This window comes from Streptomyces sp. NPDC045956, assembly GCF_056430705.1.
This window is the reverse complement of record NZ_JBWKKZ010000001.1, coordinates 1-57671: the sequence shown is the minus strand read 5'-3', so window position 1 is coordinate 57671 and position 57671 is coordinate 1. Positions and strand designations below refer to the sequence as shown.

Here is a 57671-nt window from a genome sequence, read left to right as displayed (position 1 = left end):
GATGGCCCGTTGGGCGGACGCGGCCGACGACGCCCAGGCCCTCGGCGGCCGCGCGCACGCCGTGCTGGGCGCCGGACCGCGCGGCCCGGTCGCGGCGGACCTCGGCGCCGAGGGGCCGCACCTGCTGATCGAGGGCCCGCCGGGGAGCGGCCGCACCGAGCTGCTGCGGGCGCTCGTCGCCTCCCTCGCCTCCGCCGAACGCCCCGACCGCCTCGGCGTCGTCCTGGTCGACGGCCGGGACAGCGTGGGCGCGGGCGGCGGGCACGGCGAGGGACTGCGGGTCTGCACGGACGTACCGCACGTCACCACGCACCTCACCGCCAACGACCCGGTCCGCATGCGGGAGTTCGCGCAGTCCCTGAGCGCGGAGCTGAAGCGGCGCGCCGAGCTGCTCGGACGGTCGCACTTCGCCGAGTGGCACACCGGGCGGGAGGTGTCCGGCCGGCTGGTCGCCCAGCGCGCCCCCGCGGACGGGCCCGGGTCCGGTCCGGGGGCGGGCGCCGGGGACGTGGAGTCCCCGCCCAGTTCCACCCTGCGGCTGCGGCCGGGCGCGGCCCGGCGCCGGGCGGAGGCCGTACCGCCGCTCCCCCGCCTCGTCGTGGTCGTGGACGATCTCGACGCACTCGTCACTCCCCCGCTCGGCTCGCCCGGGCGGCCCGCGGCGGGGTCGGTGATGCGGGCGCTGGAGGCCGTCGCGCGGGAGGGCGAGCGGCTCGGCGTGCATCTGGTGGCCGCCACCACGCCCGGGGGCCGCACCTCCCAGACGGAGCCCTCGTCGCGCGCCACGCTGCGGGTCGCCCTCGACGCGCCGGTGCCGGGCCCGGACGAACCGGCGCCGGGGCGGGGGCGGTTGACCCGCCCGGACGGCCAGGTCGTGGTGTTCCAGGGGGGCCGGGTCACGGGGCGCATCCCGCGGACGGCGACCCTGCGGCCCACGGTGGTCCCGCTGGAGTGGCACCGCATGGGCGACCCGCCCGCCCGGCGCCCCGTCCGGGAGCTGGGCAACGGGCCCACGGACCTGGCCCTGCTGGCCAGCGCGCTGGAGCGGGCGGCACGGGAGGTGGCGGCGGCGGAGGTGCCGTCGCTGCTGTGACCCCGGCCGCCGACCGGCCCACCGAAGACGCCGCCCGAGGCGGGCTCCGCGGCCCGGGGGGCCGAGGGCCGGCCCGACGGTGCCCGTCCGCCTCACGGGGCCGCGCACCCTCTCGCCGCACGGCCGCCCTCCGGACGACGGCGCCGGTGCCGGTGCTCGGCGCCGGTGCCGGGGCTCGGTGCCGGCGCCCGTGCCGGTGCTCGGTGCCGGCGCCCGTGTCGGTGCTCGGTGCCTGGTGCCTGGTGCCGGTGCCGGTGCTCACTGCCTGGCGCCGGTGCCGGTGCTCACTGCCCGGCGCCCGGTGCCTGGTCACGACGCGGTCACGATCCCCCGCTCGACAGCGGAGGCGCTCTTGCCGCCCTCACCCCCCTGGCGTACACCAGAGCGCACGGGACGCGCCGGACGTTCGACGTGGACGAAGAACGGGGCAGTGATGCGCACGAACAGCACCATGGGGACACGCAGGACCGTCAAGGGCACGGGCAGAGCCGCGAAGGGGACCACCCGGGCCGCCGCCGCCCTCGCCGCGGGGGCCCTCGCGCTCTCGCTCACCGCGTGCGGCGGCGACGACGACAAGGGCGGCGACGAGAACGCCGGTGAGGGGGGCGGCAAGGAGACGGCCGCCACCGTCACCCTGCCGAAGCTGGACGGCGAGAGCCTGGAGGTCGCCGCCGTCTGGACGGGCGCCGAGCAGGAGAACTTCAAGAAGGTCCTCGCCGAGTTCGAGAAGCGCACCGGCGCCAAGGTGACCTTCGTGCCCGCCCAGGACCCGATCATCAACTTCCTCGGCTCGAAGATCGCGGGCGGTGCGCCGCCGGACGTGGCGATGCTGCCGCAGCCCGGGGCCATCAAGCAGGCCGTCGACAAGGGCTGGGCCAAGCCGCTGGGCGCGGAGGCCGCCAAGGAGCTGGCGGAGAACTACTCGCCGGGCTGGCAGGAGATAGGCAAGGTCGGCGGCAAGCAGTACGGCGTCTACTACAAGGCCGCCAACAAGTCGCTGATCTGGTACAACGCGCAGGTCTTCGAGAACGCGGGCGCCGCCGAACCCAAGACCTGGGACGAGCTGCTCACCGCCGCCCAGACGATCTACGACTCCGGCGTCACGCCGTTCTCGGTCGGCGGCGCGGACGGCTGGACCCTCACCGACTGGTTCGAGAACGTCTACCTCTCGCAGGCCGGCCCGGAGAAGTACGACCAGCTGGCCAAGCACGAGATCAAGTGGACGGACCCGTCGGTGAAGGAGGCGCTGACCACCCTCGCCGAGATCTGGGGCAAGAAGGACTACGTGGCGGGCGGCGCCTCCGGCGCGCTGCAGACCGAGTTCCCGGCCTCGGTGACGCAGACCTTCACCGGCGGCGACCAGCCCAAGGCGGGCATGGTCTACGAGGGCGACTTCGTCCAGGTCAACATCGGCGAGACGGACGCGGAGGTCGGCACGGACGCGAAGGTCTTCCCCTTCCCGTCGGTCGGCGGCACCGCGCCGGTGGTGTCCGGCGGCGACGCGGCCGTGGTCCTGGAGGACTCGAAGGCGGCGCAGGCCCTGGCCACCTGGTTGGCCTCGCCGGACGCGGCGACGATCCAGGCCAAGCTCGGCGGCTACCTCTCGCCGAACAAGAACGTGGCGGCGTCGGCGTACCCGAACGACGTGCAGAAGAAGATCGCCGAGGCGCTCGTCGCGGCCGGTGACGACTTCCGCTTCGACATGTCGGACCAGGCCCCGCAGGCCTTCGGCGGCACGCCCGGCAAGGGCGAGTGGAAGGCGTTGCAGGACTTCCTGAAGAACCCGAAGGACGTCGCGGGCACGCAGGAGCGGCTGGAGGCGGACGCGGCCGCCGCCTACGGGGACTGACGCGATGACGTCGGTCACGGCGGCGGGGACCGCACCGGGCCCCGCCGCCCCCAAGTCGCGCAAGAGCGTGACCGGCACCCGCAGGGCCGTGGCGGTGCTGTTCCTGCTGCCCGCCCTGGTGCTGCTCGGCGCGCTCGTGGTCTACCCGATCGGGTACTCGCTGATCCGCAGCTTCTACGACCAGTCCGGCGACTCCTTCGCCGGATTCGACAACTACCAGGCCCTGTTCACCGACGACGGCATCCGCACCGCCCTCAAGAACAACATCATCTGGGTGGTGTTCGCGCCGACGGTCGCCACCGCGCTCGGCCTGATCTTCGCGGTGCTGACCGAACGGGTGCGCTGGGGCACGGCGTTCAAGCTGGTCGTCTTCATGCCGATGGCGATCTCGATGCTCGCGGCGGGCATCATCTTCCGCCTGGTGTACGACCAGGACCCGGACAAGGGCGTCGCCAACGCGGTGTGGGTCGGGGTGCACGACACCTTCGCCGAGTCGTCCGCTTTCCCGAAGGCGCACCCGGGCCGCGACTCGCCGCTGGAGCCGGCCGGCGGGGGCGCCTTCGTCACCAAGGAGCCGGTGCGGGCCGGCGCGGCCGTCGTCCTGCCCCTGGTCGGCGTCGCCCCCGACATGATGCCGGACGGCGCGGAGAAGGCCGCGCCCGCCGAGCCGGAGGACGGGAGCATCACCGGCACCGCCTGGCAGGACTTCACCCGCGGCAAGGGCGTCGGGAAGCTCAACGGCGTCGACGCGGCCGAACTGGGCTACGCGGGCATGAAGATCGAGGCGGTGAAGGACGGCGAGGTCGTCGCCTCCACGACGGCGGCCGGCGACGGCACCTTCACGCTGCCCGCCGCCGCCGAAGGAGCACTGCTCAGGCTCCCCGCCGACAACTTCAAGGAGCCCTACAACGGCCTGGACTGGCTCGGCCCCTCGCTCGTCACCCCGGCCATCATCGGGTCGTACGTGTGGATGTGGGCGGGCTTCGCGATGGTGCTGATCGCGGCGGGGCTGGCCGGGGTCCCGCGGGAGCTGCTGGAGGCCGCCCGGGTCGACGGGGCCAACGAGTGGCAGGTCTTCAGACGGGTCACGGTGCCGCTCCTGGCGCCGGTGCTCGCGGTCGTGGCCGTCACCCTGATGATCAACGTGCTGAAGGTCTTCGACCTGGTCTTCATCATCGCCCCCGGTTCCTCCCAGGACGACGCGAACGTGCTCGCCCTGGAGCTGTACCGCAAGGGCTTCGCCTCCGACCAGCCGGGCATCGCCAGCGCCATCGCGGTGTTCCTGCTGCTCCTGGTGATCCCGGTGATGTGGTTCAACGTACGGCGGCTGAGGCGGGAGGTGCGGCGATGACCACGGACGCGGGCTCCCTCACGAAGACGGCACCGGCGTCGCCCGGGACCGCCCGGGAGGCGAAGCGGTCGCTCGGGTCGCGGCTCGCCGAGGGCGTCAGCGGCGGACTGGTCCGGGTCTTCCTGATCGTGGTCGGCCTGTTCTGGCTGGTCCCGACGATCGGTCTGCTGCTGTCCTCGCTGCGCACGCCCCGGGACATGGCGTCGAGCGGCTGGTGGGAGGTCTTCACCAAGCCCTCCCAGCTCACCTTCCAGAGCTACGAGGAGCTGCTGAAGAACGGCGACATCACCTCCTCCCTGTTCAACACCGTCCTGATCACGGTCCCGGCGACGGTCCTGGTCGTGGTCATCGGGTCGCTGGCGGGGTACGCCTTCGCGTGGATGGAGTTCCCGGGCCGCGACTGGTGGTTCCTCGCCGTGGTGGGGCTGTTGGTCGTGCCCGTGCAGGTCGCGCTGATCCCGATCGCCGAACTCTTCGGGAAGATCGGCCTGTTCGGGTCGATCGTCGGCGTGATCCTCTTCCATGTCGGCTTCGGTCTGCCCTTCGCGGTGTTCCTGCTGCGGAACTTCTTCGCGGAGATCCCCAGAGAGCTGCTGGAGGCCGCCCGGCTCGACGGCGCGGGTGAGCTGCGGCTGTTCGCCCGGGTCGTGATGCCGCTGGGCGGGCCCGCGATCGCGAGCCTCGGCATCTTCCAGTTCCTGTGGGTGTGGAACGACATGCTGGTCGCGCTGATCTTCTCGGACTCCGGGAGCCAGCCGATCACGGTCGCCCTGCAGACGCAGGTAAGGCAGTTCGGCAACAACATCGACGTCCTGGCGCCGGGCGCGTTCATCTCCATGGTGATCCCGCTGGCCGTGTTCTTCGCGTTCCAGCGGCAGTTCGTCTCCGGCGTGATGGCGGGCGCCGTCAAGTAGGCGCCGGGGCAGCACGCTTGAGGGGGCGGACCGGACACCGGTCCGCCCCCTCCTTCGTACGGGGCATGCGCCGGCGCGACGGTCCCCCGAATGCCGCAGGGACCGTAACCAAGTCACTCCATCGGCCGTTCCCGGGCAGAACGCCCGCGCCGACCCCGCCGACCCATGGATGTCCCGTGCCCCGGTTCAGTGTCATCGTCCCCGCGTACCAGGTGCAGGCGTATCTGCACGAGTGCCTGGAATCGGTGCTGTCGCAGTCGTACCCGGACCTCGAGGTGATCACGGTCGACGACTGCTCGCCGGACGCCTGCGGTGCGATCGCCGACGAGTTCGCGGCCCGCGACCCGCGCGTGCGCGTCGTGCACCTGCCCGAGAACCAGGGCCTCGGCCCCGCCCGCAACGCCGGGATGGAGCGGGCGACCGGCGACTACCTGGTCTTCCTCGACGGTGACGACACCCTGACCCCGGACGCGCTCAGGGCGATCGCGGACCGGATCAAGGAGACCGGCGAGCCGGACGTCCTGGTCTACGACTACGCGCGGACGCACTGGTCGGGCGAGGCGGTCCGCAACCAGGCCGCCGCGCACCTCACCGAGCGGGGCCCGGCACCGTTCCGGCTCACCGACCGGCCGGGGCTGCTGAAGCTGCTGATGGTGGCCTGGAACAAGGCGGTGCGGCGCGAGTTCGCCGAACGCGAGGGCTTCACCTTCCCGCCGGGCTACTACGAGGACACCCCGTGGACGTACCCGGTCCTGCTGACGGCGGAGTCCCTCGCCACCCTGGACCGGGTCTGCGTCCACTACCGGCAGCGCCGGCGCGGCAGCATCCTGGGCACCCCGAGCGAACGGCACCTGGACGTCTTCGCGCAGTACGACCGCGTCTTCGCGTTCCTGGAGTCGCACCCGGAGCGGACCCGCTGGCGGCCGGTGCTCTACCGCCGCATGGCCGACCACCTGACGACGGTGTTCACCCGCCCCGACCGCCTCCCGCGGTCCCTGCGCGCGGAGTTCCTGCGCCGGGCCCGCGTCCACTGCCGCCGCTACCGGGTCCCCGGCGCCCCCGCCCCGCTGCCCGTGCGGCTGCGCCACGCCCTGCTCCGGCTCGGCCTGCGCCGCACCTACGAGACCCTGCGGCTGGCGTCGGCCCTGCGCCGCCGGACGGTGAAGGTGACGACGAAGCTGCTGCGCACCGCACGGGCCGGCGCCCTGCGCCTGCACTACCGCGTCCAGCGCCGTCTCCCGCTGCGCGCCGACCGCGCCGTCTTCGCGGCCCACGGCGACCGCGGGCACGGCTGCAACCCGGGCGCGCTGGAGGAGGCGTTCCGCGACTTCGCGCCGCACGTGCGCACGGCGTGGGCCGCCGACCCCGCGCACCACCACACCGTCCCGCCCGGCCCGCGCCGCCTGACCCCCGGCACGGCCGCCTACTGGACGGCGCTGGCCCGCTCCCGGTACGTCGTGCACAACACGGGCTTCGACGCCGGCCTGGTCAAGCGCAAGGGGCAGGTGCTGATCCAGACGCAGGCCGGGACGCCCCTCAAGCACATGGGCCTGGACCTCCAGGAACGCCCGGCGGCGGCGCGGGGCACCGACTTCGCCCGGCTGCTGCGCGACGTCGACTCCTGGGACTACGTCGTCTCCGCCAACCGCCACTCCACGCTGACCTGGGAACGCGTCCACCCCGGCGACTACACCACGCTGGAGTACGGCCAGCCCCGCACCGACGCCCTCCAGCGGGCGACCGCCGCGGACGTGGCCCGGCTGCGGGAGAGCCTCGGCATCCCCGACGGCACGGTCGCGATCCTGTACGCGCCGACCCACCGCGACTACCGGCGCACCCAGCGCGCCGCCCTGGACCTGGAGCGCGTCCTGACCCGTCTCGGGCCGCGCTTCATGGTGCTGGCTCGCGCCCACCCCCGAAACGGCGGCCCGCTCGCCGAGTCCGCGGGCCGCGTCCTCGACGTCAGCGACCACCCGAGCGTGGAGTCGCTCTGCCTGGCCTCGGACGCGCTCGTCACCGACTACTCGGCACTGATGTTCGACTACGCCGGTCTGGACCGCCCGATCGTGATCCACGCCGACGAGCCGGAGGCGTACGAGGCGGCCCGCGGCACCTATTTCGACCTGCGGGAGCTGCCGCCGGGAGCGATCGCCCGGGACGAGGACGAGCTGATCGACATCTTCGCCGACGGCCACTGGTGCGGCTCGCGGTCCGCGCAGCTCAGGACGGCTTTCCGGGAGCGGTTCTGCCCCTGGGACGACGGGCGCGCCGCCGAGCGCGTCGTGCGCCGGGTGGTGCTCGGGGAGACGGACCTGCCGCCCGTGGTGCCGCCGGCCGCGCGCCGCCCCGTGCCCTCCGCCGCCGCGGCCCTCGCCCGGCCCCCGCTGGCCACCGTGCCGCAACCCGCCGGGCCGCGCACCGTCACCGACAGCCTCTGACCGCCGTTTGTCCACTGGGAGTCCGCATGCCCCGCAGCTCGAAGCGGCCCACGCCGCCCCGGCCGTCCACCGTGCGGCCGACGGGACGGCCGGGCCGCCGCACGGCGTGAGCGGCGGGGGCTCCCTTCGGACCAGGACAACGAGAGAAAGAGCAGTATGCCCCGCTTCAGCATCATCGTCCCGTCCCATGGGGTCGCGGGGCGGCTGTCCCAGGCGCTGGACTCCGTCCTCGCCCAGTCCTTCGGCGACTTCGAGCTGATCCCGGTCCACGACGCCCCGGACCGCGCCGCGGCGGACGTCGTGGAGGAGCGCGCCGAGCGGGACTCCCGGGTGGCGCCCGTGCACGCGCCGCCGGAGGCCGGGCTGGCCGGGGCGCGCAACACCGGGATGCGGGCGGCGACCGGCGCGTACCTGCTGTTCCTCGACGGCGACGACGTCCTCGTCCCGGGCGCGCTGGCGGCGCTGGACGCGCGGCTGGCGGACACCGGCGGCGTCGACGTCCTGTACTTCGAGCACGAGCGGGTGCCCTGGTGGGAGGGCGAGCCGGCCAACCCGGCGGCCCCGCTGCTGGCGAAGGCCCCGGACGGCGCCTTCACCCCCGACCGCGCCCCGCACCTCACCGGCGTGCGGCTGCCCGCCTGGAGCGCCGTCTACCGCCGCACCTTCCTCACCGAGCGGCGACTGGACTTCCCCGACGGGCACTTCACCGACGTCGGCTTCGGCGCGTTGGTCGCGGCGCGCGCCGAGCGCGTCACGGTGCTGCGGTCGGTGGTCGTGCGGCATCTGGTGCGCCGGCAGGGCAGCCGGCTGAGCCTGCCGGGCGAGCACCACGCGGACCTCCTCGACCAGGCCGAACGGGCCCTCGCGCACGCCGAGGAGCGTGGGCTGCCGGCCGAGCGGCTCGGGCCGCTGTTCGAGCAGCTCTTCGCGGCGGTCCTGAAGACGGCCACCCATCCGCGGCGCCTGACCCGACGGGGCCGCCGTGCCTTCTTCCGCCGCGCGAGCCGCCTCTACCGGCGCCACCGTCCCGCCGGTTTCCGGCCGCCGGGCGGCCGGCTCGGCGTCCAGCACCGGCTGCTGGCCTCCGGGTCCTACACCGGCTTCCGCGCGCTGCGCGCCGCCCACCGCGCCGCCTCCGGCGTCCTGCTGCGGCTGCCGCGCCCGCACGGGCTGCGCACCCGGCTGCGCTACCGCCGCGCGCTGCGCCGCCCGCTCGACCCGAACCTCGTCGTGTACTGCGCCTACTGGGGCCGCGGCTACGCCTGCAACCCGGCCGCGATCCACGCCAAGGCCCGCGAACTCGCCCCGCACCTGCGGTCGGTCTTCCTCGTCGAGGCGGACCAGGCGCACACCGTCCCGAAGGACGTCGACCACGCGGTCATCGGCAGCCGGCGCTACTGGGAGGTGCTGGCCCGCGCCACGTACCTGGTGAACAACGCCAACTTCGCCGAGGGCGTCGTCAAGCGCCCCGGCAGCGTGCACGTGCAGACCCAGCACGGCACGCCGCTGAAGACGATGGGCGTCGACCAGTCGACGTACCCCGTGGTTGCGGCGGCCAGCGGCAGCTTCACCAGGCTGCTCGGCCGGGTGGACCGCTGGGACTACAACCTCTGCGCCAACCGCCACTCCACCCAGATGTGGGAGCGCGCCTTCCCCGGCTCGTACGAGCAGCTGGAGTACGGCTATCCGCGCAACGACGTCTACTGCACGGCGACCGCCGACGACGTCGCCCGCGTCCGGCGCGAGCTGGGCGTCCCGGAGGGGAGGACGGCCGTCCTGTACGCGCCGACGCACCGCGACCACGAGGCGGGGTTCGGCGCCGGCGGCCTGGATCTGGAGGCGTTCTGCGAGGCGGCCGGCGAGGACGTCGTCGTGCTGCTGCGGGCCCACTACTTCTACGACCGGGGCGGCGCCGCGAGCAGCGGCCGGATCATCGACGTGACCGCGCACCGCTCCTCGGAGGACGTGTGCCTGGCCGCCGACGCGCTGATCACCGACTACTCGTCGATCATGTTCGACTACGCCAACCTGGACCGGCCGATCGTCGTGTACGCACACGACTGGGAGGTCTACCGGGAGACCCGCGGGGTCTACTTCGACCTGATGGCGGCGCCGCCCGGCCCGGTGGCGCGGACACCGCGGGAGCTGGCCCGCCTCTTCCGCGACGGCACCTTCGCCGGCCGGGAGTCGGCGGCGTTGCGGGCCGCCTTCCGCGAGCGGTTCTGCGACTTCGACGACGGCCGGGCCGCCGAGCGCGTGGTGCGCCGGGTGCTGCTCGGCGAGCCGCCCGAGGCGCTCCCGCCCGTGACCCCGCTCGCGGAGCGCGTCCCGGCCCCCGCCGCCGCCACCCTCGTAAGGAGCTGATCCCGCAGTGCCCCGCTTCAGCGTCATCCTCCCCTGTTTCAAGGTGCAGGGCTTCCTGCGCGAGTGCCTGGACTCGGTCCTGGACCAGTCCTACCGGGACATCGAGGTCGTCGCCGTCGACGACTGCTCGCCGGACGGCAGCGGCGCCGTCCTCGACGAGTACGCGGCCCGCGACGACCGGGTGCGGGTGCTGCACCTGACGGAGAACGTGGGCCTCGGCCGGGCCCGCAACGCCGGGCTGCCGCACGCCACCGGCGACTACCTCTTCTTCCTCGACAGCGACGACTCCCTGACCCCGGGCGCCCTGCGCGCGATGGCCGACCGGCTCGCGGAGACCGACGACCCCGACGTCCTCGTCTTCGACTACGCGCGCACCTACTGGTGGGGCGGCACCCGGCGCAACGCCCTGGCCCGGGTCCTGGCGGAGGCCGGCGAGGGCACCTTCACCGCCGCCGGGCACCCGGAGATCCTCGACCTGCTGATGGTGGTGTGGAACAAGGTCTACCGGCGCGACTTCGTGGAGCGGGAGGGCTTCACCTTCCCGCCGGGCTACTACGAGGACACGCCCTGGACGTTCCCGGTCATGTTCAGCGCCGGGCGGATCGCCGCGCTGGACCGGATCTGCCTGAACTACCGCCAGCGGCGCCAGGGCAACATCCTGTCCACCACCAGCCGCAAGCACTTCGACGTCCACGCGCAGTACGAGCGGGTGTTCGCGTTCCTCGACGCCCGTCCGGAGCTGGCCCGGTGGCGGCCGTTCCTGCACACCAAGATGGGCGAGCACTGCCTGGACATCCTGAGCAAGCCGGACCGGCTGCCGCCGTCCGACCGGGCCGAGTTCTTCGGCCGGACCGCCGAGATGTTCCGCGCCTACCGGCCGGAGGGCGCCGAGGTTCCGGCCGAGCTGCGCGTCCTGGAGGGCGGGTACACCGCGTACCGCCTGCGGCGACGGTCCGAGCGGGCGGGCCGGGAGCTTCAGCGGCGGGCGCGGCAGGTGCGCGGGGCGGTCGCCGGGCGTGCGGGGCGGGTCAGGACCGCGGTGCACACGCGCCGCCCGCCGGCCGAGGATCTCGTCGTGTACTCGGCGTTCTCCCACCGGGGTGTGCTGGGGGATCCGGCGGCGATCCACCGCAAGGCCCGCGAGATCGCCCCGCACCTGCGCGGGGTGTGGGTGGTGCGCGACGAGGAGGACGTGCCGCTGCTGCCGCCGGACACGGAGCACGTGGTCCTCGGCAGCGCGGCCTACCGCCGGGTGACCGAGCGGGCGGCGTTCTTCGTCAACAACGTCAACTGGCCCGGTGCGGTGGCCAAGCGCCCCGGCAGCGTCCACATCCACACCCACCAGGGCACGCCGCTGAAGTACATGGGCGTCGACCTGCTGGGCCGGCCCGGCGCCCGGCACGGCCTGGACGTGCCGCAGATGCTGCGCCGGGCCGACCGCTGGGACCACAGCCTGGTCGCGGGCCGGTACGCGGAGCGGGTGTGGGAACGGGCGTACCCGTGCCACTTCGCCTCCGCGCGCACCGGCAGCCCGCGCAACGACGTGCTGGTGAACGCGGGCCCGGAGGACGGCCGCCGGGTGCGTGAGCGGCTCGGCGTCCCCGAGGGGCACACCGTCGTGCTGTACGCGCCGACCCGCCGCGAGTACCGGCGGGGCGGGCACGTCGACCGGATCGACCTGGCCCGTCTCGCCGCCGACCTCGGGGAGGGGCACACCCTGGTGGTACGGCTGCACCCGTCGCTGGCCACCGGACCGGCGCGCGGTCTGGGCCTGTCGGAGCTGCACCGGCGGGGCGTCCTGGTCGACGCGACGGACGAGCCGCACGTGGAGGACCTGATGCTCGCCTCCGACCTGCTGATCACCGACTACTCCGCCCTGATGTTCGACTACGTCCTCCTGGACCGCCCGGTCGTCATCCACGCCGACGACTGGGCGGCCTACACCGCGAGCCGCGGCGCCTACTTCGACATCACCGCCGAGGCGCCGGGGCACGTCTCGCGTTCGTACCGGGAGCTGGCGTGGCTGCTGGACTCCGGGGCGTGGGGGGACGAGGAGGCGGCGCGGCTCAGGTCCGCCTTCCGGGCCCGGTACTGCGAGTACGAGGACGGCAGGGCCGCCGAGCGGGTCGTGCGGACGCTGCTGCTGGGCGAGCGGATGCCCGAGCCGCAGCCGCCGGCCGTCCCCGGGGCCCGGGCCGCCCAGGCCCGCCGCGACCTGCTGACCTCCTCGTGAGGCCGCGCGGCTGGGTGCTGGTGCTGGCGGCCCTGTTCGCCGTGCTCCAGCTCGCGAACACCACCGGCCGGGACACCCCCGACACGAAGAACTACCTGGCGTACGCCCTGAGTCTCACCGGGGAGAGCAAGCGCGGGGTGGCGGCCGCCACCATCGACTACGTGTGTGCGAGCCAGGCCTCGGCGGCCCGCCGCGACCAGAGCGTGCACGTGGTCCGGTTCCACCGCCCCGACCCCGCCGAGCGGGTCGCGGCCGAGTGCCGGCAGCGCCAGTGGCGGCAGGTGGAGCCGCGGCTGGCGGCCGGGCAGACCGGCGGGCACACCGTGCCGTACATGGAGGAACGCTTCATGCGGATCTTCGAGGCGCGGCCCGGCTACCCGGCGTTCCTGGTGCCGTTCGTCCTGGCCTTCGGGGCGGCCTGGGGGCTGTGGGCCGCGGGGGTCGTGCTCGCCTGCGCGGGCGGGGTGCTGGTCTTCCTGATCCTGCGCACCCTGTCGGTCCCGGTACCGCTCGCGCTGACCGGACAGGCGCTCTACTACGTGCTGCCGAGCGGCACGACGGCCATGCGGCCGATGGCCGAGGGGCTGCTGATGGCGCTGACCCTGGCGGCGGTGTGGGGCTGTGCGCTGGTGCTGCGGGCCGGGCGCGGACGGGCCGGGCTCCTGCTGGTCGCCGGGTCGCTGCTCGCGCTGTTCGCCGTCAAGCACTCCCAGGCGCTCTTCCTCGGGCTGTGCCTGGCGGCTGCGGGCGCACTGCTGGCCGTGCGGCGGTACCGGCGGGGCCGGCCGCCCGGCCGGGACGTGCTCGCGATCGCGGTGACCGGCCTGTGCGGCGCGGCCCTGACCATGGTCCTGGCGCGGCTGCTGCACTACCCGACCGTGTCCGACAGCCTCCAGGACCTGCTCACCGGGCACTTCGCCCGGCCCGACCGGGCGGACCCGTGGCCGGAGTTCTGGCAGTTGCAGGGCAACTTCTGGGTGGAGTGGCTGCGCCGCCAGGCGTGGGAGCCGCTGTTCGCGGCGGCCCTGGGGGCGGGGGCGTGGGGTGCGCTGCGGCGCGGGGGCGCGGTCGGCGTCTTCCTGGTCGCGGCCGCGTCCACCGGGATCCTCACCCAGGCCGCGCATCCGGACATCGACATCTGGGGCGGGCGGCTGATCGTGCTGGCGTGGCTGCTGCCGGTGGTGGGGGTGCCGATGCTGCTGGAGCCGGTGGTGCGGGGCCGGGTGGCGCTGCCGGCGCAGGGGCACACCGACCGGGCCCGTGCGATCAACTGAGGATCACTCGATGAGGTGACTTGGGTTCATGTCGTTGACCCCGACGGGAACATACGGCAAATGCCCCGAATGTCCCACCAGTCATCTCTTCCGTGAGCGCCGGCGTCCTCGTCCGGCGGCCCGTGCGCGGCGCGACGGCGCTGCGCGGCGGCCGCGCCTGGCGCCCCACCCCGTACCAGGTCGCCGGCTTCCTGTTCTTCCTGCTGATGTCGCTGGCGTACTGGGCGGTGCCGCTGTGCTGCGACGCCGGACAGCACGCGGCCGTCGTCGAGCGCCTGAAGGCCGATCTCCTCCACCCCCGCCATCCGATGGCCGACCTGCCCGGCGCGGGCAGCGCCTACTACTCGCCCTACGCGGTGGCGCAGGGCCTGTTCGCCCGGCTGACCGGCCTGGGCGGCTGGGAGGTGGTGCGGCTGGCCGGGCCGGTGAACCTGCTGGTCCTGCTGACCGGCCTGGGCCGCTTCGTCAGGGTGTTCTCCCCCCGGCCGTGGGCGCCGGTGCTGGCGCTGGGCGCGATGACGCTGCTGTGGGGGACCGAGCGGGCCTGGTGGAGCGGCTATCTCGGCCTGATGTCGATGACCGGCAACCTGGGCTACCCGTCGGCCTTCGCGATCGGGCTCACCTTCTGGGCCTGGGCGCTCACCGGCGCCCGGGCACGGGACGCGCGCCGGGTGCGCTACCTGGGACCGAGCGGGCTGCGCGGCCTGCCCGGGTACGCGGGCCTGGGCGTCCTCTACGGTCTGATCCTCCTCGTCCACCCGATCACCTCGGTGGCGGCGGCGCTGGGCGCGGTGGCCCTGGTGGGCGGTTGGCAGCGCGGGTGGCGCGCGGCGGTCGTCGGACGGTGGGCCCTGACGGGCGCCGCGGCGGCGGCCTCGGCGGCGGTGTGGCCGTACTTCGACGTGTTCGCGCTGGCCGGGGACGACAGCGTGGACGGCATGCACCGGGTGCTGTACCTGGATCTGCCCGGCGAGTTCTGGCTGGCCCTGCTCGGGCTGCCGGCGCTGTGGCTGCGCGGTCGGCGCTCGGCGCGGGACCCGCTGGTGCTGATGTTCGCGCTGGACTGCGCGGTGGTGGCGTACGGCTGGTTCAGCGGCCACTACACCTACGGCCGCATCCTCGGGCTGACGCTGGTGCCGTTGCAGTTCGCCCTCGCGGTGGAGCTGGCGGCGCCCCGGCCGTGGGGGCGGTGGCGGCGGGTCCTGGGCTGCGCCGCGACCGCGGGGGCCCTGGTGGGTTTCCTCGCGGTGCACGCCGGGGCGGTGGTGCCGCGCGGGCTGGACCCGGTCGGTTTCGAGCAGCCACCACGCTGGCCGGCGTACGCGTGGGCGGCGCGGCACATCGGTCCCGGCGAGGTCGTGATCACCGACGGCTACTACGCCGGGCACGCCATCGCCGGGTACGGGCCCAACCTCGCGGCGCCCGCCTGGCCGGACCCCTCGCTCGACGAACGGGACCGCCGACGGCGGGTGGCCGACGTCGAGGCGTACCTGGCGCCCGGCTCGACCCGCGCGGAGCGCGCCGCCGTGGTCCGCCGTCACCATGTCCGCTGGCTGCTGCTGACGCGCTGGCAGCCGGTGCCCGAGGAGGCGGTGGTGGTGGCGTGGAGCGAACGGACGGGCGAGGTGCTGGCGCGGGTCGGGTGAGCCCTGCCCGGAAGACGGGCCGGGGGGATCTACTCGATGACGAGCTCGACCGGGATGTTGCCGCGGGTGGCGTTCGAGTAGGGGCAGACCTGGTGGGCCTGCTCGACCAGCTTGCGGCCGGTCTCCTCGTCCACGCCCTCGGGCAGCTCGACCCGGAGGGTGACGGCGAGCGCGAAGCCCTCGCCCTGCTTGCCGATGCCGACCTCGGCGGTCACCGCCGCCTCGCTGACGTCGACCTTCGCCTGCCGGCCGACGACACCGAGGGCGCTGCCGAAACAGGCGGCGTACCCGGCGGCGAACAGCTGCTCGGGGTTGGTGCCCTTGCCGTCGCCGCCCAGCTCGGCGGGGGCGCTGAGCGCGAGGTCGAGCTTGCCGTCGGAGCTGACGGTGCGGCCCTCGCGGCCGTGGGTGGCGGTGGCGGCGGCGGTGTAGAGCGCGTCCATGGGGAACCTTCCCTCTGAAGAGATCTGGCGAGAAGCGTGCCGGGCGTCCGGCCTTCCGGCCCCCGACGACACCAACTGTGACACACAATTAAGTTGTGCACAACTGAATGACGCGCAATCCGTGCCCCGCTACCCTGGAGCCATGACCACGCCCGCAACGGACTGGCTCCGCCTCGACCAGCAGATCTGCTTCTCGCTCAACGCCGCCTCGCGCGCCTTCAACGGCGTCTACCGCGTCGTCCTCAAGGACCTCGGGCTCACCTACCCGCAGTACCTGGTGATGCTGGTGCTGTGGGAGGACGGGGAGCTGCCGGTGAAGAAGCTCGGCGAGCGGCTGCGGCTCGACTCCGGCACGCTCTCGCCCCTGCTCAAGCGGCTGGAGGCGGCGGGCCTGGTCCGGCGCGAGCGCAGCGCGCGCGACGAGCGGTCGGTGGAGGTCGGGCTGACCGCGGAGGGCGTGGCGCTGCGCGAGCGGGCCGGCGAGGTGCCGCGCCGGATCGCCGGGGCGACCGGCCTGGACCTCGCCGAGATCCAGGACCTGGGCGCCCGGCTGAACCGGCTCACGGCCGCCCTGGACGCGTACGGCGCCGGGTCGCCCCCGGCCTCGTCCTGACGGGTGCGGTGACCACCGGGTCCCGGGACGACGGGTGCGGTGACCACCGGGTCCCGGGACGACGGGTGCGGTGACCACCGGGTCCCGGGATGACGGATCATGGCTACCGAGGACCACTGACGAGGGGACGGCCGCAATGACCTGGCTGATCACCGGCGGCGCCGGCTACATCGGGGCGCACGTCGTACGGGCGATGACCGAGGCGGGCGAGCGGGCGGTCGTGTACGACGACTTGTCCACCGGCATCGCCGAGCGCGTGCCCGACGGCGTCCCCCTGGTGGTGGGCTCGGTCCTGGACGGCGAACGGGTCGCGCGCGCCCTCACCGACCACTCCGTCACCGGGGTCGTGCACCTCGCGGCGAAGAAGCAGGTCGGCGAGTCGGTGGACCTGCCGCTGCACTACTACCGGGAGAACGTGGAGGGTCTGCGCGTCCTGCTGGAGGCGGTCACGGCGGCCGGTGTCGCGTCCTTCGTCTTCTCCTCCTCCGCGGCCGTGTACGGCATGCCCGACGTCGACCTGGTGACTGAGGAGACGCCGTGCCTGCCCATGTCCCCGTACGGCGAGACCAAGCTGGCGGGTGAGTGGCTGGTCCGGGCGACCGGGCGGGCGGCGGGCCTGTCCACGGCCTCGCTGCGCTACTTCAACGTGGCGGGCGCGGCGAGCCCGGAACTCGCCGACACCGGCGTCTACAACCTCGTCCCGATGGTCTTCGAGAAGCTCACCGAGGGCGCCGCCCCGCGCGTCTTCGGCGACGACTACGCGACGCCGGACGGCACCTGCGTCCGCGACTACATCCACGTGGTCGACCTGGCCGAGGCCCACGTCGCCGCGGCCCGCGCCCTGGCCGCCTCGCCGGGCCGCTCCCTCACCCTCAACATCGGGCGGGGCGAGGGCGTCTCCGTCCGCGAGATAATCGACCGCATCAACGCCCTCACCGGCCACGACCAGCCCCCGACGGTCACCCCGCGCCGCCCCGGCGACCCGGCCCGGGTCGTCGCCTCGGCCGACCGCGCCGCCGTCGAGCTGGACTGGAAGGCCAAGCACGACGTCGAGGACATGATCTCGTCGGCGTGGGCGGGCTGGGTGCGGCTGCATCCGGGGGCCGCGCGGGACTGAACCGGGGTCGGACCACCCCGTCCACGCGGCACCCGGGCCCGCCCCGGGCGCCCCTCACGGCCCCGCCGGAGCTACCCCGGCCGGGGAAAGCCGGCAGCCGCACCGGCAGAGAAGCCACCCGGGGGGACGCCCGCCCGCCCCGCTCCCCGCACCCCGGACCGGAGCGGGGCCTCACCCGGAGGCGACCGCGCTCACAGCGCCTTGAGGCCCTCCGCCGTGGCCCGCGCCAGCGCGCCCAGGTAGCCCTTGGGCAGCTTCGGGCTGCGGATGACCACCGAGCGCCAGTACAGCGGGCCCGAGATCAGGTCGAGGGCCAGGTCGGTGTCGAGGCCGGGGCTCACCTCGCCGCGCTCCCCGGCAGCGGCGAGGATCCTGCTGGCTACGCCGTCCTGCCCCTCGCGCAGGGCCTTCTGCAGGGCCTCGGCGATGTCGGGATTGCGGGCCGCCTCCGCCTGGAGGTCGGGGATGATCTGCGAGGCCACCGGGTGGCGCAGCGCCCGCGAGGTCACCTCGTACAGCAGCCGCAGGTCGCCCTCCAGCGACCCGGTGTCGGGCGCGGGCAGGCCCTGGACGGCGAGCGCGGAGACGATGTCGAGCACCAGGTGCAGCTTGGAGCGCCAGCGCCGGTACACCGCCGTCTTGCCGACCCCCGCGCGGCGCGCGATCCCCTCGATGGACATCCGCGCGTAGCCGACCGCCGCCAGCTCCTCGAAGACCGCCGCCCGGATCGCCTCCGTCACGTCCTCGCGCAGCACCGCCGCCCCGGCGGGGGCCCGGCGGCGGCGCGGGCGCGACTGCGGCTGCGGCTCGTCGGCGTTGGTCGTCATGCGAGCCAAGCATAGGGGCGTCACGACGGAACGGTTGCGTTCCGACGCCGCCACGCCCTACGCTCACGTCACGACGATACGGTCCCGTCCCGACGTAAGTGAACGCACGAGGTCACTCGGGTGAACGCCGGGCGCCGCCCCCTCCCCCCCTCCGAGCGAAAGCAGCGGATGTGAGCCAGGCCCTCCACACACCGCCCCCGACACCGGCCCCCGCACCGGCCCCGGCCGCGCCCACCGGCGACCACGACCTCGCGGCCCTCGCCGCCCGCCACGGGCTGTCGGTCAGCGGCGCCCGCCCCTCACTGCCCGCGTACGTCCGCCAGTTGTGGGCGCGCCGGCACTTCATCGGCGCCTTCGCCACCGCCAAGCTCACCGCCCAGTACAGCCAGGCCAAGCTGGGCCAGCTCTGGCAGGTGATGACGCCCCTGCTCAACGCGGCGGTGTACTACTTCATCTTCGGCGTCCTGATGGACACCAGGCAGGGCGTGGAGGACTTCGTCCCGTTCCTGGTGACCGGCGTGTTCGTGTGGACGTTCACGCAGAGCTCGATCATGGCGGGCACCAAGGCCGTCTCCGGCAACCTCGGCCTGGTGCGCGCCCTGCACTTCCCGCGGGCGGCGCTCCCGGTCTCCTTCTGCCTCCAGCAGCTCCAGCAGCTGCTGTTCTCGATGGCGGCCCTGGTCGTGATCCTGCTCGCCTTCGGTGTGCCGCCCACCGCGTCCTGGGTGCTGGCGGTCCCCGCGCTGGTGCTGCAGTTCGTGTTCAACGCGGGCGTGGCACTGGTGATGGCCCGGGTCGGCTCCAAGATCCCGGACATGGCGCAGCTGATGCCGTTCCTGCTGCGGACCTGGATGTACGGCTCGGGCGTGATGTTCAGCATCCATCACATGACCGGCCCGGACAGCGGCCTGCCCTCGTGGGTCGGGCCGCTCCTCCAGGTCAACCCGGCCGTCGTCTACATCGACCTGATGCGCTTCGCGCTGATCGACAGCTTCGGCGGCGGCATGCTGCCGGACCACGTGTGGGCGCTGGCCCTGGGCTGGGCCCTGGTCGCCGGGATCGGCGGCTTCATCTACTTCTGGAAGGCCGAGGAGACGTACGGTCGTGGCTGACAACACCGGCATCACCGAACAGGCGGGCGAGCGCGTCCCCACCGTCATCGCCGACGGCGTCGACATCGTCTACCGGGTCAACGGCACCGGCGCGGGCCGCGGCTCCGCGACCGCCGCCCTCAACCGCATCCTGCGCCGCGGCAAGGCCGAGAAGGCCGCGGGCGTGCGCCGGGTGCACGCCGTGCGGAACGTGTCCTTCGTGGCGTACCGGGGCGAGGCCATCGGTCTGATCGGCACCAACGGCTCCGGCAAGTCGACGCTGCTCAAGGCGGTCGCCGGGCTGCTCCCGGTGGAGAACGGCCGTATCTACACCGACGGCCAGCCCTCGCTCCTCGGCGTCAACGCGGCCCTGATGAACGACCTCACCGGAGAGCGCAACGTCCACCTCGGCGGTCTGGCCATGGGCATGTCCCGGGCCCAGATCAGGGAGCGGTACCAGGAGATCGTCGACTTCTCCGGGATCAACGACAAGGGCGACTTCATCACCCTGCCGATGCGCACGTACTCCTCCGGCATGGCGGCCCGGCTGCGCTTCTCCATCGCCGCCGCCAAGGACCACGACGTCCTCCTCGTCGACGAGGCGCTGGCCACCGGCGACCGCGCCTTCCAGAAGCGGTCCGAGGAGCGCATCCGGGAGCTGCGCAAGCACGCCGGCACGGTGTTCCTGGTCAGCCACAGCAACAAGTCCATCCGCGACACCTGCGACCGGGTGCTGTGGCTGGAGCGCGGCGAGCTGCGGATGGACGGCCCGACGGACGAGGTGCTGAAGGAGTACGAGAAGTTCACCGGCGGCCCGGACAAGGCGGCGAAACCCAAGCCCGCGTCCAAGCCCGCCCCCGAGGCGGCACCGAAGCCGGCCCCCGGGGCGAAGACGGCCGCCTGAACGTCCCGGCGCCGGTCGCCCTTCGCCCGTCAGGCGCACTCCCGACTCACCCTGTCGCCCGTTTGGTGCCACTATGACCCAATAGGCCGAGCAGCCAGGAGCAGGCCGGGAGCGACGAAGGCGAAGGAGTCCCCGCGATGCCCGAGACCCCTGAACTCAGCGTCGTCGTGTACGGCCCCAACGTCCAGGACCACCTGCCCGCGCTCCTCGGACCCCTGGCCGCCCAGCCGCCCGACGGCGGCGTCGAGGTGATCGTCGCCGCCGTCGGGGACTGGGCCCGGGAGGCGGCCGAGGAGCACGCGCCCGCGTTCACCGTGCTCCCGCTGCCGGACGGGGCCGGTGACGCCGCGGCCCGCGCGGCGGGAGCGGCGCGGGCCGCCGGCCGGTGGCTGCACTTCGTCCACGCCAAGGACGGGCTGCCCGCCGGCGCCCCGCGCACCCTCGCCGCCCACGCGGCGAGCCTCCCGGACACCGTGGACGTCCTGCTCTTCGACCACGTCCGCAGCAGCTGGCGGACCTCCGGCCTGCCCTCCCCCGACGGCCCCCGCCTGGCCCGGGCCGGCGGCGCCGACCTGGCCCTCGACGACCGCGCGGCGCTGCTCGGGCTGGCCCCGCTGCTCGGCAACCGCGCCGTGCGCGCCGGCTTCTGGCGGGCGCGCGAACGGCTCCTGACCACCGACGACGAACCGTTCGCCGCGTATGCGGCCCTGCTGCTCGCCGACCGCGTCGCCTGCCTTCCCCACGCCGCCTACGAGGTCCGCGCGCTGCGCCGCGAGAGCCTGCCCCCCGTCCCGCCCGAGCGGCGGCACGCGCTGGTCGAGCGCTACGAGAGCCTCCTGGACCTGGCCGCCGACCGCCCGGCCGCCTACGCCGTCCTGTACGACCTGATGGTCGGCGACTGCCTGCGCACCTTCGCCCGCGCCGGGATGCCGGACGGCGTCGCGCGGGAGTTCTTCCGGCGGGCCTCCCTGGCCGCCCGGCACCGCCGCCCCGACGGCCACCGGCGCCCACCCGGCCTCGAAGGCCTGCGCCGGTCGCTGCTGGAGGAGGACGCCTGCACGGAGTACCGCGCGCTCCAGGCCGCCAACCGCACGCGCCGCAGGGTGCGTTCCGCCGTCCGCTCCGGCAGGCGCCGGGCCGGCACGCTGCTGCGCACGGCCCAGTACCGCCGGGCGCTGGCCGAGCCGGTCGATCCCCACCTCGCCGTCTTCTCCGCTTACTGGGCCCGCGGCGTGGCCTGCAACCCGGCCGCGATAGCCGCCGAGCTGGCCCGGCTCGCCCCCGGCGTCCACCCGGTGTGGGTGGTCACCGCGGCGGGCGCCGCCCTGCTGCCGCCCGGCACCGACCACGTCGTGCCCGGCACCCGCCGCTACTGGGAGGTGCTGGCGCGGGCCAAGTACCTGGTCAACAACGTCAACTTCCCGGACGCGGTCGTCAAGCGCCCCGGCACCGTCCACCTCCAGACCCACCACGGCACGCCGCTCAAGCGCATGGGCCTGGACCAGCTGCCGTACCCGGCCGCCGCCCGGGGCCTGGACTTCCAGGCGCTGTTGGAGCGCGTCGACAAGTGGGACTTCAGCGTCTCCGCCAACAGCCACTCGACCCGCATGTGGCAGCGGGCCTACCCCTCCCGGCACGTCTCCCTCGACCACGGCTACCCGCGCAACGACGTCTACTACCGCGCCGGTGCCGCCGAGGTCCGGGCGGTCCGCGAGCGCCTCGGCATCGCGCCCGGCCGCCGGGCGGTGCTGTACGCCCCGACCCACCGCGACTACGAGGCCGGCTGGACGCCGCGCCTGGACCTCGCCGCGCTCGCCGACCAACTCGGTGAGGAAACGATTCTTCTGGTGCGGGCCCACTACTTCTACGAGACCGCCGCCTCCCCCTCCTCCCCGCTGGCCGGTCTGCGCCGCGCCGGCCGGATCATCGACGTCTCCTCCTACGACCCCGTCGAGGAGCTGTGCCTGGCGGCCGACGCGCTGGTGACGGACTACTCGTCGATCATGTTCGACTACGCCAACCTCGACCGCCCGATCGTGATCCACGCCGACGACTGGGAGACGTACCGCACCACCCGCGGCGTCTACTTCGACCTGACGGCCGAGGCCCCGGGCCCGGTCGCCCGCACCCAGCGGGAGCTGGCGGACATCCTCACCACGGACGCCTGGCACGACGAGCGCGCGGCGAAGACGCGGACCGCCTTCCGGCGCCGGTTCTGCGAGTACGACGACGGCCGCGCCGCCGAGCGCGTCGTCCGCCGGGTCTTCCTCGGGGAGGACGAACGGACGCTGCCGCCCGTACTGCCGATCGAGGAGCGCACCCCGGCCCCGAGCCCCGAGGAGGCGACCGCGTCATGACCACGGTCCAGAGCCCGGCCAGGAGCACGGCCGTGACCACGCCGGACGTCACCGTCACGGTCATCGTCCACAACGACGCCGCACGCCTGCCCCGCGCGGTCGCGTCCGTCCTGCGCCAGACCCACACCGACCTCGAGGTCGTCATCAGCGACGACCACTCGACGGACGCGACCCCGGACGTGGCGCGGCGGCTGGCGGCACGCGACCCCCGCGTCGTGTACCTCCGCCTGCCCGAGAACAGCGGCGGTTGCAGCGCGCCGCGCAACCGCGCCCTGGAGATCGCGCGGGCGCCGTACCTGATGTTCCTGGACAGCGACGACGAGCTGCCCGAGCGCGCCGTCGAGGTGCTGCTCGCCGCCCACCGGGAACGCGACCTCGACTTCGCGATGGGCGCGGTGCACCGGGTGCGCGTGGACAACGGACGCCGTACGACGTGGATGCCGCACCTGGTCGCCGAGCGCCGCACGCTCGACGGCATCGAGGCCGACCCGCGGCTGCTCTTCGAGCACCTGGCCACCAGCAAGATGTACGCCCGGGCCTTCCTCGACCGGCACGGCCTGCGCTTCCCGGAGGGCATCCACTACGAGGACCAGCTCTTCTCCGCGCAGGCGTACTGCCTGGCCAGGGCGTTCACCGTCGTCCCGGACCCGGTCTACCGCTGGTACGTCGCCCCGTACGCCGCCTCCGAGGCCGCCTCCATCTCCAACCAGCGGCACAAGCTGAGCAACGTCCGGGACCGCGTGCACGTGCAGCGCCTGATCGACGCGTTCCTGGCCGGGAGCGGGCACGGGTCGCTGCGCGAGGACAAGGACTTCAAGTTCCTCAAGCACGACTTCCGGATGTACGCCGGTGACCTGCCGTACCGGGACGACGCGTGGCTGGCGTCCTTCGCGGACCTCATGGCCCCGTACCTCGACACCCTGGCGCCGGGCGCCTTCGCCCGTCTGCCCCGCGCCGAACGCGTCGTGCTCCAGCTGGTCCGCGACCGCCGCCTCGACGACGTCCGGGAGGCGGCCCGCGGTCTCGGCCACGCCGTCGCCCCGCGCCGGACCACCACGGACCCGGCGGACGGCCGTACCTACTGGGGCGGGGAGGTCCCGCGCTCCGCACCGGCCCGCCGGGAACTGGACCTGACGGACCTGGACCTGGACACCCGCCCGTTCTTCACCGCTCTGTTCCGCCACGAGATCACGGAGGTCGCGCGGGGGCCCGGCGCCTCGGTCGACCTGACGGTCCGCACGTACGACCCCGCGCTGCGCCTCCCGGTCGGCCCCCAGCGCGCCACCCTCCACCTCGCCCCCGGACGCCGCCGGCTCACGGTCGCCTTCCGCCTCTCCCCCGTCCGCCCCGGCGTCTTCGAGGGCCGCGTGCGCCTGGACCTGGCGTCGGCGCGCCTGCCCGTGCAGGGCTTCGAGGGCGTCCGCCACCCCGTGCTCCGCCTCCGGGGACAGGGCCGGACCCACACGGGCGTGCTCCTGGCTCCGCTGTCCTTCCCGCCCCTGACCGCCCGCGTCCCGTACCACGGGGGCACCACTCCCCACCGGGTCACCGCGGAACCGGAGGGTCACGACCCGGGCCGCCTGCAGATCCGCTGGCAGCCCGTGGGCAGCACGGCCGCCGTCGTCCGTCCGGCCGTACGCCGCCTGGCGACGCCCCGCGTGAGACGGGCGGCCCGCCTGGCGGCCGCGGTCCTGCGCTGACCCCCGCACCGGGCGGGCGGGACACAGGTCGCGCTCTGCGCGCGGCCGCCGCCCGGGCCGCCGTTCAGTCCGCGACCGCGTACAGCACCTGCCCGCCCGGCCCCCGGGCCACCGCCCGCAGCCCCTCGGCCCCGCGGGGCCCCGCGTCCCGGTCCACCACCCACCGCACGCCGTACTCCCGCAGGATGTCGCGCCGCGTCCCCGCCGCCGTGTCCGGCGCGAAGTACGTCCGCACCGCCGCCGTCCGGGCGTCCTCGTCCCGCAGGAAGAAGTCGGGATAGCCGGGAGCCACCGTGTACGCCCCGTACGCCGGGATCTGCCGCGCCGGGAGCCGCCGCGCCATGACCACGTCCCCGTAGCCCACCCACGGCGTGATCCAGTGGTATCCCGGCCACGGCTTCGGCGACTTCCCCGCGACCGCGCCCGGCAGGGCCTCCCGGTCGACCACGTACGCGAGCGTCCCCGCCTGCCCCCAGGCCCCCACCGCCAGCGCCGCGGCCAGCACGCACGCCCACCCGGCCCGCACCGCCCGCCGCCCCGGCTCCACCACCTCCAGCGCCACCGCGACCTGCGCCGGGATCAGCGCGGCGGGCAGCACCCGTCCCCAGGACCAGTGCCCGCTCACCCCGCCCGCCGCGAACACGACCGCGCCCAGCAGGAAGAACAGCACCAGGGTGTCCCGCCGGTCGCGCCGCCACCGCACCCCCAGCGCCGCCACCCCCGGCAGGGCCAGCCAGTACCGCCCGAGGAGGTCCCGGTAGAGCGACCGGTGCACCGCGTCCATCCCGTCGCCGGCACCGAGCAGCGCGTAGAAGTCGTAGTACGGCCAGAGCCACAGCACCACCGCCCCCACCAGCAGCCCCGCGACCAGCCGCCCCCACACCCTCCACCCGGCCCGCGCCGCCCCCACGACGGCGAGGGCACCCAGGGAGGCGACGATCCCGGAGAACTGGTGCACCAGCAGGACCACCGCCCACAGCACCCCGAGCCCGGCCAGGACCCCCCACCCCGCCGGCCGCTCCCCGCTCCCGCGCACCGCCCGGGCCAGCCAGGCCCAGAGGTGGAAGGCGAGGCCGAGCGCGAAGACGCTCGGGTACGACACCGTCAGGGCGAGGGAGGTGAGCCCGAGGAAGCCGCTCCAGCCGAACTGGGCCGTCCCCCACAGCAGCACCAGGCACAGCAGGGCGAGCGGCGGTGCGGCCGGGCGGGCGCTCAGCGTGCGGACGTACCGCCACACCCCGGTCGCCAGCAGCCCGAGCGCCACCAGCGCCCCGAGCCGCAGCACGACGAAGACGGAGACCCCGGTCACCCGCGCCACGCAGCCCAGCAGAACCGTCCAGGGCGAGTAGTACGGGCTCGGGGTGTCCGCGTCGACCAGGGGGTTGCCGGGGTCGAGCAGGCTGTGCCGCAGGCGTTGCAGGGTGGCCGCGTGCATGCCCAGGTCACCGGCCCAGGGCAGCCGGACGACCACCAGGAGCAGCAGCAGGAGGAGGAGGGCGGCGACCGCGCCGACGGTGGCCGCTCCTGGGGCGGCGACCGTGCGTGGCGGTACGGCACGCGTCGTCCCGGGGCGCTCCATCACGCCGTCACTTTATCCGTAATGTCCCGTTCTCCGCCGGGGGTGGGGATGCCGTGCGTGCGCGAGGGCCGTCCACGCGGAACGGGGCGGCGTCTGCCGACTCGGTGTCGGAGGACGCCGCCCCGGGGCGGAACGCGTTGCGGGTGGGCCCGCGCCGGCATGCCGGCTACTTCGGGTCGCGGTTGAACGTCGCGGTCGACCAGAAGTAGCCGAGGAGCGTGAGGCCCAGGCACCAGGCGACGGCGAGCCAGCCGTTGTGGCCGATCTCGGTGCCGAGCAGCAGGCCCCGCAGGGTCTCGATGGCCGGCGTGAAGGGCTGGTACTCGGCGACCGGCTGGAACCAGCCCGGCATGGAGTCGACCGGGGTGAAGGCGCTGGACAGGAGCGGCAGCAGGATCAGCGGCATCGCGTTGTTGCTGGCCGCCTCGACGTTCGGGCTGACCAGGCCCATGCCGACAGCGATCCAGGTGAGCGCCGTGGCGAAGAGCACGAGCAGTCCGAAGGCCGCGAGCCACTCCAGGGCGGTGGCGTCCGTGGAGCGGAAGCCGATGGCCACGCCCACGATCCCCACCAGGACCACACTCAGGACCGACTGGAGCACACTGCCGACCACGTGCCCGACGAGCACCGAGGGGCGGTGGATCGCCATGGTACGGAAGCGGGCGATGATGCCCTCGTTCATGTCGCCGGCCACGGAGACCGCGGTGCCGATCACGGTGGAGCCGATGGTCATCAGCAGCAGGCCCGGGACGACGTACGCGATGTACGCGGAGCGGTCCGGGCCGCCGCCGCCGATGCCCGCGCTCATCGCGTCGCCGAAGATGTACACGAAGAGCAGCAACAGCATGATCGGCGTGAGCAGCAGGTTCAGGGTGAGGGACGGATAGCGCCGGGCGTGCAGGAGGTTGCGGCGCAGCATCGTGGACGAGTCGCGCACGGCGAGGGACATCCGGCTCGGGCGGGCGGGCGCGGTGGGGGTGCTCATCGTGCGGTCTCCTCGGGCTGGTCGGCGGGGCGGGGCAGGGCGGACCGCGCGGCGGTGTCCGTCAAGGCGAAGAACACGTCGTCGAGGTCGGGGGTGTGCACGGTCAGCTCGTCGGCCTCGACGCCGGCCGCGTCGAGCCGGTCGAGGACGGCACGCAGCGCGCGCTGGCTGCCGTCGTTGGGGAGTTGCAGGGCGAGGGCTTCGTCGTCGCGGGTGACCCCTTCCAGGGCGAGGGCGGCGCTCCGGTAGGCGGCGGGGTCGGTGAAGCGCAGGCGGACGTGGCCACCGGGGACGAGCCGCTTCAGCTCCTCGGCGCTGCCCTCCGCTGCGATCCCGCCGTCGTGGAGCACGGCGATGCGGTCGGCGAGCTGGTCGGCCTCCTCCAGATACTGGGTGGTGAGGAAGACCGTCACCCCGCCCGTGACCAGCTCGCGGATGATGCCCCACATGGTGTGGCGGCTGCGCGGGTCCAGGCCGGTGGTCGGCTCGTCGAGGAAGATGATCCGCGGGCTTCCCACCAGGGTCATCGCGATGTCCAGGCGGCGCTTCATGCCGCCGGAGTAGGTCGAGGCCGGCTTCTTCGCCGCCTCCGCCAGGTCGAACCGCTCCAGCAGCTCGGCGGTCACCCGACGGCCCTCCGCCCTGGACAGGTGGTGCAGGTCGGCCATCAGGAGCATGTTCTCCTCGCCGGTGATCAGACCGTCCACCGCGGAGAACTGCCCGGTGACCCCGATCGCGGCCCGGACCGCCTGTGGCTCGGCGGCCAGGTCGTGGCCTCCGACGTGGATGCCGCCGGTGCCCGGGTCGGCGGAGACGAGGGTGGAGAGGATCTTCACGGCGGTGGTCTTGCCGGCGCCGTTCGGGCCGAGCAGGGAGAAGATCGTTCCTTCGGGGACGGCCAGGTCGATGCCGTCGAGCACGGTCCTGTCGCCGTAGGACTTGCGCAGCCCGTTCGCCGCGATCGCCAGGTGGGTCATGGTGAGGGCTCCTCAGAGGCTGCGGGCGGCGATGTCGCCGTACGCGGTGGTGGCGTGGACGGTCAGGTCGGCGGTGCCGTCGGTGTTGCGCAGCGCGTTGTCGATCCGGCCGTAGCCGGTGCCGGCGTCCAGGGCGGTGCAGACGCCGCGGGCGGCGACCACGGACACGTCACCGGACTCGGTGCGCAGCACGACCTCGCCGCCCAGCGCCTCGGCGATGGTGATGTCGCCCTTCTGGGTGCTGATCCGCGCGGCACCGCGCAGCCGGCGGACCGAGACGTCGCCGTCGAGGAGGGTGACGCGGGCGCTCTCGGCCTCGTCGAGCTTGACCGAGCCCTGCGCCAGTTCGAGGGTCACGTCGCCGAACCGGCCGACGCCCCGGAACTCCCCGGCGGCGGCCTTCGCCTCGACCCGGGAGCCGGTGGGCAGCTGGACGGTCACCTCGACGGCGCCGGAGTCGCCGAGGAGCCGGTTCTTCTCCGATGCGGCCTCGATCCGCAGGACGCCTTCGTGGTACTCGACGGCGATCCGCTCCGCAGCCTTCACGTCGCCGCCCTTGGCCGCGTTCGCCGGGAGGATCTCGACGGTGGTGTCGGCACGGTCCGCGGCGATGAACCGGATGTGTCCCGCGGGGAGGTCGAGAACGGCGGAGACGGGGGCGGTGGTGTCGAACTTCGGCATGGTGTCCTCCTGGCTGCTCGCTGCTTTCTGACATCACGAACGCTACGTTGCATTCACGGATCGCTCAACGCCTTTGTTGCATTGGAACTAGATAATCGCAGTTCAGAGGCCACTATTCGTTGCAACTGATAGAGATCTAACGCAACGTCACCTCCACCTTCGTTGCAATAGCAGGAAACTGAACGCTATGCTGGGGGAGTTGACGAAGAGGAAGGGAGGCCCCCGGTGCCGGGAGGCAGACTCACCCAGCAGGAACGGCGGCAGATCGCGCTGGGACTGGCCGACGGGCTCGCCTACGCGGAGATCGCCAGAGGCCTCGACCGCCCCACGTCGACGGTCACGCGTGAGGTGATGCGCAACGGCGGGCCGACCGCCTACCGCGCCGACCTCGCCCACCACGCCACCGAGCGCCGTGCCCACCGGCGCAGGCAGGCGGCCCCGCGCGGACCCGAGGACGCCCCGCAGGCCCCCGGGCGGGACGCCGAGGCGGTGCGGGAGTACGAGGAGACGTTCACCGTCCACTTCATGCAGTCGGGCCTGCCCCGGATGACGGCCCGCGTGCTGACCTGCCTGCTCACCACCGACGCCGGCAGCCTCACCGCCGCCGAACTGGTCCAGCGTCTCGAGATCAGCCCGGCGTCCGTCTCCAAGGCGGTCGCCTTCCTGGAGGCCCAGGGCCTGATAGGCCGGGAACGCGACGAGCGCCGCCGCGAGCACTACACCGTGGACAACGGCGTCTGGTACGACGCGATGATCGCCAGCGCCCGGAACAACACCCGGTTCGCCGAGATGGCGCGCCAGGGCGTCGACCTGCTCGGCCCCGGCAGCCCCGCCGCCGCCCGACTGGAGAACGTCGCCCGCTTCATGGAGTTCATCGGCGAGAGCATCGCCCGTGCCGCGGAGCAGGCCCGGGAGATCCTCTACACCGAGCCGCCCCGGGACGCCGCCGACCCGGCGGGCACGGGTCCCGCATAGCCGGGCGCGGGCCGGCGCGGACTCCCGGCGAGCCCCCTCTCGACGCGAAGGTGCCCCGGGCCGTGTCGGCCCGGGGCACCTCGGACGGTCCTTCCGTTCGAACGGCCGGACGGCCGTACCGTCAGGACGATCACGCCGTCCGGACGATCACGCCGTCAGGAATGCGTGCGCAGCAGCGTCCGCATCGTCCGCATCGCCACCGACAGGTTGGACAGGTCGAAGGCGTCCGAGCCGTGGATCTCCTCCAGCGTGGTGCGGGCCCGGCCGAGGATCGCCGCGTTCTTCTGCTCCCACGCCTTGAACCGCTGCTCGGGCGTCGACGTGCCGTTGCCCACCGCCAGCACGTCCGCGGTCAGCGCCGCGTGCGCCGCGTACAGGTCCTCGCGGATCGCCGCACGGGCCATGGACTGCCAGCGGTCGTTGCGCGGCAGGTCGCTGATCCGGTCCATGAGCTGGGTGACGCTGAGCCGGTCGGCGAGGTCGTAGTACACCTCGGCGACGTCCAGCGGCTCCTTGCCCATGCGGTCGGCCACCGACACGATGTCCAGCGTCGGGAAGGCCGAGGAGAACCCGGCCACCCGCGTCGCCGGCTCGTCCGGCACACCGGCGGCGGTCAGCTCGTCGTAGATGTGCTGGTACCACTCGGCGTCCGCGCCGCGCAGCAGCTTCGGCAGCTGCGACCAGACCTGCTCGACGCGCTCGGCGAAGAAGTCCACCGTCTCCGCCAGCTCCAGCGGCTGCGGCCGGTTGTTGAGCAGCCAGCGGGTGCCGCGCTCGACCAGCCGGCGCGAGTGCAGCCGGATACGGGTCTGGACCCCGGCCTCGACCGTGTTGTCCAGGGCCTCCACCGCGTCCCACACCGGGGAGGAGCGGAAGATCGCCCGGGCCGCGGTCTGCGCCCGCACGATCTCCTCGAGCGACGCACCGGTCTCCTCGCGCATCCGGTGCAGGTACGTCGTACCGCCCGTGTTGACCGTGTCGTTGACCAGGACGGTCGTCGTGATCTCCCGGCGCAGCGGGTGGCCGTCGATCCGGTCCGGGAACTGCTCGCGCAGCGCCTTGGGGAAGTAGGCGTGCAGCAGGCCCTTGAGGTACGGGTCGTCGGGCAGCGTGGTGTGCAGCAGCTCCTCGGCGACCGTGATCTTCGTGTACGCCAGCAGCACGGCCGTCTCCGGGCCGGACAGACCCTGCCCGGCGCTCAGCCGCTCGCGGATCTGGCGGTCGGTGGGCAGGAACTCCAGGGCCCGGTTGAGGTGGCCCTCGCGGACCAGGTGGCGCATGAAGCGCTGCTGGGCGTGGAGCATGTCCTTGGACTGCGCCAGGGCGTTGGCGATCGCCGTGTTCTGCGCGTAGTTGTTGCGCAGGACCAGGGCGCCGACCTCGTCGGTCATCTCGGCGAGCAGCTTGTTGCGCTGCTTGACGGTCATGTCGCCGTCCTTGACGAGACCGTTGAGCAGGATCTTGATGTTCACCTCGTGGTCGGAGGTGTCCACGCCCGCGCTGTTGTCGATGGCGTCGGTGTTGATCCGGCCGCCGTGCACCGCGAACTCGATCCGGCCCAGCTGGGTCAGGCCCAGGTTGCCGCCCTCGCCGACGACCTGGACCCGCAGGTCCCTGCCGTCGACACGGATGGCGTCGTTGCCCTTGTCGCCGACGTCGCCGTTGGACTCGGTGGACGCCTTGACGTACGTGCCGATGCCGCCGTTCCACAGCAGGTCGACCGGCGCCGAGAGGATCGCCTTCATCAGGTCGGCCGGGGTCATCTTCGTGATCCCGGACTCGATGCCGAGGGCCTCGCGGACGTGCGCGTTGACCGGGATCGACTTGGCCGTGCGCGGGAAGATCCCGCCGCCCGCCGAGAGCAGCGCGGTGTCGTAGTCCTCCCACGAGGAGCGCGGCAGGTCGAACAGCCGGCGGCGCTCGGCGTACGAGGTGGCCGCGTCCGGCGTCGGGTCGAGGAAGATGTGCCGGTGGTCGAAGGCGGCGACCAGGCGGATGTGCTCGCTGAGCAGCATGCCGTTGCCGAAGACGTCACCGGACATGTCGCCGATGCCGACGACGGTGAAGTCCTGGGTCTGGGTGTCCACGCCCAGCTCCCGGAAGTGCCGCTTGACGGACTCCCAGGCGCCGCGGGCGGTGATGCCCATGCCCTTGTGGTCGTAGCCCGCCGAACCGCCGGAGGCGAAGGCGTCGCCGAGCCAGAAGTTGTAGGACTCGGCGACCTCGTTGGCGATGTCCGAGAACTTCGCGGTGCCCTTGTCGGCGGCGACGACGAGGTAGGTGTCGTCCTCGTCGTGCCGGACGACGTCGGCGGGCGGGACCACCTCGCCCGCGACCATGTTGTCCGTGATGTCCAGCAGCGCCGAGATGAAGGTCCGGTAGCTGGCGATGCCCTCGGCCATCCAGGCGTCGCGGTCGACGCTCGGGTCGGGCAGCTGCTTGGCGACGAAGCCGCCCTTGGCGCCGACCGGCACGATGACCGTGTTCTTCACCATCTGCGCCTTGACCAGGCCGAGGATCTCGGTGCGGAAGTCCTCCCGCCGGTCCGACCAGCGCAGACCACCGCGCGCGACCTTGCCGAAGCGCAGGTGCACGCCCTCGACCCGCGGCGAGTACACCCAGATCTCGAACGCCGGGCGCGGCGCGGGCAGGTCCGGGATGGCCTGCGGGTCGAACTTCATGGAGACGTACTCGTGCGGCCTGCCGCCCGCCGCCTCCTGGAAGAAGTTGGTCCGCAGCGTCGCCTTGATGACGGTGAGGAAGGAGCGCAGGATGCGGTCCTCGTCGAGGCTCGCCACCTGGTCGAGGGCCGCGTCGACCTCTTCGAGCAGGGCGTCGACGATCTCGCGCCCGGCACGCTGCCGCTCCGGCGCCATCCGCGCCTCGAACAGGGAGACGAGCAGCCGCGTGGTGTGGACGTTGTTGCGGAGGGTGTCCTCCATGTAGTCCTGGCTGAACGTCGAGCCGGCCTGCCGCAGGTACTTGGCGTACGCGCGCAGCACCATCGCCTGCCGCCAGGTCAGTCCGGCGCTGAGCACCAGGGCGTTGAAGCCGTCGTTCTCCGCCTGGCCGGTCCAGGTCGCGGCGAAGGCGTCCTGGAAGCGCTCGCGCGCGTCGTCGCCGAGGTAGTCGGCGCCGCCGGCCACCGCCTTCGGCATGCGCAGGCCGAAGTCGTAGATCCAGGCCGTCGTGCGGTCCGAGCAGCGCAGCTCGTAGGGCCGCTCGTCGGTGACCTCGACGCCGAGCCGGCTGAGCACCGGCAGCACGGCGGACAGGGAGACCGAGCCGCCCTTCTGGAAGATCTTGAACCGGCGCTCCTGCGGCGCGGCGCCCACCGGCTCGTACAGGCTCAGCGCGAACGTCCGGTCCTCGTCGAGCCGCTCCAGGTGGCCGAGGTCGGCGACCGCGGAGCGCGGACCGTGGTCCGCCTTGTAGCCCTCGGGGAAGGCGCTCCCGTAGTGGCGCAGCAGCTCGGCGGAGCGCTCCTCGCCCATCTCGGCGTTGAGCGCCTCGGCGAACCCGTCGGCCCAGGAGCGGGCGGCCTCGACGAGGCGGGCCTCGATGCGCTCCTTGTCGGCGTCGGACAGCTCCGGCAGCTCGGTGCCCTGCGGGACCCGGACCACGAAGTGCAGCCGGGAGAGGATCGACTCGGTGTTCCAGGCGGTGAAGTCGACGCTGGTACCGCCGAGCTCCTCCTTGAGGATGTCGATGATCCGCAGCCGCACCCCGGTGGTGTAGCGGTCCCGGGGGAGGTAGACGAGGGCGGAGTAGTAGCGCCCGTACTCGTCCTGCCGCAGGTAGAGCCTCAGCCGGCGCCGCTCCTGGAGGTAGAGCACCGAGGTGACGATCGGCTCCAGCTCCTCGACGGGCATCTGGAACATCTCGTCGCGCGGGTAGGTCTCCAGGATCTGCAGCAGATCCCGCCCGTCGTGGCTGTTGGGCGAGAAGCCGGCCCGCTCCAGCACCTCCTCCACCTTGCGCCGGACGACCGGCACCCGGCGGACGGACTCCGTGTAGGCGGCGGACGAGAACAGACCGAGGAAACGCCGCTCGCCCACGACGTTGCCCTGCTCGTCGAACTTCTTGACGCCGACGTAGTCCAGGTACGACGGCCGGTGCACGGTGGCCCGGCTGTTGGCCTTGGTCAGCACGAGCAGCCGGTGCTCGCGGGCCTTGGCCCGGGCGTCGGCCGGGAGCCGCTCGAAGGACGGGCTGACCGGGTGGCTCTCGTCGGTCGCGTGGTGCGGGTCGGAGCGCAGGATGCCGAGCCCGGTGCCGGCGACGGCGGCGAGGGAGTCGTCGCCGCGCAGCTGGTACTCGCGGTAGCCGAGGAAGGTGAAGTGGTCGTCGGCCAGCCAGCGCAGCAGCTCGCGGGCCTCCTCCAGCTCCCGCGGGGGCAGGTCGTCGGGCGTGGGCTCGGCGGGCAGGCCTTCCGCGAGGCGGACGGCCGCGTCCCGCATCTTGCCCCAGTCCTCGACGGTCTCGCGGACGTCGTTCAGGACGCGCAGCAGGTCGGCGGTGATCTGCTTCAGGTCGCCGCGGTCGGTCTCGCGGTCGATCTCGACGTGGATCCAGGACTCGACGTGGGCGTCGTGCGGCAGGTCGTCGGACGGGCCGCCGTTGAGCACCTCGACGAGCTTCCCGGCGACATCGCGGCGGACCACGATCAGCGGGTGCACGACGACGTGGATGCCGCGGCCCTGGCGGGTCAGCTCGTTCGTCACGGAGTCGACGAGGAAGGGCATGTCGTCCGTGACGACCTCGACGACGGAGTGGCTGCACGTCCAGCCGTTCTCCTCGACCGTCGGGGTGTGCACCCTGACGTTCGCCGTGCCCTGCGGGCGGTTCTCCGCCAGCCGGTAGTGCGAGACCGCGGCGCCGAAGACGTCGACCGGGTCCCGGTCGGTCAGGTCCTCCGGGGCGGTGTGCCGGTAGTAACGCCGGAGGAACGCGAACACGGATGCGTGGTCCGGGGCCGGGGTGCCCGGGGTGTCCGGGGTGCCCTCGTCCGTCGTCCCAGTCGGTAGGTGCCCCCCGACCGGGCTGTTCTCAGCTACCCGGGCAGCCCTTTCGAGCAGCTCGGCCTTGGCTTCGTCCAGCTTGGTCTGCATTGTCCTCTGGCTCCTGTCGCGCGCCGTTGCGTGACGTAGAAGGAAGTACGGTCTCCTGCCTTCCGGCATGACGTCGGGACACGGGGTGTCCGGTCTGGTCCGACGCTATGCCGCAAGATGAGAGGAGCGGGGGCATATCAGCCAATGTCGCCGCGCCCGTCGGGTGTGACGTCGCTCTCGCCGTCACCGTGCCGGGGGTGCGCGGCGCCGTACCGGGGGCCTTCGATGCCCCGTCCCGCCCGCGAAGACCAGCGACCGCCGCCCGGACACGGATGTCGTCCGTGCGTACCGGGCGCAGGGCAGGGGCGCCGGTGCCCCCGCGAGCTATCGCGCTGATCACGCCACAAGGCTATCGCCCCCCGCCGGGCCCCCGTCACGAGCCGTATGTGTACAAAAGCAGGGGTGAAACTTTGACGTTCTGCACAGATGCGGCCGCCTGACGGGGTCGCTCGGGCCACACCTGCCCCTTGCGCCCCCCTGCCCCTGATCGCAGGGTGCCCGGGCCGGTCACCCCCACCGCGGCACCACCCTCGCGGGCCTCACCGTCGCCGTCCCGCCGAGTCGGCGGCCGGGGCCCGCCCGGCGCGCGGCACGTGCCGCACCCGCACCGCCCCGCCCCGCCGACCGGCGCCTACGCCGCCAGCCGCTCCGCCTCCGCCACGGCTTCCCGCAGCGTGTCCACGACCGGCACCCCGAACCCCTCCAGACTGGCCCGGCTGTGCGACCCCCCGGTGTAGAGCACCGCCCGCGCCCCCACGTGCCCCGCGGCCACCGCGTCGTCGCCGGCGTCCCCGATCACCACCGTGCGAGCGGGCTCCACCCCGGCGAGCGCCAGCTCCGCGAGGTGCCGCACCATGTGCTCGGCCTTGCTGCCCCCGGACGGCCCGGTCCGCCCGTCGACGCGTATGAAGTGGGCCTCGATGCCGAAGTCCTTCACCAGCGGGACCAGCTCGTCGTGGCCGTACATGCTGAGGATCGACTGGCTGCGCCCCGCCGAGCGCCAGCCCGCGAGCAGTTCCACCGCGCCCTCGGTGAGCCCGCACCGCACGCGGTGCTCGATGTAGTGGCGGTGGAAGGCCGAGTCCATGACCCGCCACTCGGCATCGGTGGGCAGCCGGCCCATCAGCCGCTCGTAGAACTTCGGCACCGGCACGCAGTACAGCGTCCGGTACTGCTCCAGCGTGATCGGTGTCAGCCCCAGCTCGGCGAAGGCCGCGTTGGTCGCCGCGATGATCGCGTCGTTGTCGTGGAACAGCGTCCCGTTCCAGTCCCAGACGATGTGCGCCCCTGTCTGCATCCCCATGCCCGAAAACGTACCCGCCGCCACTGACAATCAGCCGGGCACCCCGGCTGTACGCCCGCACCGGGGCGAGGCCCGGCGACGGACACTCCGGGGCCGGAGCCCGGCCGCGCGGCCGAGCCCGGGCTCAGGCGTCAGCCGCGCTCGCTCACCAGCGCCGGGATCTCCTGCGTGGCGTACCACAGCAGCTCGTGGTCCCCCGCGCCGTCCACGACGAAATGGGCGTCGTCGTCCCCGCCGTCCGCCGCCGCGAGGGCGTCGGCCGCGGCGGTCACGTCCGCCTCCGCGTCGGCGGAGTCGACGTGCACGGAGGCCGCCTTGGCCAGCGGCAGCGGCCCCGCGACCCGCACCTCGCCCAGCGTCGCGGGGTCGGCCCCCCGCCCCGCATCGGCCGAGACGCCGCCGTCGGGCACGTCGGCGGCCACCACGACCCGGCGGCGCGGCACACCGGCGTCGGCCGCCAGCAGCCGCAGCGAGGCCAGCGCGGCCCGGCTCAGGGCGGCGTACTCCAGCTCCTCGATGTCGTCCGTGCGGTACCACTCGCGCAGCGCCGGCGTGACGGCGTACGCGACGAGCTGTCCGGTCTCCAGCTGTCCCGACCTGTGCGCCTCGGCGAGACCGGAGAGGGTCAGGGGGACGTAGACGCGCATGTGACGGCCGCTTTCGTGGTCGGGTCCACCGGAGGCACCGAACGGCCTGGGGCGGGAGTGAAAGGTCTTCAGGATACGTGTGGGTGTCCCCTTTCGGGTTCCCGCACATGACGCCCCACACGTCCACTCCGGTCCCCGGAACTCACCCGGCGCACCCCCGTCGTCCCGGGCTCTCCCCCGGCTCCGGTCACTCGGATAAGTGAATCTCCCGGCCCCCTCCCCCGGGCCTCCCTCCTCCTTGCCGTACCGCCCCGCGACCCCGTACAAGATCCACGACCACGAAGTTACTGCCCGGTATCACCTCGGCCGGGCCACCGAACGGGGAGCCCCCATGCGCAAGGTCATGACCAGGACCCAGCTCAGCCCGGCCGGCACGTCCCTTCTCGTACCGGACCACGCGTCTCTCGCACCGGACCACGCGTCTCTCGCACCGGACCACGCGTCCCTCGTACCGGACCAGGTGTCCGCGAGCGCTCCCGCTCGCGTGTCCGGTGGCGTCCCGCCCCGCAGGCCCGGCGGCAGCGGCTCGCGGGCCACGGCGACCGGTGGCCGCCCGCCGGGCTCCCCGGGCAGGGCCGCGCGTGCCCGTACGAGGCCGACGGACACGCGCCCCGCCGCGACCGGTCCGGGCCGGGCCGGCGGGACGAACCGGCGGGCGGCCCTGGGCGCCCCTGGGACGGGCCCCGCCGCGCCGGCCGTACGCGGGACCGCCGTGCCCCCGCAGGCGCCTCTCGTCCCCGCCCAGACCCCTCGACGCCCCGTCCCGCAACTCCGCCCCACCGACCACTTCGCCGAGCTGCTCCTCCACGTGCTCAGCGGCCGGCGCCCCGTCCACTCGATGCTCCGCCACACCGTCGGGCGCGCCTACGACGAGCTGGCCCGCCTCGCCGAACGCGGCCCCCTGCGCACCCGCGGCGCCCTCCCCGTCGTCCGGGACATCGGCTACTTCGAGCCCCGGCCGGGCGCGCTGGAGGTCTTCGCCCGCATCGGCGCGGGTGACCAGCTCCGCGCCATGGCCTTCCGCCTGGAGCGGGGCCGGGACCTGCGCTGGCGTTGCACGGCGGTGGAGCTGGGCGGCCCCCGCGGGCGGCACACGGACGACGACGGAGACGACGACTGAGCGGACCCGGCCCCGGACAGGCCGAAGGGCCGGGCACCCAGGGGTGCCCGGCCCTTCCACCGGCCGGTGCGGCACCCGCGGGCACCGCACCGTCACTTCACACCGCCGCCGCCGGCGCTGTCACTTCGCGCGCCGGCGACGCGAGCGCTCCGTCGCGTCGAGCGCTGTCGCCTCCGCGGTCACTTCTTGCGGCGACGCCCGCCCTTGGCCTGCTTGCGGCGCTCCGCGCGCGTGAGCCCGTCGGACTGCGGCTGCGGCTCGCCGTCGGTGGTGAAGTCGCCCTCGACGACACCGCCCTCGCCGTCCACGGTCGGCGCGGAGAAGTGCAGCCCCCGGCGCTGCGGGGCGTCGAGTCCCTTGGCGCGGATCTCCGGGCGGGCACCCGTCTGGGCCGGGACCGCGTCCTGCGCGCCCTTCTCCAGCGACGGCGCCGCGTCCTCGACCGGAACCTCCTCGACCTGCTGCTCCACCTGGACCTCCAGGTTGAACAGGTAGCCGACGGACTCCTCCTTGATGCCCTCCATCATGGCCTGGAACATGTCGAAGCCCTCGCGCTGGTACTCGACCAGCGGGTCCTTCTGGGCCATCGCGCGCAGGCCGATGCCCTCCTGGAGGTAGTCCATCTCGTAGAGGTGCTCGCGCCACTTGCGGTCCAGGACCGAGAGCACGACCCGGCGCTCCAGCTCCCGCATGATCTCGGAGCCGAGCTGCGCCTCACGCGCTTCGTACTGCTCCTGGATGTCGTCCTTGATGGACTCCGAGATGTAGTCGGCCGTCAGGCCGGCCCGGTCGCCGGCCGCCTCCTCCAGCTCCTCGACGGTGATCTTCACCGGGTAGAGCTGCTTGAAGGCGCCCCAGAGCCGGTCGAGGTCCCAGTCCTCCGGGAAGCCCTCGGCGGTCTCGGCCTGCACGTACGCGTCGATCGTGTCGCCCATGAAGTGCTGGATCTGCTCCTGCAGGTCCTCGCCCTCCAGGACGCGGCGCCGCTCGCCGTAGATGACCTCGCGCTGCCGGTTGAGGACCTCGTCGTACTTCAGGACGTTCTTGCGGGTCTCGAAGTTCTGCGTCTCCACCTGCGACTGGGCGGAGGCGATCGCGCGCGTGACCATCTTGTTCTCGATGGGCACGTCGTCCGGGACGTTCGCCATCGACATCACGCGCTCGACCATCTGGGCCTTGAACAGCCGCATGAGGTCGTCGCCGAGGGAGAGGTAGAAGCGGGACTCGCCGGGGTCGCCCTGACGACCGGAACGACCGCGCAGCTGGTTGTCGATACGGCGCGACTCGTGCCGCTCGGTGCCCAGCACGTAGAGCCCGCCGAGGTCCTTGACCTCCTCGAACTCCGCCTTGACCGCCTGCTCGGCGCGCTCCAGCGCGGCGGGCAGGGCCGCGGCCCACTCCTCGATGTGCTCCTCGGGGTCGAGGCCGCGCTGGCGCAGCTCCGCCTCGGCGAGGTCCTCGGGGTTGCCGCCGAGCTTGATGTCCGTGCCACGGCCGGCCATGTTCGTCGCCACCGTCACGGAGCCCTTGCGGCCCGCCTGGGCGACGATCGTCGCCTCCCGGTCGTGCTGCTTGGCGTTGAGCACCTCGTGCTGGACGCCGCGCTTGCTGAGCTGCTGCGAGAGGTACTCGGACTTCTCGACCGAGGTGGTGCCGACGAGGATCGGCTGGCCCTTGCGGTGCTTCTCCTCGATGTCGTCGACGACCGCCTCGAACTTCGCGACCTCGGTGCGGTAGATCAGGTCCGACTGGTCCTTGCGGACCATCGGCCGGTTGGTGGGGATGGGCACCACGCCGAGCTTGTAGATCTGGTGGAACTCGGCGGCCTCGGTCATCGCCGTACCGGTCATGCCGGACAGACCGGGCAGTTCCTTGCCGTTGTGGTCGTGGCGCTTGTAGAGGCGGAAGAAGTTCTGGAGGGTGATCGTGGCGAGCGTCTGGTTCTCGTCCTTGATGTCCACCCCTTCCTTCGCCTCGATCGCCTGGTGCATGCCCTCGTTGTAGCGGCGGCCGGCGAGGATGCGGCCGGTGTGCTCGTCGACGATCATGACTTCGCCGTCGATGACGACGTAGTCCTTGTCCTTCTTGAAGAGTTCCTTGGCCTTGATGGCGTTGTTCAGGTAGCCGACCAGCGGGGTGTTCACCGACTCGTAGAGGTTGTCGATGCCCAGCCAGTCCTCGACCTTGGCGACACCCGACTCGTGGATGGCGACGGTGCGCTTCTTCTCGTCGACCTCGTAGTCGCCGGTCTCCTCGATGCCCTTGAGGGTGTTGCCGGCCTCGCCCCGCTTCAGGCGCGTGACCAGCTTGGCGAAGTCGCCGTACCACTTGGTGGCCTGGTCGGCCGGACCGGAGATGATCAGCGGCGTACGGGCCTCGTCCACCAGGATGGAGTCGACCTCGTCGACGATGGCGAAGTTGTGGCCGCGCTGGACGAGTTCGTCCTTGGACCACGCCATGTTGTCGCGCAGGTAGTCGAAGCCGAACTCGTTGTTCGTGCCGTAGGTGATGTCGCAGCCGTACATCTCGCGGCGCTGGGCCGGCGTCTGGTTGGCGAGGATGCAGCCGACGCTCAGACCGAGGAACTTGTGGACGCGGCCCATCATCTCGGAGTCGCGCTCGGCCAGGTAGTCGTTGACCGTGACGATGTGGACGCCCTCGCCGGCCAGCGCGTTGAGATACGCGGGCAGGGTGCCGACGAGGGTCTTGCCCTCACCGGTCTTCATCTCGGCGACGTAGCCCATGTGCAGGGCGGCGCCGCCCATCATCTGCACGTCGTAGTGACGCTGGCCCAGGACGCGCTTGGCGGCCTCCCGGACGGTGGCGAAGGCTTCGGGAAGCAGGTCGTCCAGGCTCTCACCGTCGGCGTAGCGCTGCTTGTACTCGTCGGTGAGCGCCCGCAGCTCGGCGTCGGAGAGGTCGACGAAGTCCTCTTCGATGGAGTTGACCTGGTCCGCGATGCGGTGCAGCTTGCGCAGGATCTTGCCTTCGCCTGCACGCATGATCTTCGAGAGGACGGACACGGGGGTTGGTCTCCTTGCCGGTCGGGCCTGGGACGGTCGTTTTCCTGTGACGTACTGAGCAACGGCCATCGTATGCGAGGACCCCGCCGCCCCGGGAGCCTGCTGTGACGGGGACCGTGTGCTCCTTCATCCAGCTTCCGGTCTGCTGTCACCCGGTTCAACGTCCGGGCTTGGCGGATGGTGCCGCGCCCGCGGGGAAACACACGGAAAGCGACCTTCTGTTCACGCAGGGCAAAAAGATGGCGCCCCGCCGAGGGCGCCGCGCAGAATCGGCCGATGGAACCCGTCACCCTCGCCACCGAGCGCCTCGTGCTGCGCACGGTCGGCCGCCAGGACACCGATGCCGTGTACGCCGCCTGCCAGGATCCCGACATCCAGCGCTGGACCACGATCCCCTCGCCCTACCTGCCGGAGCACGCGAAGGGCTTCACGGAGCAGATGGTCCCCGACGGCCTCGCGAACGGCTCCATGTTCACCTTCGGCCTCTTCCTCCCCGCCGGGGAACTGGTGGGCGTGCTCGGCGTCACGATGGTCTCCCCGGGTGTCGGGGAGATCGGCTACTGGGGCACCAAGGAGTACCGCGGCCGCGGCTACACCACCGAGGCCGCCGTCGCCGTCGCCCGCTGGGCCTTCACCGAGCGCGCGATCGACCGCCTGGAATGGCGCGCCGAGGTCGGCAACACGGCCTCCCGCGCGGTGGCCCTGCGCGCGGGCTTCACCATGGAGGGCACGCTGCGCTCCGCGATCAGCAACAACGGCGTGCGGCGCGACTGCTGGATCGGCTCCCTCCTGCCCTCGGACCTGGCCCTCCCCTCGACGGCCCCGTACGTGCCGGCGCCCTGACCCTCCGCGCCGCCCGCACGCGGGATCCCCGCTGTCAGACCCACCGCCTATCGTGCGGACGTATGACGACCCTCCCGCCCCCCGCCACGGACCTGTCCGCAGACGAGGCCCGCCGCCTCGCCCTCCGCGCGCAGGGGTTCCTCGGCGCCCCCGACCGGCGCGGAGGCGTCCGCGGTGTCCTGCGCCATCTCGGCGCGGTGCAGCTCGACACCATCTCGGTCCTCGCCCGCTCCCACGAGCTGATCCCCTACGCCCGCCTCGGCGCGGTGGGCCGCAAGACGGTCGAGGCGGCCTACTGGACGGACACCCACGCCTTCGAGTACTGGTCGCACGCGGCCTGCGTCCTCCCCATCGAGGAGTGGCCCCACTTCGCCTTCCGCCGCCGCGCCTACCGCAACCGCCCGCAGTGGAACCACGACCTCCCCGACGGTGTCTACGCCCAGGTCGTCAAGCAGCTCCGCGCCGAGGGCCCCCTCACCGCGACGGACCTGGGCGGTGCGAAGCGGACCAGCGAGTGGTGGGACTGGTCGGGGACGAAGGTCGCCGTGGAGCGCGCGCTCATGTACGGCGAGGTCGTGTGCGTCGAGCGCCGCGGCTGGAAGCGGGTGTACGACCTGGCGGAGCGCGCCGTGCCGGCCGGACTGCTGCACGACGACCTCGACGACGCGGAGTGCCTGCGCCGCCTGGTCCGGCTGGCCGGCCGGTCCCTGGGGGTCGGCACGCGCGCGGACATCGCGGACTACCACCGCCTCAAGGCCGAGCAGGTCGACGCCGTCATCGCCGAATCGGGGCTGGTCCCGGTCACGGTGGAGGGCTGGTCCAAGCCTGCCTGGGCGGACCCCGCGGCCCTCGAGACACCCCCGCGCGGCCGGCACCGCACGACGCTCCTCTCGCCCTTCGACTCCCTGGTCTGGGAGCGGGCGCGCACGGAACGGATCTTCGGCTTCACCCACCGCCTGGAGGCCTACGTGCCCAAGCAGAAGCGGGTGCACGGCTACTTCGCGATGCCGGTCCTGGCGGGCGGGCGGCTCGTCGGCCGCGTGGACCCGGCCCGCGAGGGACGCACCCTGGTCGCCAGGCAGGTCACGCTGGACGGCCCCAAGGCGGTCCCGGCGGTGGCCCAGGCCCTGGTCGAGGCGGCGGGCTGGGTGGACTGCACGGACGTGCGCGTGGAGCGGGTCGACGCGTCGGACCTGCGCGAGCCCCTCGCCGGTGAGCTGGCCCGCCTGCTCGCCTGACCGGTCAGCGGATCTCGAGGATCTTCTCCCGCATCGCGTACACCACGGCCTCCATCCTGGAGTGCAACTGCAGCTTCTCCAGGATGTTGCGCACGTGGTTCTTCACGGTGTTCTCGGAGATGAACAGTTCCTTGGCGATGTCCCGGTTGTTCATTCCCGTGGCGACGAGCTTGAGCACCTCCAGCTCGCGGTCCGTGAGCCGCGGCGCGGGCACCAGCCGGCGTTCGTCGGTCCGCTGGATCATCGACTTGAACTCGGTGAGCAGTTTCGACGCCATCGAGGGGCTGATCTGCGACTGCCCGTCGGCCACCGCGCGGATGGCGGTGGCCACCTCGTCCGTGGAGATCTCCTTGAGGAGATAGCCGGTCGCGCCCGCCTTGATCGCGTCGTAGAGGTCGGCCTCCTCGTCGCTGATCGTCAACATGATGATCTTCGCGCTGGGGGCCACCTCCTTGATGGAGGTGCAGGCCTCGATCCCGCCCCGCTTCGGCATCCGCACATCCATCAGGACGATGTCCGGCAGCAGGTCGGCGGCCTTCTCCACCGCCTCGGCGCCGTCCCCGGCCTCCCCGACGACCTGGATGTCCTCCTCGGCCGCGAGCACGATCTCCAGACCGCGGCGGAACAGGGCGTGGTCGTCCACCACCAGGACCCTGATCGGCTCCTCGCGCGCGGAGCCCGCGTCCGGGCCCATGCCGTCGGCACCGTCGTCGATCCCGTCGACGCCGTCGCCCCGCATCGGTCCGAAAGTGTCCGCCATCGTTCCTCCCCCTGAAGGCCGTGGCCCGAGGTCCTGAGCCATCGCCAACCCAGAGCAACGACCCACCGGTTGGGCCGTTGCCGCCATGATTCCATGTCCGGCCGACACCGGGGGGACGAGCGGCGCCACGAGGGGGTCGCAACCCTCGCGCACCGTCGCACACCGGTGCCCCTGGGGGCGCACACGCGCTCCAGGGGCACCGACTGTTCCGGCGTCGTCAGCCGCCCAGCGCGTCTCCCGCCTCGGGAGCGTGCGACTGGGTGACCATCGTGTCCGTGGTGAGGTGGATCACGCCGTAGTCGTAGGCGTGCCGCCGGTAGACGACGCTGGGTTCCTTGGTCTCGGAGTCGACGAACAGGTAGAAGTCGTGCCCGACCAGCTCCATCTCGTAGAGCGCCTGGTCGAGGGTCATCGGCGCGGCCACGTGGGTCTTCTCGCGGACGACGAGCGGGCCGTCGCCCTGCACCTCGAGCGAGCCGATCTTCTTGGTGGGGACGCCGTCCTGCTTCTCCTCCGGGACGATCTCGCCGTTCCCGTTCAGGGTCGCGGCGCCGGGGACGTGGTCGGCGACCTCGGCCGCCGAGATCCGGCGCGATCCGCGACGCGAGAAACGCTTGTCGTGCTGCTTGCGCAGCCGTGCGTCAAGCTTCTCCGCCGCCAGGTCGAGCGCCGCGTAGGGGTCGCTCGCCGCTGCCTCCGCCCGAATCACCGGACCGCGGGAGCGGAGCGTGATCTCCACTCGGTCGCAGCGGTCGGCCTGCCGGGGGTTCGGCTCCTTGGACACCTCGACGTCGAGGCTGATCACCTTGCCATCGAGCTTCTGGATCTTGTCCAGCTTCAGCTTCTCGGCCACGTGCTTCCGGAACCGCTCGGGCACCTCGGTCTTGCGGCCCTTGACGACGATGTCCACGCAGAACTCCGTTCCCGGATCACTCCGCTTCGACGGCGGAGCATCTCCCTTTCGCACCAGATTCCGGTCCGTACCGGAACCTCGGACTCGGTGACTTCCACCTCCTCCCCCGCGGGCGGTATCTCCACTCCCCCGGTGCGGGTGATGACGTGGGAACCCGCAGCGCGGCATTCGGATTCGGGAGGTGTGGCCTGCGGCTTTGCCTCACAACCGAACATATCTCGCCGGGGCGGAAGTCGTCACCCTCTACTGCGGCGTACCTCCGTTCCGGTGAATAAGCCCTCCCAATACCTGCAACAACACAAGTTCCCAGTCAGTTCCGGTTTATTTCGAAGGCTTCCGGTGATGCCGCGACCACTGCCGCGCGGATCACTCGACGTATCACGTCATCGCCTCCGTTCGGACCCGCCATTCGGGGCCCGGTCTTCCGTTCCTCTCTGCCTTCCCCTGGCGCCGACGGATACACAGCCGATCTTCCGCTCGGGTGCCCGCCCGGCCCCGTCCGGCGCTCGGACCCGGCGACCCTCCCCGCCGTGTGCGCCCGGGCCGTCTCCGCACGCACGGCGCGCGCCGCCTCCGTCAACGACGCCCCCGTCGTCATCAGGTCGTCGACCAGGACGACGGGCCCCCCGGCCCGCAGCAAGCGGCCCCCGCCGGGGACGACCGCCAGCGCGCCGGCCAGATTGCCGAGCCGCTGCCGGGCGTCGAGCCCCGACTGGTCGGCCACGGCTCGCCGCTGGCGCAGCACGGGCACCACCCGGGCGGCCGTCCCGTCCCGCCGCAGCCGCGCGGCGGCAGCGAGGGCGATCCGCCGCGCCGGGTCGTGTCCGCGCCGCCGCACCGCCCGCCGCGCGGACGGCACGGGCACCAACAGCACCGGCCCCCGTCCGGCCGAGCCCGTCGCCGTCCCTGCGTCCCCACACCCCTCCCGCAGCCCCGCGCGCACCGCCCCCGCCAGCGCCGCGCCGAGCGGTGCCGTGAGAGCCAGCGCGCCGCGCTCCTTGTGGGCCAGCAGAGCGGCCCGCACCTCGTCCGCATACCGCGCGGCCGCGTGCACGACCGGCAGCCCGGGCGGCTCCGGCACCGGCCGCACCCGGCTCGGCGCGGCCCCGCTCAGGGCCGTACGGCACCCGCCGCACAGCACGGCACGCCCCCTGCCGCAGCCGCCGCACTCGGCCGGCAGCACCAGGTCCTCGAGATCCCGCCACCATGTCCGCACGGCCACCACTGTGCCAACGCCCGCACGACTCGACCAGGCCTGTGGAAAACGCCGGAGCCGTCCCTGTGGACAACCCCGCGCCCCCGCCGTCGCGCCTCACTCACACGAGTGCGCGACCGCACCGCACGCCCCGGGGATCACCCCGGATAGACCGGCGCCGTCCCCTCCGTCACCTTCTGCCACTGCAGTCCGGACGGCAGCCGGACGATCAGGTCCTCCGAGTACGCCACCAGCGGCAGCCGCTCGTCCTCCGTCGCGGCGATCTCCTTCACGCCGGTCAGGGCGGCGGGCACCGAGGCCTCCGGCGTGGACCCGTCGACCTGCACGTACCCGATCTGCTGAACGCCCCCGCGCTCACGTCCGACCACCACGAGCCGGCTGTCACCGGCCCAGGACATCGCCGTGACCTCTTCCAGCTCGGGGGTCGCGGAGCGCGGTTCGACGACGGTGACCGCGGGCGGACCGTCCGCCTTCCCGTCCCGTTCGATCCGGCCGATGAGCAGCGAGCGCTCGTCGTCCTTCTCCACGATCAGCGCGATCCGCACGCCGTCGGCGGCCACGCGAACCGCCTGGACCCGTCCGTCCAGCCCCGGCGTCCGCACCTCCACCGGCGCGCCCGCGCCCTTCTCCAGCAGCAGCAGACGGGGGTCGGCCGGGTTGCGGTCGGCGATCCACAGGTCCCCCTGCGCGTCCCAGCTGGGCGGAGTCAGCCGGTCCGCCTCCGTCTTGCCCTTGCTGACCAGCACCGCGTCGCCGAGCGAGCCCCCCGACACCAGCGACCCGACGTACAGCGACTTGTTGTCCAGCCCGATCCCGGCCGCGCTGTGCTCGTCCCGCGACACCGCCACCGACCGCAGGGCCGCCGCGCCCTCGCCGAGCGCGCCGGGGACGCGTTCCGACCGGGTCCCGTTGCTGCCGGCGGCGATGCGGACCAGGCGGTCCTCGTCGTCGATGAAGTACAGGTAGTCGGGACGCTGGGCCGAGCCGCGCGTCGCCACCGCCTCCGCGCGGTCCTCGGTGAGCGAGCAGAGGTGCTCACGGCCCGAGCGCAGCTCGACCTCGTCCACCACCGGGGTGAGGTTCTGCAGGGTGAACAGGAGCTGCGCCGCCATCTCGTCGCACTTGCCCGCGCCGACCCCCGCCGCTTCCTCGTTCAGGCTCACCGTCAGCTTGTTGTGGTCGTCGGGAGTCAGCGAGTCGACGTTCTCGGCGAGCGCCGTACCGGTCGGGAAGCTGGACCGCACCACCGGACCGAGCAGGCTCGTCGGACCGCTGATCAGGGAACGCACCACCTGGGTCATGGGGTCCACGAGCCGCCGCACGTACACCGGATCGGCGACGGCGGCCGGCTGCGCACTGGTACCGGCCTGGGTCGTGGGGCTTGTGTTCGAGGCGAAGTAGTACTTGTTGACGGACATGTAGGTGCGCTGGAAGTCCGACTTGCCCATGATGACGCCCTGCGGCACGGAGTCGATGCGCCACTGCCCGCTCTTGCCGTCGCGCGTGAGGTGGACCGGTTCGCGGTACTGGCCGTCGGTCGGCGCGTACGACTGCTGGGCGTCCACGGTGGCGACCCGGGCGCCGGTCAGCGTCACCGAGTAGTCGTTGGCCTCCTCACGGCTGCCGGAGTGGTCGGACTCGGTTCCCGGCCCGCCCGCGAGCACCGTGGTGGAGCGTTCCGGCTCCCAGGTCTTCGCGGCCTCGCCCGTCAGGTACTGGCGGGCCGTCTCGTAGTGCGGTTCGTTGCTGGTCAGCGCCTCCAGGAAGCCCTGCACGATCTCCGTGGGCGAGTCGCCGTCCCGCGGCGGCATCGCGAAGACCCGCACCTGCGGGTCCTGGCGCGGCGTGGAGTCCACCCCGCGCAGGTCCCCGCTGTCGGGCATGGACGCACACCCCGCCAGCAGTACGGCGCCGCAGACGGCGTACGCCACCGAGCGTGCCGGCACCCGCCGACCGCTCCCCCCGCGGTCAGCGCCCACGAGTTGCCTCCCCTTGCCTGCTCGTTTCCTCCGGCCCGGCGTCCGGGCGGTCCGCCGCCTCGGGCGCGGGCCCGCCGTCCTGTCTCCGGGCGCCCGACACGGGCCGAGGCACCACGCGCGCGCCGTTGCCCGGCATCGCCGTCGGGTCGGCCGTCGGGGTCGGCGGCGCCGACCGCGGGGGTATCGGGCCCCGCGCGGACACCGGGTCCTGTCCTCCGGTCGCCTGCGCCGGGACGCCGGCCGCCGTGCCCCCGCCGCGCGGCGAACCGGCGTCACGGGAGCCTGAGTCGTCGAGACCCGCGTCGTGCAGCCCGCGGTTGCGACGGGAGTCCGTCGGCTCCAGCGGTATCGGTGAGCCCCGCAACGGCTCGTCCGCGGTCCTGGGCAGCGTCAGCCGGAACTGCGAGCCGCCGCCCGGCTCGCCCCAGGCCTGCAGCCAGCCGCCGTGCAGCCGCGCGTCCTCCAGGGCGATGGACAGACCCAGTCCCGTACCGCCGGTGGTACGCGCGCGTGCCGGGTCGGCCCGCCAGAAGCGGCTGAAGACCCGGGTGGCCTCGCCGGGCTTGAGTCCGACGCCGTAGTCGCGCACCGCGACGGCCACCGCACCGCCCGCCGCCGCGAGCTTGACGACGACGTCGTGGCCCTCGCCGTGCTCGACGGCGTTGACGACGAGGTTGCGCAGCACCCGCTCCACGCGCCGGGCGTCCGCCTCGGCGACCACGGGCTGCTGGTCGCCTGCGACGCGTATCCGCGTGCCCTTGCGCTCGGCGAGCGGCTCGGCGCCGCTGACGACCCGCCGGACGACCTCCCGGAGGTCTATCGGCTCCGCCTCCAGCGCCGCGGCGCCCGCGTCGAAGCGGCTGATCTCCAGCAGGTCCGCGAGGAGCGTCTCGAACCGGTCCAGCTGGTCGGCGAGCAGCTCCGCCGACCGCGCGGTCACCGGATCGAAGTCCACGCGCGCGTCGTGGATGACGTCGGCGGCCATCCGCACGGTCGTCAGCGGGGTGCGCAGCTCGTGCGACACGTCGGAGACGAAGCGCCGCTGCATCCGCGACAGGTCCTCGAGCTGGCTGATCTTCAGCTGGAGGTTCTGCGCCATCTTGTTGAAGGCCTCGCCGAGCCGCGCGATGTCGTCCTCGCCGGTGACCTTCATCCGTTCCTGGAGCCGCCCGGCGGACAGCCGCTCGGCGATGCTCGCCGCCATCCGCACCGGCGTGACGACCTGCCGCACCACGAGCCACGCGATGGCCCCCAGCAGGACCACGACGAACAGCCCGGCCGTCGCCAGCGTCCCTCTGACCAGGCTCAGCGACTCCTCCTCCTGGGTCAGCGGGAAGAGGTAGTACAGCTGGTACGGCTCACCGTTCGGGTCGTTCACCTGCTTGCCGATGACCAGGCCGGGCTGGGAGGCACCGTCGGAGTCGTAGGTGATCCGCGTATAGCTCTGGGCCGCCGCCGTGTCGCCGTCGATCCGCTCGCGCAGCTCCTCCGGCACGCTCTGCGACCAGTTGACCAGGCCGGAGGCGCGCGGGCCGCGACCGCTGCCGCTGTCCCCGCCCATGGGGAGCGTGACCACGTCGAAGGCGCCCTGGCCACCGCTGGAGAGCGACTTCACCAGTTCACTCATCCACTGGATGACGTTCTGCGGGGAGCGGCCGTCCACGGGAGCACCGTCGTCGCCGCCGACGCTCGCCGCCTCCTCGGCCTTCTGCCTGGCCACCGCGAACCCGCCGGTGGCCTGGCTCTGGGACGCCTTCACCTTGGCGTCCAGCAGGCCGTTGCGGACCTGCCCGATCACCACGAAGCCGAGCAGCAGCACCACGCCCAGCGACATCAGCAGCGTGGTCACGACGACCTTGAGCTGGATGTTGCGCCGCCACAGTCGCATCACGGGCAGCAGCGGACGCCGGACCCAGCGCATGAACAACCGGATCACCGGACTGCCCTGCACCCCGCCGTGCAGCAGCCCGCCGTCGAGAAGCCGGCGCCAACGGGAACCGGCGGGCGGGTGGCCGACAGGCCGTCCGGCGCGGGCCCCGGACCGGCCGGGCGCCGAAGCGGCACTGTCCCTGCTCATGTCAGCTCGGTCCCGCCTTGTAGCCGACGCCACGGACGGTCACGACGATCTCCGGCTTCTCCGGGTCCTTCTCGACCTTGGAGCGCAGCCGCTGTACGTGCACGTTGACCAGCCGGGTGTCGGCCGCGTGCCGGTAGCCCCAGACCTGCTCGAGGAGCACTTCGCGCGTGAACACCTGCCACGGCTTGCGGGCCAGCGCCACCAGCAGGTCGAACTCCAGCGGCGTCAGGGCGATCGACTGCCCCTCCCGCTTCACGGAGTGACCGGCCACGTCGATGACCAGGTCGCCTATGGCGAGCTGCTCCGGCGCCGGCTCCTCGGACCTCCGCAGGCGCGCCCGGATACGGGCCACCAGCTCCTTCGGCTTGAACGGCTTCACGATGTAGTCGTCGGCACCCGACTCGAGACCCACCACGACGTCGACGGTGTCACTCTTCGCCGTCAGCATCACGATCGGCACACCCGACTCCGCCCTGATCAGGCGGCACACCTCGATGCCGTCCCGACCGGGCAGCATGAGGTCGAGCAGTACCAGGTCCGGCTTGGTCTCCCGGAAGGCGGCCAGCGCCTTGTCGCCGTCGGCTACGAAAGATGGCTCAAAACCCTCACCACGCAGCACAATGCCGAGCATCTCGGCCAGTGCGGTGTCGTCGTCGACGACAAGGACTCGTCCCTTCATAAACGACATCATCCCATTAGCTAATCGTTACCTGGCGTGACCTGGCACACAGCTCGGCCAGGGCGTCGGCCGTCACGGGCGAAATCACGCCCTCCTCGGTGACGATCGCCGTCACCAACTCGGGCGGGGTCACGTCGAACGCCGGGTTGTACGCCTGGGTCCCCAGGGGTGCCACCGGAATTCCGCCTCCCGCTCCGGTCACCGGCACCTGGGGTGCTGTGATCTCGGTCACTTCGTACCCGGGGCGCTGTTCGACCTCGATGGACGCCCCGTCCCTGGTGCCCCGATCCACCGTCGTGAGCGGCGCCACCACGATGAACGGCACGTGGTGGTACCTGGCGAGCACGGCGAGCGGATAGCTCCCCACCTTGTTCGCCACCGAACCGTCGGCCGCGATGCGGTCCGCGCCGATGAGCACCGCGTCCACCTCACCCGCCGCGAACAGCGAACCGGCCGCGTTGTCGGTCAGCAAGGTGTACGCCATGCCGTTGCGGGCCGCCTCGTATGCCGTCAGGCGAGCACCTTGCAGCAACGGACGCGTTTCGTCCACCCACAGGCGCCGCAGCCGGCCCGACCGGTGTGCCGCGAGCGCCACCGCGAAGGCGGTCCCCTCGCCGCCCGACACCAGCGCACCGGTGTTGCAGTGCGTGAGGACGCGGTGCCCGCCGGCGGGCAGCAGCTCGTCCAGCAGCGCCGACCCGTGCGCGGCCATCCGGACGCTGGCCTCGGCGTCCTCCCGGTGCAACGCCCGGGCCGCGGTCAGGGCGGCCGCGGCGGCCTGCCCGGTGTCGCCGGTCCTGGCGAGCGCCTCCTGGTGGGCTGCGTGCGCCCGACCGACACCGACGGCGAGGTTCACCGCGGTGGGGCGGGCCCCCGCCAGCGCGGCCGCGGCCTCCTCCACCTCGAAGCCCCTGGCGGCGGCGAGCGCGACGCCGTAGGCGCCCGCGACACCGAGCAGGGGTGCCCCGCGCACGGCGAGCGAGCGTATCGCCTCCACGAGCGCGGACGGGTCCGTGCAGACCAGCTCGACCTCCTCGACCGGCAGCCTCGTCTGGTCCAGCAGGACCAGCACCGGGCCCTCTGGTGGTTCCTCCCAGCGCAGTGCCGGGATCTCGGTCGGCCGCTTGTCCTCGCCGCGTCGCGCGTCCTGATCAGCCATGCGGTCAGTCTGCCCCCTATCCGGCGGACAATTGAAGGTGCGCAGCCCCTACCGCGCCCGGTCCGCCGCCGACCACCCCATGGCACGATGGCTGCCAACCTGCCGCCGCGCCCGCGGACGGGCACCGTGAAGGAGCGACGATGAACGACACTCCGGGCTGGGCCTCGCCCGGATCCGCCCCGTCCGACGGGCGGGAGCCCGGCACGTCCGGCCCCGCCGAGCCCGCCGACCGCCCCGGCGTCCCCGATCAGCCGGCGCGGCCCGCGGACCAGCCGGGCACGGACCAGCCGGGCACGGAACCGACGGGCCCCGGCACGAAGTGGTCGAAGGAGCAGCCGCCCCCCGGCCAGTGGTCGGCGCCGACCGGCCCCGAGCAGTCCCCGCCGCCTCCGCCTCCGAACCAGGGCTGGGGCGCCCCGCCTCCGGGCGGACCCGGTGGCTACGGCGGACCCGGCCCGGGCGGCTACGGCGGCCAGGGCGGGGCCTACGGCGGTTACGGCCCCCCTGGTGGGCCCGGCGGCTGGGGAGGCGGCTGGGGCGGTCCCCCGCCCGCGGCCAAGCCCGGCGTGATCCCGCTCCGTCCGCTCGGCGTCGGCGAGATCCTCGACGGCGCCGTCTCCACCATGCGCACCTACTGGCGCACGGTCCTCGGCATCTCGCTGACCATCGCGGTGCTCACGGAGATCGTCGTCGTGCTGCTCCAGGGCCTCGTCCTGGACGACTCCAGCTCCGAGGTCCTCAACGACCCCGACGCCACCCTCGGTGAACTCGGCGACGCCCTGACCGAGACCACGCTCAACTCGGGCGTCGTCTTCCTGATCTCGCTGATCGGCACCGTCCTGGCCACCGCCCTGCTCACGACCGTCACCAGTCGGGCCGTGCTCGGCAGGCCGGTGACGACCGGTGAGGCCTGGCGGGACGCCCGCCCCCAGGTGGCGAAGCTCTTCGGTCTGATCGTCCTGCTGCTGCTCATCGTCGCCGGCATCGTCACGCTCGGCATGACTCCGGGTCTCCTCGTGTCCGCCGCGGGGGGCGGCGACGCGGGCGTGGCCCTGGCCGTACTGGGCGCTCTGGCGGCCGGTGTCCTCACGGTGTGGCTCATGGTCCGGCTCTCGCTGGCCTCCCCCGCCCTGATGCTGGAGAAGCAGGGCATCAAGCAGGCGATGAGCCGCTCCCTGAAACTGGTCCGCGGCGCCTGGTGGCGGGTCTTCGGCATCCAGCTGCTCGCGACGATCATCGCGACCGTCGTCGCGTCGATCATCGCCATCCCCTTCGCCTTCCTCGCCGCGGCCCTCGGCAGCGGCGGCATCAGCGGCTTCCTCGACGGCACCGGGAACCTCGGCTGGACCTTCCTCATCGTCAGCGGCATCGGCTCGGTGATCGGCTCCATGATCACCTTCCCGATCACGGCGGGCGTCACCGTGCTGCTGTACATCGACCAGCGCATCCGCCGCGAGGCCCTCGACCTGGAACTGGCCCGTGCCGCCGGCCTCCCGGGTTCCGGCGCCTCCGGCACCACTCCGGGGAGCTGATGCGGTGAGCCCGGCGGGGGGAGTGCTCACGGAGGTGCTGTCACGCGCCGCCGTACGGACGTCGTCCCAGGCCGGCGGCACCTCCGTGCTGTCGCTGCCGCGGGCCGGTGACGAACCGCCGGTGACGGTCCCGCGCGACCCCGCGCGGGAGGCGGCCCGGGACGAGCTGTCCAAGCGGATGTACCACGAGAACGACCCCGGCTGGTTCCAGCGGGCCCTGAACGCCTTCTGGGACTGGGTCGACGAGCTGTTCAGCAGGGCGTCCACCGCGACGCCCGGGGGGACGCTCGGCCTGGTGGTCGTCATCGTGGCCGTCCTGGCGGTGCTGGGCGCCCTCTGGTGGCGCCTGGGCACCCCGCGCCGCGAGCCGGCCTCCGCCCCCGCCCTCTTCGACGACCGTCCGCGCAGCGCCGCCGACCACCGCGCCGCAGCCGAGGCGCACGCCGCCCAGCGGCACTGGAACCAGGCGGTCCAGGAACGCATGCGGGCCGTCGTCCGCGCACTGGAGGAACGGGCCCTGCTGGACCTCCGCCCCGGCCGCACCGCCGACGAGGCGGCCGCCGAGGCCGGCCGCGCCCTGCCCGCCCACGGCGACCGGCTGCGCGCCGCGGCCCGGGACTTCGACGACGTCACGTACGGCGGCCGTCCCGGCACCGAGCAGACGTACCGGCGCCTGACCGAACTCGACCGCGACCTGGAGCGCACCAAGCCGCAGCCGATGGCCGGCACGGTCGGCAACGGGGACTCGAACACCTCCCGGGGAGCCGCCGGATGACCACCGAGGCCACGCTCCCCACCACCTCGGTCTCGCCCACCGCCCGCCAGGTGTGGACCCGCGCTCGGGGCATCGCCCTCGCCCTCGTCGTCCTGCTCGCCGGTGCCGTCGCGATCGCCGTCATCCGCTCCGACGCCCGCCACGGGGAACTCGACCCTCGCTCCGCCGACCCCTACGGCAGCCGGGCGGTCGCCGAACTCCTCGCCGACCGGGGGGTGTCCACGCGCGTGGTGACCACCCTGGACGACGCACGCGCCGCGGCCGGCCCGGACACCACGCTCCTCGTCGCCGTCCCGGACCTGCTGACCGGACGTCAGCAGACGCAGCTGCACGCGGCGACCGAGGGCTCGGGCGGCCGTACCCTCCTGGTGGCTCCCGGCGGCCCCGCCGTCGAACGCCTCGCCCCGGGCGTCACCGCGGACCCCGCGCTCAGCTTCGACTCCACGCTGGCCCCCGACTGCGCCTTGCCGGCCGCACGGCGCGCAGGCACCGCCGACACCGGCGGCGTCCGCTACAGCAGCAACCACATCGAGGCCGAGGCCTGCTATCCCAGCCGGCGTCTGGCCACCCTGCTGCGCATCCCGGACGCGTCCGCGAAGACGCCCCAGGAGCACACTCCGGGCGACACCGTCGTCCTGGGCGCCCCCGACATCCTCTACAACGACCGCCTCGACAAGCACGGCAACGCCTCGCTCGCCCTGCAACTCCTCGGCTCCCGCGCACACCTGGTCTGGTACCTCCCCTCGCTCACCGACGCCACCACCCCGGACGACGAACGGAGCTTCTTCGACCTGCTCCCGTCGGGCTGGCTCTGGGGCACCCTGCAACTCTTCGTCGCCGCGGCACTCGCGGCCCTGTGGCGGGCACGCCGGCTCGGCCCCCTGGTACCGGAGAACCTCCCCGTGGCGATCCGCGCCTCCGAGACCGTCGAAGGCCGCGCCCGCCTCTACCGCAAGGCGAACGCCCGCGACCGCGCCGCGACCGCTCTTCGCTCCGCCACCCGCACCCGCCTCGCCCCCCTCGTCGGCGTCCCCGTCGCCCAGGCGCACGCGCCCGAGGCCCTGCTCCCCGCCCTGTCCACCCACCTCACCGGCGCACACGACGGCGGACAAACCCTGCACACCCTCCTCTTCGGCCCGCCGCCCGGCGACGACGCGGCCCTCACAGCCCTCGCCGACCAACTCGACGCCCTCGAAAGAGAGGTACGCCGTCCATGATGGACCCGACCACTGACAACGCCGGGCGGACCGGGAACCCGGGCGACGCCCGCGCCTCCCTGGAAGCCCTGCGCGCCGAGATCGCGAAGGCCGTGGTCGGCCAGGACGCCGCCGTCACCGGTCTCGTCGTAGCGCTCCTGTGCCGCGGCCACGTGCTCCTGGAAGGCGTCCCCGGGGTCGCCAAGACCCTCCTCGTGCGCGCCCTCGCCGCCGCCACCGAACTCGACACCAAGCGCGTCCAGTTCACCCCCGACCTGATGCCGAGCGACGTCACCGGCTCCCTCGTCTACGACGCCCGCACCGCCGAGTTCTCCTTCCAGCCCGGTCCCGCGTTCACCAACCTCCTGCTCGCCGACGAGATCAACCGCACGCCCCCGAAGACCCAGTCGTCCCTCCTCGAAGCCATGGAGGAACGCCAGATCACGGTCGACGGCACACCCCGTCCCCTCCCTGAGCCCTTCCTGGTCGCGGCGACCCAGAACCCGGTCGAGTACGAGGGCACCTATCCCCTGCCAGAGGCCCAGCTGGACCGCTTCCTTCTCAAGCTGACCGTCCCGCTCCCCTCCCGCCAGGACGAGATCGACGTCCTCACCCGCCACGCCTCGGGCTTCAACCCGCGCGACCTGCGCGCCGCCGGCGTACGCCCCGTGGCGAACGCCGCCGATCTGGAGGCCGCCCGCGCGGAGGTCGCCAAGACGACCGTCTCCCCGGAGATCACTGGGTACGTCGTCGACATCTGCCGGGCCACCCGCGAGTCGCCGTCCCTCACCCTCGGCGTCTCCCCGCGCGGAGCCACGGCCCTGCTCGCGACGGCCCGCGCCTGGGCCTGGCTGACGGGCCGCGACTACGTCACCCCTGACGACGTGAAGGCCCTGGCCCTGCCCACTCTCCGGCACCGGGTGCAGCTCCGTCCGGAGGCCGAGATGGAGGGCGTGACCACGGACTCCGTGATCAACGCGATCCTCGCCCACGTCCCCGTGCCCCGCTGATGGCCTTCACCGGACGCGCCGCGCTCCTGGCGGCCCTGGGCTCCGTCCCCGTCGGCATCTGGGAACCGGGCCTGACGGGGATCCTCGCGGTCAACGTCCCGCTGGCAGCGGCCTGCGCCTGCGACTTCGCCCTGGCCGCCCCCGTACGGCGTCTGCGCCTGTCCCGCAGCGGCGACACGTCCACCCGTCTGGGGGGCACCACCGACATCACGCTGACGGTCACCAACCCCTCCACCCGTCCCCTTCGGGCCCACCTCCGCGACGCGTGGCCGCCCAGCAGCTGGCCGGACGGCGGGGAGGCGGCGGCCTCACGCCACCGGGTGACGGTGCCCGCCGGTGAACGCAGGCGCGTCACCACGCGTCTGCGCCCCACGCGCCGCGGCGACCACCGCTCGGACCGCGTCACGATCCGCTCGTACGGGCCGCTGGGGCTCTTCACCCGTCAGGGCGCCCACCGGGTCCCGTGGACGGTGCGCGTCCTGCCGCCTTTCGCCAGCCGCAAGCATCTCCCCTCGAAGCTGTCCCGACTCCGCGAACTCGACGGCCGCACGAGCCTGCTCACCCGCGGCGAGGGCACGGAGTTCGACAGCCTGCGTGAGTACGTCCCCGGCGACGACACCCGTTCCATCGACTGGCGGGCGACCGCTCGCCAGACCACCGTCGCGGTACGCACCTGGCGCCCGGAGCGGGACCGGCACATCCTGCTCGTCCTCGACACCGGCCGCACCTCCGCCGGCCGTGTCGGTGACGCCCCCCGGCTGGACGCCTCCATGGACGCCGCTCTGCTCCTGGCCGCGCTGGCCTCCCGGGCGGGCGACCGCGTGGACCTTCTCGCGTACGACCGTCGGGTGCGCGCTCACATACAGGGCCGCACGGCGAGCGATCTGCTCCCGTCACTGGTCAATGCCATGGCCGCTCTGGAGCCGGAACTCGTGGAGACCGACGCGCGCGGTCTCACCGCCATGGCCCTGCGCTCGGCCCCGCGCCGCTCGCTGGTCGTCCTGCTCACGACGCTCGACGCCGCCCCGATCGAAGAGGGGCTTCTCCCGGTCCTGTCCCGACTGACTCAGCGCCATACGGTGCTCCTGGCGTCGGTGGCGGACCCGCAGATCGCGCGCATGGCTGAGGCTCGCGGTACCACGGACGCGGTCTACGAGGCCGCGGCGGCCGCACAGGCCCAGTCGGAACGCGACCGCACCGCCGACCAGCTCCGCCGGCACGGCGTCACGGTAGTCGACGCGACCCCGGACAACCTCGCCCCGGCACTGGCGGACGCCTATCTCGAACTGAAGGCAGCAGGACGTCTATGACCGGCGGGGCAGCCCGCCCCGCCGCTCTCCCGGCACTCCCCCTAAACGCAGAAAACCCCGCACCGTTCCCGGTGCGGGGTCTTCTCGCAATGATTGTTCGGCGGCGTCCTACTCTCCCACAGGGTCCCCCCTGCAGTACCATCGGCGCTGAAAGGCTTAGCTTCCGGGTTCGGAATGTAACCGGGCGTTTCCCTAACGCTATGACCACCGAAACACTATGAAACTGACAACCGCACCATGTGTGGCACATGGGGTTGTTCGTGGTTTCAGAACCAACACAGTGGACGCGAGCAACTGAGGACAAGCCCTCGGCCTATTAGTACCGGTCACCTCCACACCTTGCGGTGCTTCCAGATCCGGCCTATCAAC

General features: G+C 73.1%; 41 protein-coding genes and 1 rRNA gene (1 of these 42 running past the window's edge). 24 read left to right on the top strand and 18 right to left on the bottom strand.

Annotated features, from left to right (window positions below):
• From AC07FV_RS00210 to AC07FV_RS00170, 9 genes are all read left to right on the top strand, one after another.
• A protein-coding gene (locus AC07FV_RS00210) for an FHA domain-containing protein (RefSeq protein ID WP_479084855.1) crosses the window boundary here: on the top strand, positions 1 to 1093 show its 3' end. The gene continues 2621 nt to the left of window position 1, outside the view; the window shows 1093 of its 3714 coding nt (coding positions 2622-3714); its start codon lies beyond the left edge, outside the window; the stop codon is at positions 1091 to 1093.
• 433 nt (positions 1094 to 1526) lie between these two features.
• On the top strand, positions 1527 to 2942 hold the full coding sequence (locus tag AC07FV_RS00205; protein ID WP_479083564.1) for an ABC transporter substrate-binding protein: 1416 nt from the start codon (positions 1527 to 1529) through the stop codon (positions 2940 to 2942).
• 4 nt (positions 2943 to 2946) lie between these two features.
• Entirely contained in the window at positions 2947 to 4293 is a 1347-nt protein-coding gene (locus tag AC07FV_RS00200; protein WP_479083563.1) for a carbohydrate ABC transporter permease, read from the top strand.
• Positions 4290 to 5207 carry a carbohydrate ABC transporter permease gene (locus AC07FV_RS00195; RefSeq protein ID WP_383640035.1) on the top strand — a complete coding sequence of 306 codons (918 nt, stop codon included), beginning with the start codon at positions 4290 to 4292 and terminating at the stop codon, positions 5205 to 5207. The genes AC07FV_RS00200 and AC07FV_RS00195 overlap by 4 nt, the downstream gene beginning before the upstream one ends.
• A 176-nt stretch (positions 5208 to 5383) precedes the next feature.
• Complete coding sequence (locus AC07FV_RS00190) at positions 5384 to 7645, top strand: bifunctional glycosyltransferase/CDP-glycerol:glycerophosphate glycerophosphotransferase (protein WP_479083562.1); 2262 nt, start codon at positions 5384 to 5386, stop codon at positions 7643 to 7645.
• Between the two features lie 156 nt (positions 7646 to 7801).
• Positions 7802 to 10009 (top strand): bifunctional glycosyltransferase/CDP-glycerol:glycerophosphate glycerophosphotransferase, encoded by a 2208-nt coding sequence (locus tag AC07FV_RS00185; RefSeq protein ID WP_479083560.1) that lies wholly within the window; start codon positions 7802 to 7804, stop codon positions 10007 to 10009.
• Positions 10010 to 10016: 7 nt separating this feature from the next.
• A complete protein-coding gene (locus AC07FV_RS00180) occupies positions 10017 to 12242 on the top strand; it encodes a bifunctional glycosyltransferase/CDP-glycerol:glycerophosphate glycerophosphotransferase (RefSeq protein WP_479083559.1) in 2226 nt (741 codons plus the stop codon).
• Positions 12239 to 13516 (top strand): hypothetical protein, encoded by a 1278-nt coding sequence (locus AC07FV_RS00175; protein WP_479083558.1) that lies wholly within the window; start codon positions 12239 to 12241, stop codon positions 13514 to 13516. The genes AC07FV_RS00180 and AC07FV_RS00175 overlap by 4 nt, the downstream gene beginning before the upstream one ends.
• Positions 13517 to 13608: 92 nt before the next feature.
• Positions 13609 to 15162 (top strand): hypothetical protein, encoded by a 1554-nt coding sequence (locus AC07FV_RS00170; protein ID WP_479083556.1) that lies wholly within the window; start codon positions 13609 to 13611, stop codon positions 15160 to 15162.
• A 29-nt stretch (positions 15163 to 15191) separates the two neighbouring features.
• Here the strand turns inward: AC07FV_RS00170 and AC07FV_RS00165 are convergent, their stop codons facing one another.
• Positions 15192 to 15605: an organic hydroperoxide resistance protein gene (locus AC07FV_RS00165; RefSeq protein WP_479083554.1), complete on the bottom strand. Its 414-nt coding sequence runs from the start codon at positions 15603 to 15605 to the stop codon at positions 15192 to 15194.
• A 142-nt stretch (positions 15606 to 15747) separates the two neighbouring features.
• Here AC07FV_RS00165 and AC07FV_RS00160 point away from each other — a divergent pair, with 142 nt between their 5' ends.
• Both AC07FV_RS00160 and galE read left to right on the top strand, forming a co-directional pair.
• The gene (locus AC07FV_RS00160; protein WP_479083552.1) at positions 15748 to 16218 is read left to right on the top strand and encodes a MarR family winged helix-turn-helix transcriptional regulator; all 471 of its coding nucleotides are present in this window, start codon (positions 15748 to 15750) and stop codon (positions 16216 to 16218) included.
• 136 nt (positions 16219 to 16354) lie between these two features.
• Positions 16355 to 17335 (top strand): UDP-glucose 4-epimerase GalE, encoded by a 981-nt coding sequence (galE, locus tag AC07FV_RS00155; protein ID WP_479083551.1) that lies wholly within the window; start codon positions 16355 to 16357, stop codon positions 17333 to 17335.
• Positions 17336 to 17526: 191 nt separating this feature from the next.
• Here galE and AC07FV_RS00150 read toward each other — a convergent pair whose 3' ends face one another.
• Positions 17527 to 18162, bottom strand: a complete 636-nt coding sequence (locus tag AC07FV_RS00150; RefSeq protein ID WP_479083549.1) for a TetR/AcrR family transcriptional regulator — start codon at positions 18160 to 18162, stop codon at positions 17527 to 17529.
• Positions 18163 to 18332: 170 nt separating this feature from the next.
• On the opposite strand from AC07FV_RS00150, the gene AC07FV_RS00145 reads away from it, so the two are divergent.
• From AC07FV_RS00145 to AC07FV_RS00130, 4 genes are all read left to right on the top strand, one after another.
• Positions 18333 to 19274: an ABC transporter permease gene (locus tag AC07FV_RS00145; protein WP_479083548.1), complete on the top strand. Its 942-nt coding sequence runs from the start codon at positions 18333 to 18335 to the stop codon at positions 19272 to 19274.
• On the top strand, positions 19267 to 20157 hold the full coding sequence (locus AC07FV_RS00140; RefSeq protein ID WP_479083546.1) for an ABC transporter ATP-binding protein: 891 nt from the start codon (positions 19267 to 19269) through the stop codon (positions 20155 to 20157). Before AC07FV_RS00145 ends, AC07FV_RS00140 begins: the two co-directional genes overlap by 8 nt.
• Before the next feature lie 137 nt (positions 20158 to 20294).
• Positions 20295 to 22514, top strand: coding sequence for a CDP-glycerol glycerophosphotransferase family protein (locus AC07FV_RS00135; protein WP_479083545.1), 2220 nt, complete (start codon positions 20295 to 20297; stop codon positions 22512 to 22514).
• Positions 22511 to 24214 carry a glycosyltransferase family 2 protein gene (locus AC07FV_RS00130; RefSeq protein WP_479083544.1) on the top strand — a complete coding sequence of 568 codons (1704 nt, stop codon included), beginning with the start codon at positions 22511 to 22513 and terminating at the stop codon, positions 24212 to 24214. Before AC07FV_RS00135 ends, AC07FV_RS00130 begins: the two co-directional genes overlap by 4 nt.
• A gap of 64 nt (positions 24215 to 24278) precedes the next feature.
• Here AC07FV_RS00130 and AC07FV_RS00125 read toward each other — a convergent pair whose 3' ends face one another.
• From AC07FV_RS00125 to AC07FV_RS00110, 4 genes are all read right to left on the bottom strand, one after another.
• Positions 24279 to 25793 carry a hypothetical protein gene (locus AC07FV_RS00125; protein ID WP_479084854.1) on the bottom strand — a complete coding sequence of 505 codons (1515 nt, stop codon included), beginning with the start codon at positions 25791 to 25793 and terminating at the stop codon, positions 24279 to 24281.
• A 166-nt stretch (positions 25794 to 25959) separates the two neighbouring features.
• Complete coding sequence (locus AC07FV_RS00120) at positions 25960 to 26778, bottom strand: ABC transporter permease (protein WP_479083543.1); 819 nt, start codon at positions 26776 to 26778, stop codon at positions 25960 to 25962.
• Entirely contained in the window at positions 26775 to 27755 is a 981-nt protein-coding gene (locus AC07FV_RS00115; RefSeq protein ID WP_479083542.1) for an ATP-binding cassette domain-containing protein, read from the bottom strand. Before AC07FV_RS00115 ends, AC07FV_RS00120 begins: the two co-directional genes overlap by 4 nt.
• Positions 27756 to 27767: 12 nt before the next feature.
• Entirely contained in the window at positions 27768 to 28436 is a 669-nt protein-coding gene (locus AC07FV_RS00110) for a DUF4097 family beta strand repeat-containing protein (RefSeq protein WP_479083541.1), read from the bottom strand.
• A gap of 225 nt (positions 28437 to 28661) precedes the next feature.
• On the opposite strand from AC07FV_RS00110, the gene AC07FV_RS00105 reads away from it, so the two are divergent.
• Positions 28662 to 29411: a GbsR/MarR family transcriptional regulator gene (locus tag AC07FV_RS00105; RefSeq protein WP_479083540.1), complete on the top strand. Its 750-nt coding sequence runs from the start codon at positions 28662 to 28664 to the stop codon at positions 29409 to 29411.
• 155 nt (positions 29412 to 29566) lie between these two features.
• On the opposite strand, the gene AC07FV_RS00100 is transcribed toward AC07FV_RS00105, so the two are convergent.
• From AC07FV_RS00100 to AC07FV_RS00090, 3 genes are all read right to left on the bottom strand, one after another.
• Positions 29567 to 34522 (bottom strand): NAD-glutamate dehydrogenase, encoded by a 4956-nt coding sequence (locus AC07FV_RS00100; RefSeq protein WP_479083539.1) that lies wholly within the window; start codon positions 34520 to 34522, stop codon positions 29567 to 29569.
• Positions 34523 to 35153: 631 nt separating this feature from the next.
• Positions 35154 to 35825, bottom strand: a complete 672-nt coding sequence (locus AC07FV_RS00095; protein ID WP_479083538.1) for an HAD family hydrolase — start codon at positions 35823 to 35825, stop codon at positions 35154 to 35156.
• 131 nt (positions 35826 to 35956) lie between these two features.
• Positions 35957 to 36472 (bottom strand): DUF6912 family protein, encoded by a 516-nt coding sequence (locus AC07FV_RS00090; RefSeq protein WP_479083536.1) that lies wholly within the window; start codon positions 36470 to 36472, stop codon positions 35957 to 35959.
• Positions 36473 to 36803: 331 nt separating this feature from the next.
• Between AC07FV_RS00090 and AC07FV_RS00085 the strand changes: the two genes are divergently transcribed.
• Positions 36804 to 37592, top strand: coding sequence for an Rv3235 family protein (locus AC07FV_RS00085; protein WP_479083535.1), 789 nt, complete (start codon positions 36804 to 36806; stop codon positions 37590 to 37592).
• Positions 37593 to 37771: 179 nt separating this feature from the next.
• Here AC07FV_RS00085 and secA read toward each other — a convergent pair whose 3' ends face one another.
• Entirely contained in the window at positions 37772 to 40615 is a 2844-nt protein-coding gene (secA, locus tag AC07FV_RS00080; RefSeq protein ID WP_479083534.1) for a preprotein translocase subunit SecA, read from the bottom strand.
• A 276-nt stretch (positions 40616 to 40891) separates the two neighbouring features.
• Between secA and AC07FV_RS00075 the strand changes: the two genes are divergently transcribed.
• Both AC07FV_RS00075 and AC07FV_RS00070 read left to right on the top strand, forming a co-directional pair.
• Positions 40892 to 41458: a GNAT family N-acetyltransferase gene (locus AC07FV_RS00075; RefSeq protein WP_479083533.1), complete on the top strand. Its 567-nt coding sequence runs from the start codon at positions 40892 to 40894 to the stop codon at positions 41456 to 41458.
• A gap of 62 nt (positions 41459 to 41520) precedes the next feature.
• Entirely contained in the window at positions 41521 to 42696 is a 1176-nt protein-coding gene (locus tag AC07FV_RS00070; protein ID WP_479083531.1) for a winged helix-turn-helix domain-containing protein, read from the top strand.
• Between the two features lie 4 nt (positions 42697 to 42700).
• On the opposite strand, the gene AC07FV_RS00065 is transcribed toward AC07FV_RS00070, so the two are convergent.
• From AC07FV_RS00065 to mtnA, 7 genes are all read right to left on the bottom strand, one after another.
• Positions 42701 to 43456: a response regulator gene (locus AC07FV_RS00065; RefSeq protein ID WP_479083530.1), complete on the bottom strand. Its 756-nt coding sequence runs from the start codon at positions 43454 to 43456 to the stop codon at positions 42701 to 42703.
• Positions 43457 to 43673: 217 nt separating this feature from the next.
• Positions 43674 to 44366 carry a ribosome hibernation-promoting factor, HPF/YfiA family gene (gene hpf, locus AC07FV_RS00060; protein WP_383639965.1) on the bottom strand — a complete coding sequence of 231 codons (693 nt, stop codon included), beginning with the start codon at positions 44364 to 44366 and terminating at the stop codon, positions 43674 to 43676.
• Between the two features lie 313 nt (positions 44367 to 44679).
• On the bottom strand, positions 44680 to 45585 hold the full coding sequence (locus tag AC07FV_RS00055) for a ComF family protein (protein WP_479083528.1): 906 nt from the start codon (positions 45583 to 45585) through the stop codon (positions 44680 to 44682).
• A gap of 137 nt (positions 45586 to 45722) precedes the next feature.
• Complete coding sequence (locus tag AC07FV_RS00050) at positions 45723 to 47564, bottom strand: LpqB family beta-propeller domain-containing protein (RefSeq protein ID WP_479083526.1); 1842 nt, start codon at positions 47562 to 47564, stop codon at positions 45723 to 45725.
• The gene (gene mtrB, locus AC07FV_RS00045) at positions 47554 to 49641 is read right to left on the bottom strand and encodes an MtrAB system histidine kinase MtrB (RefSeq protein ID WP_479083525.1); all 2088 of its coding nucleotides are present in this window, start codon (positions 49639 to 49641) and stop codon (positions 47554 to 47556) included. The genes AC07FV_RS00050 and mtrB overlap by 11 nt, the downstream gene beginning before the upstream one ends.
• A gap of 1 nt (position 49642) precedes the next feature.
• Positions 49643 to 50332 carry a two-component system response regulator MtrA gene (gene mtrA, locus AC07FV_RS00040; RefSeq protein WP_193776289.1) on the bottom strand — a complete coding sequence of 230 codons (690 nt, stop codon included), beginning with the start codon at positions 50330 to 50332 and terminating at the stop codon, positions 49643 to 49645.
• Positions 50333 to 50336: 4 nt separating this feature from the next.
• Positions 50337 to 51479, bottom strand: a complete 1143-nt coding sequence (mtnA, locus tag AC07FV_RS00035; RefSeq protein ID WP_479083523.1) for an S-methyl-5-thioribose-1-phosphate isomerase — start codon at positions 51477 to 51479, stop codon at positions 50337 to 50339.
• Between the two features lie 140 nt (positions 51480 to 51619).
• Here mtnA and AC07FV_RS00030 point away from each other — a divergent pair, with 140 nt between their 5' ends.
• The 5 genes from AC07FV_RS00030 to AC07FV_RS00010 are packed head-to-tail and all read left to right on the top strand — an operon-like array spanning position 51620 to position 57302.
• A complete protein-coding gene (locus AC07FV_RS00030) occupies positions 51620 to 53011 on the top strand; it encodes a glycerophosphoryl diester phosphodiesterase membrane domain-containing protein (RefSeq protein ID WP_479083522.1) in 1392 nt (463 codons plus the stop codon).
• A 4-nt stretch (positions 53012 to 53015) separates the two neighbouring features.
• Positions 53016 to 53786: a DUF4129 domain-containing protein gene (locus AC07FV_RS00025; RefSeq protein WP_479083521.1), complete on the top strand. Its 771-nt coding sequence runs from the start codon at positions 53016 to 53018 to the stop codon at positions 53784 to 53786.
• On the top strand, positions 53783 to 55003 hold the full coding sequence (locus AC07FV_RS00020) for a DUF4350 domain-containing protein (RefSeq protein ID WP_479083519.1): 1221 nt from the start codon (positions 53783 to 53785) through the stop codon (positions 55001 to 55003). Before AC07FV_RS00025 ends, AC07FV_RS00020 begins: the two co-directional genes overlap by 4 nt.
• A complete protein-coding gene (locus AC07FV_RS00015) occupies positions 55003 to 55992 on the top strand; it encodes an AAA family ATPase (RefSeq protein ID WP_479083518.1) in 990 nt (329 codons plus the stop codon). The genes AC07FV_RS00020 and AC07FV_RS00015 overlap by 1 nt, the downstream gene beginning before the upstream one ends.
• Complete coding sequence (locus AC07FV_RS00010; protein ID WP_479083516.1) at positions 55992 to 57302, top strand: DUF58 domain-containing protein; 1311 nt, start codon at positions 55992 to 55994, stop codon at positions 57300 to 57302. The genes AC07FV_RS00015 and AC07FV_RS00010 overlap by 1 nt, the downstream gene beginning before the upstream one ends.
• A gap of 95 nt (positions 57303 to 57397) precedes the next feature.
• Here the strand turns inward: AC07FV_RS00010 and rrf are convergent.
• Positions 57398 to 57514: ribosomal RNA gene (gene rrf, locus AC07FV_RS00005) — 5S ribosomal RNA — on the bottom strand.
• Positions 57515 to 57671: the final 157 nt, after the last annotated feature.

Bases quoted from the DNA above. Each gene is read 5' to 3' on its own strand.
- AC07FV_RS00205 (WP_479083564.1), top strand. From the start codon at position 1,527: ATGCGCACGAACAGCACCATGGGGACACGCAGGACCGTCAAGGGCACG.
- AC07FV_RS00200 (WP_479083563.1), top strand. From the start codon at position 2,947: ATGACGTCGGTCACGGCGGCGGGGACCGCACCGGGCCCCGCCGCCCCC.
- AC07FV_RS00195 (WP_383640035.1), top strand. From the start codon at position 4,290: ATGACCACGGACGCGGGCTCCCTCACGAAGACGGCACCGGCGTCGCCC.
- AC07FV_RS00185 (WP_479083560.1), top strand. From the start codon at position 7,802: ATGCCCCGCTTCAGCATCATCGTCCCGTCCCATGGGGTCGCGGGGCGG.
- AC07FV_RS00165 (WP_479083554.1), bottom strand. From the start codon at position 15,605: ATGGACGCGCTCTACACCGCCGCCGCCACCGCCACCCACGGCCGCGAG.
- AC07FV_RS00160 (WP_479083552.1), top strand. From the start codon at position 15,748: ATGACCACGCCCGCAACGGACTGGCTCCGCCTCGACCAGCAGATCTGC.
- galE (WP_479083551.1), top strand. From the start codon at position 16,355: ATGACCTGGCTGATCACCGGCGGCGCCGGCTACATCGGGGCGCACGTC.
- AC07FV_RS00150 (WP_479083549.1), bottom strand. From the start codon at position 18,162: ATGACGACCAACGCCGACGAGCCGCAGCCGCAGTCGCGCCCGCGCCGC.
- AC07FV_RS00135 (WP_479083545.1), top strand. From the start codon at position 20,295: ATGCCCGAGACCCCTGAACTCAGCGTCGTCGTGTACGGCCCCAACGTC.
- AC07FV_RS00130 (WP_479083544.1), top strand. From the start codon at position 22,511: ATGACCACGGTCCAGAGCCCGGCCAGGAGCACGGCCGTGACCACGCCG.
- AC07FV_RS00125 (WP_479084854.1), bottom strand. From the start codon at position 25,793: ATGGAGCGCCCCGGGACGACGCGTGCCGTACCGCCACGCACGGTCGCC.
- AC07FV_RS00120 (WP_479083543.1), bottom strand. From the start codon at position 26,778: ATGAGCACCCCCACCGCGCCCGCCCGCCCGAGCCGGATGTCCCTCGCC.
- AC07FV_RS00115 (WP_479083542.1), bottom strand. From the start codon at position 27,755: ATGACCCACCTGGCGATCGCGGCGAACGGGCTGCGCAAGTCCTACGGC.
- AC07FV_RS00110 (WP_479083541.1), bottom strand. From the start codon at position 28,436: ATGCCGAAGTTCGACACCACCGCCCCCGTCTCCGCCGTTCTCGACCTC.
- AC07FV_RS00100 (WP_479083539.1), bottom strand. From the start codon at position 34,522: ATGCAGACCAAGCTGGACGAAGCCAAGGCCGAGCTGCTCGAAAGGGCT.
- AC07FV_RS00095 (WP_479083538.1), bottom strand. From the start codon at position 35,825: ATGGGGATGCAGACAGGGGCGCACATCGTCTGGGACTGGAACGGGACG.
- AC07FV_RS00090 (WP_479083536.1), bottom strand. From the start codon at position 36,472: ATGCGCGTCTACGTCCCCCTGACCCTCTCCGGTCTCGCCGAGGCGCAC.
- AC07FV_RS00085 (WP_479083535.1), top strand. From the start codon at position 36,804: ATGCGCAAGGTCATGACCAGGACCCAGCTCAGCCCGGCCGGCACGTCC.
- AC07FV_RS00075 (WP_479083533.1), top strand. From the start codon at position 40,892: ATGGAACCCGTCACCCTCGCCACCGAGCGCCTCGTGCTGCGCACGGTC.
- AC07FV_RS00070 (WP_479083531.1), top strand. From the start codon at position 41,521: ATGACGACCCTCCCGCCCCCCGCCACGGACCTGTCCGCAGACGAGGCC.
- AC07FV_RS00065 (WP_479083530.1), bottom strand. From the start codon at position 43,456: ATGGCGGACACTTTCGGACCGATGCGGGGCGACGGCGTCGACGGGATC.
- mtrB (WP_479083525.1), bottom strand. From the start codon at position 49,641: ATGAGCAGGGACAGTGCCGCTTCGGCGCCCGGCCGGTCCGGGGCCCGC.
- mtrA (WP_193776289.1), bottom strand. From the start codon at position 50,332: ATGATGTCGTTTATGAAGGGACGAGTCCTTGTCGTCGACGACGACACC.
- mtnA (WP_479083523.1), bottom strand. From the start codon at position 51,479: ATGGCTGATCAGGACGCGCGACGCGGCGAGGACAAGCGGCCGACCGAG.
- AC07FV_RS00030 (WP_479083522.1), top strand. From the start codon at position 51,620: ATGAACGACACTCCGGGCTGGGCCTCGCCCGGATCCGCCCCGTCCGAC.
- AC07FV_RS00020 (WP_479083519.1), top strand. From the start codon at position 53,783: ATGACCACCGAGGCCACGCTCCCCACCACCTCGGTCTCGCCCACCGCC.
- AC07FV_RS00015 (WP_479083518.1), top strand. From the start codon at position 55,003: ATGGACCCGACCACTGACAACGCCGGGCGGACCGGGAACCCGGGCGAC.
- AC07FV_RS00010 (WP_479083516.1), top strand. From the start codon at position 55,992: ATGGCCTTCACCGGACGCGCCGCGCTCCTGGCGGCCCTGGGCTCCGTC.